Origin of the sequence: Agrobacterium sp. ICMP 6402, from assembly GCF_009498615.1 — a bacterium.
Lineage (GTDB): Bacteria > Pseudomonadota > Alphaproteobacteria > Rhizobiales > Rhizobiaceae > Agrobacterium > Agrobacterium burrii.
Genome location: NZ_QSNV01000005.1, coordinates 230,687 through 286,799, shown reverse-complemented (window position 1 = coordinate 286,799; position 56,113 = coordinate 230,687). Strand labels below are relative to the sequence as shown.

58 protein-coding genes (1 of these 58 only partly in view) are annotated in these 56,113 nt (G+C 58.9%); 20 read left to right on the top strand and 38 right to left on the bottom strand.

The window, feature by feature from the left end; genetic code table 11:
• Positions 1–777: the start of a primosomal protein N' gene (locus DXT96_RS16295; RefSeq protein ID WP_149900535.1), read on the bottom strand. 1,440 nt of this gene lie to the left of the window's left edge; only the first 777 of its 2,217 coding nucleotides appear in the window; the start codon lies at positions 775–777; the stop codon falls past the left edge of the window.
• 145 nt (positions 778–922) lie between these two features.
• Between DXT96_RS16295 and DXT96_RS16290 the strand changes: the two genes are divergently transcribed.
• Together DXT96_RS16290 and DXT96_RS16285 are read left to right on the top strand one after the other, a co-directional pair.
• On the top strand, positions 923–1,870 hold the full coding sequence (locus tag DXT96_RS16290; protein WP_153515537.1) for a tyrosine recombinase XerC: 948 nt from the start codon (positions 923–925) through the stop codon (positions 1,868–1,870).
• A gap of 183 nt (positions 1,871–2,053) precedes the next feature.
• Complete coding sequence (locus DXT96_RS16285) at positions 2,054–3,148, top strand: TraB/GumN family protein (protein WP_153515608.1); 1,095 nt, start codon at positions 2,054–2,056, stop codon at positions 3,146–3,148.
• 16 nt (positions 3,149–3,164) lie between these two features.
• On the opposite strand, the gene DXT96_RS16280 is transcribed toward DXT96_RS16285, so the two are convergent.
• The 17 genes from DXT96_RS16280 to sdhC all read right to left on the bottom strand — a co-directional run bounded on the left by DXT96_RS16280 (position 3,165) and on the right by sdhC (position 20,710).
• Positions 3,165–3,620, bottom strand: coding sequence for a DUF2867 domain-containing protein (locus DXT96_RS16280; RefSeq protein WP_194287657.1), 456 nt, complete (start codon positions 3,618–3,620; stop codon positions 3,165–3,167).
• A gap of 126 nt (positions 3,621–3,746) precedes the next feature.
• Positions 3,747–4,247: a cytochrome b gene (locus DXT96_RS16275; protein WP_153515535.1), complete on the bottom strand. Its 501-nt coding sequence runs from the start codon at positions 4,245–4,247 to the stop codon at positions 3,747–3,749.
• Positions 4,248–4,375: 128 nt separating this feature from the next.
• Complete coding sequence (gene lpdA / locus DXT96_RS16270) at positions 4,376–5,782, bottom strand: dihydrolipoyl dehydrogenase (protein WP_153515534.1); 1,407 nt, start codon at positions 5,780–5,782, stop codon at positions 4,376–4,378.
• A 67-nt stretch (positions 5,783–5,849) separates the two neighbouring features.
• Complete coding sequence (locus DXT96_RS16265; protein WP_153515533.1) at positions 5,850–6,494, bottom strand: LysE family translocator; 645 nt, start codon at positions 6,492–6,494, stop codon at positions 5,850–5,852.
• 13 nt (positions 6,495–6,507) lie between these two features.
• Entirely contained in the window at positions 6,508–6,921 is a 414-nt protein-coding gene (locus DXT96_RS16260) for an MAPEG family protein (RefSeq protein ID WP_371418893.1), read from the bottom strand.
• A 69-nt stretch (positions 6,922–6,990) separates the two neighbouring features.
• Positions 6,991–8,217, bottom strand: coding sequence for a 2-oxoglutarate dehydrogenase complex dihydrolipoyllysine-residue succinyltransferase (gene odhB, locus DXT96_RS16255; RefSeq protein ID WP_153515532.1), 1,227 nt, complete (start codon positions 8,215–8,217; stop codon positions 6,991–6,993).
• 53 nt (positions 8,218–8,270) lie between these two features.
• Positions 8,271–11,267 (bottom strand): 2-oxoglutarate dehydrogenase E1 component, encoded by a 2,997-nt coding sequence (locus DXT96_RS16250; RefSeq protein ID WP_149900527.1) that lies wholly within the window; start codon positions 11,265–11,267, stop codon positions 8,271–8,273.
• Positions 11,268–11,445: 178 nt separating this feature from the next.
• Positions 11,446–12,348 carry a succinate--CoA ligase subunit alpha gene (sucD, locus tag DXT96_RS16245; protein WP_006310787.1) on the bottom strand — a complete coding sequence of 301 codons (903 nt, stop codon included), beginning with the start codon at positions 12,346–12,348 and terminating at the stop codon, positions 11,446–11,448.
• Positions 12,349–12,365: 17 nt separating this feature from the next.
• The gene (gene sucC, locus DXT96_RS16240) at positions 12,366–13,559 is read right to left on the bottom strand and encodes an ADP-forming succinate--CoA ligase subunit beta (protein ID WP_153515531.1); all 1,194 of its coding nucleotides are present in this window, start codon (positions 13,557–13,559) and stop codon (positions 12,366–12,368) included.
• Positions 13,556–14,122, bottom strand: a complete 567-nt coding sequence (locus DXT96_RS16235; protein WP_153515530.1) for a hypothetical protein — start codon at positions 14,120–14,122, stop codon at positions 13,556–13,558. Before DXT96_RS16235 ends, sucC begins: the two co-directional genes overlap by 4 nt.
• A 12-nt stretch (positions 14,123–14,134) precedes the next feature.
• Positions 14,135–15,097, bottom strand: coding sequence for a malate dehydrogenase (gene mdh / locus DXT96_RS16230; protein WP_153515529.1), 963 nt, complete (start codon positions 15,095–15,097; stop codon positions 14,135–14,137).
• Positions 15,098–15,275: 178 nt separating this feature from the next.
• A complete protein-coding gene (gene zapE, locus DXT96_RS16225) occupies positions 15,276–16,439 on the bottom strand; it encodes a cell division protein ZapE (RefSeq protein ID WP_153515528.1) in 1,164 nt (387 codons plus the stop codon).
• Positions 16,440–16,531: 92 nt separating this feature from the next.
• Entirely contained in the window at positions 16,532–17,074 is a 543-nt protein-coding gene (locus DXT96_RS16220; RefSeq protein ID WP_149900522.1) for a protease inhibitor Inh/omp19 family protein, read from the bottom strand.
• A 205-nt stretch (positions 17,075–17,279) separates the two neighbouring features.
• On the bottom strand, positions 17,280–18,059 hold the full coding sequence (locus DXT96_RS16215) for a succinate dehydrogenase iron-sulfur subunit (protein WP_153515527.1): 780 nt from the start codon (positions 18,057–18,059) through the stop codon (positions 17,280–17,282).
• 15 nt (positions 18,060–18,074) lie between these two features.
• On the bottom strand, positions 18,075–19,916 hold the full coding sequence (gene sdhA, locus DXT96_RS16210) for a succinate dehydrogenase flavoprotein subunit (RefSeq protein WP_153515526.1): 1,842 nt from the start codon (positions 19,914–19,916) through the stop codon (positions 18,075–18,077).
• 7 nt (positions 19,917–19,923) lie between these two features.
• Positions 19,924–20,304 (bottom strand): succinate dehydrogenase, hydrophobic membrane anchor protein, encoded by a 381-nt coding sequence (gene sdhD, locus DXT96_RS16205; protein ID WP_149900519.1) that lies wholly within the window; start codon positions 20,302–20,304, stop codon positions 19,924–19,926.
• A 13-nt stretch (positions 20,305–20,317) separates the two neighbouring features.
• On the bottom strand, positions 20,318–20,710 hold the full coding sequence (gene sdhC, locus DXT96_RS16200) for a succinate dehydrogenase, cytochrome b556 subunit (RefSeq protein ID WP_153515525.1): 393 nt from the start codon (positions 20,708–20,710) through the stop codon (positions 20,318–20,320).
• Positions 20,711–21,015: 305 nt separating this feature from the next.
• On the opposite strand from sdhC, the gene DXT96_RS16195 reads away from it, so the two are divergent.
• On the top strand, positions 21,016–21,384 hold the full coding sequence (locus DXT96_RS16195; protein WP_153515524.1) for a hypothetical protein: 369 nt from the start codon (positions 21,016–21,018) through the stop codon (positions 21,382–21,384).
• Here DXT96_RS16195 and DXT96_RS16190 read toward each other — a convergent pair whose 3' ends face one another.
• From DXT96_RS16190 to tsaD, 5 genes are all read right to left on the bottom strand, one after another.
• The gene (locus DXT96_RS16190) at positions 21,385–22,029 is read right to left on the bottom strand and encodes a methyltransferase (RefSeq protein WP_371418891.1); all 645 of its coding nucleotides are present in this window, start codon (positions 22,027–22,029) and stop codon (positions 21,385–21,387) included.
• Positions 22,030–22,036: 7 nt separating this feature from the next.
• The gene (locus tag DXT96_RS16185; protein WP_003504993.1) at positions 22,037–22,480 is read right to left on the bottom strand and encodes an EVE domain-containing protein; all 444 of its coding nucleotides are present in this window, start codon (positions 22,478–22,480) and stop codon (positions 22,037–22,039) included.
• 6 nt (positions 22,481–22,486) lie between these two features.
• Positions 22,487–22,780 carry a YciI-like protein gene (locus DXT96_RS16180; protein WP_052818748.1) on the bottom strand — a complete coding sequence of 98 codons (294 nt, stop codon included), beginning with the start codon at positions 22,778–22,780 and terminating at the stop codon, positions 22,487–22,489.
• Positions 22,781–22,867: 87 nt separating this feature from the next.
• Positions 22,868–23,851: an NAD(P)H-dependent glycerol-3-phosphate dehydrogenase gene (locus DXT96_RS16175; protein ID WP_153515523.1), complete on the bottom strand. Its 984-nt coding sequence runs from the start codon at positions 23,849–23,851 to the stop codon at positions 22,868–22,870.
• Complete coding sequence (gene tsaD, locus DXT96_RS16170) at positions 23,851–24,948, bottom strand: tRNA (adenosine(37)-N6)-threonylcarbamoyltransferase complex transferase subunit TsaD (RefSeq protein ID WP_153515522.1); 1,098 nt, start codon at positions 24,946–24,948, stop codon at positions 23,851–23,853. Before tsaD ends, DXT96_RS16175 begins: the two co-directional genes overlap by 1 nt.
• 73 nt (positions 24,949–25,021) lie before the next feature.
• Here tsaD and hemC point away from each other — a divergent pair, with 73 nt between their 5' ends.
• The 6 genes from hemC (at position 25,022) to DXT96_RS16140 (ending at position 31,070) form a co-directional block, all read left to right on the top strand.
• Positions 25,022–25,951, top strand: a complete 930-nt coding sequence (gene hemC, locus DXT96_RS16165) for a hydroxymethylbilane synthase (protein ID WP_153515521.1) — start codon at positions 25,022–25,024, stop codon at positions 25,949–25,951.
• 4 nt (positions 25,952–25,955) lie between these two features.
• A complete protein-coding gene (locus tag DXT96_RS16160) occupies positions 25,956–26,696 on the top strand; it encodes a uroporphyrinogen-III synthase (RefSeq protein ID WP_153515520.1) in 741 nt (246 codons plus the stop codon).
• A gap of 74 nt (positions 26,697–26,770) precedes the next feature.
• Entirely contained in the window at positions 26,771–28,225 is a 1,455-nt protein-coding gene (locus DXT96_RS16155; protein ID WP_153515519.1) for a COG4223 family protein, read from the top strand.
• A gap of 4 nt (positions 28,226–28,229) precedes the next feature.
• Positions 28,230–29,846: a heme biosynthesis protein HemY gene (locus tag DXT96_RS16150; RefSeq protein WP_153515518.1), complete on the top strand. Its 1,617-nt coding sequence runs from the start codon at positions 28,230–28,232 to the stop codon at positions 29,844–29,846.
• Between the two features lie 14 nt (positions 29,847–29,860).
• The gene (locus DXT96_RS16145) at positions 29,861–30,349 is read left to right on the top strand and encodes a TerB family tellurite resistance protein (RefSeq protein WP_153515517.1); all 489 of its coding nucleotides are present in this window, start codon (positions 29,861–29,863) and stop codon (positions 30,347–30,349) included.
• Positions 30,339–31,070: a glutamine amidotransferase gene (locus DXT96_RS16140; protein WP_149900506.1), complete on the top strand. Its 732-nt coding sequence runs from the start codon at positions 30,339–30,341 to the stop codon at positions 31,068–31,070. Before DXT96_RS16145 ends, DXT96_RS16140 begins: the two co-directional genes overlap by 11 nt.
• Positions 31,071–31,082: 12 nt before the next feature.
• On the opposite strand, the gene DXT96_RS16135 is transcribed toward DXT96_RS16140, so the two are convergent.
• The gene (locus tag DXT96_RS16135; protein WP_153515516.1) at positions 31,083–32,315 is read right to left on the bottom strand and encodes an MFS transporter; all 1,233 of its coding nucleotides are present in this window, start codon (positions 32,313–32,315) and stop codon (positions 31,083–31,085) included.
• Between the two features lie 137 nt (positions 32,316–32,452).
• On the opposite strand from DXT96_RS16135, the gene DXT96_RS26965 reads away from it, so the two are divergent.
• Entirely contained in the window at positions 32,453–32,743 is a 291-nt protein-coding gene (locus DXT96_RS26965) for a YggT family protein (protein WP_003492418.1), read from the top strand.
• Complete coding sequence (locus tag DXT96_RS26960; protein ID WP_188356093.1) at positions 32,740–33,051, top strand: DUF167 domain-containing protein; 312 nt, start codon at positions 32,740–32,742, stop codon at positions 33,049–33,051. The genes DXT96_RS26965 and DXT96_RS26960 overlap by 4 nt, the downstream gene beginning before the upstream one ends.
• A 5-nt stretch (positions 33,052–33,056) precedes the next feature.
• Here DXT96_RS26960 and ppa read toward each other — a convergent pair whose 3' ends face one another.
• From ppa to DXT96_RS16110, 4 genes are all read right to left on the bottom strand, one after another.
• Positions 33,057–33,590: an inorganic diphosphatase gene (gene ppa, locus DXT96_RS16125; protein ID WP_149900503.1), complete on the bottom strand. Its 534-nt coding sequence runs from the start codon at positions 33,588–33,590 to the stop codon at positions 33,057–33,059.
• Positions 33,591–33,751: 161 nt separating this feature from the next.
• Positions 33,752–34,258 (bottom strand): GNAT family N-acetyltransferase, encoded by a 507-nt coding sequence (locus DXT96_RS16120; protein ID WP_149900502.1) that lies wholly within the window; start codon positions 34,256–34,258, stop codon positions 33,752–33,754.
• A 216-nt stretch (positions 34,259–34,474) separates the two neighbouring features.
• Positions 34,475–36,295, bottom strand: a complete 1,821-nt coding sequence (gene typA, locus DXT96_RS16115) for a translational GTPase TypA (RefSeq protein WP_149900501.1) — start codon at positions 36,293–36,295, stop codon at positions 34,475–34,477.
• Positions 36,296–36,445: 150 nt separating this feature from the next.
• Positions 36,446–38,506 (bottom strand): M3 family metallopeptidase, encoded by a 2,061-nt coding sequence (locus DXT96_RS16110; protein WP_153515515.1) that lies wholly within the window; start codon positions 38,504–38,506, stop codon positions 36,446–36,448.
• A 244-nt stretch (positions 38,507–38,750) separates the two neighbouring features.
• Between DXT96_RS16110 and DXT96_RS16105 the strand changes: the two genes are divergently transcribed.
• The 3 genes from DXT96_RS16105 to DXT96_RS16095 all read left to right on the top strand — a co-directional run bounded on the left by DXT96_RS16105 (position 38,751) and on the right by DXT96_RS16095 (position 40,843).
• Positions 38,751–39,107, top strand: a complete 357-nt coding sequence (locus DXT96_RS16105; protein ID WP_371418890.1) for a hypothetical protein — start codon at positions 38,751–38,753, stop codon at positions 39,105–39,107.
• Between the two features lie 132 nt (positions 39,108–39,239).
• Complete coding sequence (locus DXT96_RS16100; RefSeq protein WP_153515513.1) at positions 39,240–39,698, top strand: MarR family winged helix-turn-helix transcriptional regulator; 459 nt, start codon at positions 39,240–39,242, stop codon at positions 39,696–39,698.
• Positions 39,699–39,703: 5 nt separating this feature from the next.
• Positions 39,704–40,843: a multidrug effflux MFS transporter gene (locus DXT96_RS16095; protein WP_194287652.1), complete on the top strand. Its 1,140-nt coding sequence runs from the start codon at positions 39,704–39,706 to the stop codon at positions 40,841–40,843.
• Positions 40,844–40,952: 109 nt separating this feature from the next.
• On the opposite strand, the gene DXT96_RS16090 is transcribed toward DXT96_RS16095, so the two are convergent.
• Positions 40,953–42,176 (bottom strand): argininosuccinate synthase, encoded by a 1,224-nt coding sequence (locus DXT96_RS16090; RefSeq protein WP_153515604.1) that lies wholly within the window; start codon positions 42,174–42,176, stop codon positions 40,953–40,955.
• A gap of 316 nt (positions 42,177–42,492) precedes the next feature.
• Between DXT96_RS16090 and DXT96_RS16085 the strand changes: the two genes are divergently transcribed.
• Positions 42,493–43,347 (top strand): SDR family NAD(P)-dependent oxidoreductase, encoded by an 855-nt coding sequence (locus tag DXT96_RS16085; protein WP_149900495.1) that lies wholly within the window; start codon positions 42,493–42,495, stop codon positions 43,345–43,347.
• A gap of 134 nt (positions 43,348–43,481) precedes the next feature.
• Positions 43,482–44,129, top strand: coding sequence for a LysE family translocator (locus DXT96_RS16080; protein WP_153515511.1), 648 nt, complete (start codon positions 43,482–43,484; stop codon positions 44,127–44,129).
• A gap of 41 nt (positions 44,130–44,170) precedes the next feature.
• On the opposite strand, the gene DXT96_RS16075 is transcribed toward DXT96_RS16080, so the two are convergent.
• From DXT96_RS16075 to DXT96_RS16045, 7 genes are all read right to left on the bottom strand, one after another.
• Positions 44,171–44,965, bottom strand: coding sequence for an ABC transporter ATP-binding protein (locus tag DXT96_RS16075; RefSeq protein WP_142842270.1), 795 nt, complete (start codon positions 44,963–44,965; stop codon positions 44,171–44,173).
• Positions 44,962–45,843 carry an ABC transporter permease gene (locus DXT96_RS16070; RefSeq protein ID WP_149900493.1) on the bottom strand — a complete coding sequence of 294 codons (882 nt, stop codon included), beginning with the start codon at positions 45,841–45,843 and terminating at the stop codon, positions 44,962–44,964. The genes DXT96_RS16075 and DXT96_RS16070 overlap by 4 nt, the downstream gene beginning before the upstream one ends.
• Before the next feature lie 106 nt (positions 45,844–45,949).
• A complete protein-coding gene (locus tag DXT96_RS16065; protein ID WP_149900492.1) occupies positions 45,950–46,903 on the bottom strand; it encodes an ABC transporter substrate-binding protein in 954 nt (317 codons plus the stop codon).
• A 108-nt stretch (positions 46,904–47,011) separates the two neighbouring features.
• Positions 47,012–48,184 carry a 23S rRNA (adenine(2503)-C(2))-methyltransferase RlmN gene (gene rlmN / locus DXT96_RS16060; RefSeq protein WP_153515601.1) on the bottom strand — a complete coding sequence of 391 codons (1,173 nt, stop codon included), beginning with the start codon at positions 48,182–48,184 and terminating at the stop codon, positions 47,012–47,014.
• A 266-nt stretch (positions 48,185–48,450) separates the two neighbouring features.
• On the bottom strand, positions 48,451–48,954 hold the full coding sequence (locus DXT96_RS16055; RefSeq protein WP_149900491.1) for an invasion associated locus B family protein: 504 nt from the start codon (positions 48,952–48,954) through the stop codon (positions 48,451–48,453).
• Positions 48,955–49,251: 297 nt separating this feature from the next.
• Positions 49,252–49,632, bottom strand: coding sequence for a YkvA family protein (locus DXT96_RS16050; protein WP_153515510.1), 381 nt, complete (start codon positions 49,630–49,632; stop codon positions 49,252–49,254).
• A 51-nt stretch (positions 49,633–49,683) separates the two neighbouring features.
• The gene (locus DXT96_RS16045) at positions 49,684–49,989 is read right to left on the bottom strand and encodes a 4a-hydroxytetrahydrobiopterin dehydratase (protein ID WP_149900489.1); all 306 of its coding nucleotides are present in this window, start codon (positions 49,987–49,989) and stop codon (positions 49,684–49,686) included.
• Positions 49,990–50,048: 59 nt separating this feature from the next.
• Here DXT96_RS16045 and DXT96_RS16040 point away from each other — a divergent pair, with 59 nt between their 5' ends.
• Positions 50,049–50,528, top strand: a complete 480-nt coding sequence (locus DXT96_RS16040) for a low molecular weight protein-tyrosine-phosphatase (protein ID WP_153515509.1) — start codon at positions 50,049–50,051, stop codon at positions 50,526–50,528.
• Here the strand turns inward: DXT96_RS16040 and thpR are convergent.
• Together thpR and DXT96_RS16030 are read right to left on the bottom strand one after the other, a co-directional pair.
• Positions 50,462–51,055, bottom strand: coding sequence for an RNA 2',3'-cyclic phosphodiesterase (gene thpR, locus DXT96_RS16035; protein ID WP_153515508.1), 594 nt, complete (start codon positions 51,053–51,055; stop codon positions 50,462–50,464). The genes DXT96_RS16040 and thpR overlap by 67 nt on opposite strands.
• 68 nt (positions 51,056–51,123) lie before the next feature.
• Positions 51,124–51,774 (bottom strand): arylesterase, encoded by a 651-nt coding sequence (locus tag DXT96_RS16030; RefSeq protein WP_153515507.1) that lies wholly within the window; start codon positions 51,772–51,774, stop codon positions 51,124–51,126.
• Between the two features lie 93 nt (positions 51,775–51,867).
• Here DXT96_RS16030 and DXT96_RS16025 point away from each other — a divergent pair, with 93 nt between their 5' ends.
• From DXT96_RS16025 to DXT96_RS16015, 3 genes are all read left to right on the top strand, one after another.
• Positions 51,868–52,578 carry an ABC transporter ATP-binding protein gene (locus DXT96_RS16025; protein ID WP_174374273.1) on the top strand — a complete coding sequence of 237 codons (711 nt, stop codon included), beginning with the start codon at positions 51,868–51,870 and terminating at the stop codon, positions 52,576–52,578.
• Positions 52,575–55,136 (top strand): ABC transporter permease, encoded by a 2,562-nt coding sequence (locus tag DXT96_RS16020; RefSeq protein WP_153515506.1) that lies wholly within the window; start codon positions 52,575–52,577, stop codon positions 55,134–55,136. Before DXT96_RS16025 ends, DXT96_RS16020 begins: the two co-directional genes overlap by 4 nt.
• 218 nt (positions 55,137–55,354) lie before the next feature.
• Positions 55,355–56,092 (top strand): Bax inhibitor-1/YccA family protein, encoded by a 738-nt coding sequence (locus DXT96_RS16015; protein WP_149900483.1) that lies wholly within the window; start codon positions 55,355–55,357, stop codon positions 56,090–56,092.
• Positions 56,093–56,113 lie beyond the last annotated feature (21 nt).

Below are 56,113 nucleotides of genomic sequence, written 5' to 3'. Positions count from 1 at the left end.
GATCAAAACCTGCTTGCCCTGCCGCAGCGTCTCGGCCACGGCCTCGAAATAGACCTCGGTCTTGCCCGAACCGGTCACACCGTCAATCAGCGAGACGTGAAACCCGCCCTTGCGCACATCCTCGAGAATTTCCGACGCCGCCTGTCTCTGCGGGCCTTCCAGTCGCGGCTCAGTATAGTCCGGATCCGGCTCGGCCACGACAGGCGGGGCGGGCAGAAAGACCGTCTCGAACACGCCCTGCTTGACGAGGCCGTCGACAACGCTGGTCGAGACACCGGCGGCATGGGCAAGTCCGCTTTTCGTCCAGCCATGCCCCTCGTCCGCCAGCGCCATCACACGCTCACGGGCGGGGGTAAGGCGCTCCGGCCTGCCTTCGGTCAGTCGCAGCCCCTCGATCATCGGCTCTGGATCGAAAGCGGCCGGCGCTCGAAGCGCCATGCGCGCCACCAGACCGGGCGGAGAAAGCGTATAGGCGGCAACCCAATCGATGAAACGGCGCATTTCCGCCTTCAGCGGCGGGCACTCGAAACTTTTGGTGATCGGCCGCAACTTCTTCGGATCGACGCTTTTCTCGCCAGCTTCGTCCCACACCACGCCAAAGACCTGCCGGGGACCAAGCGGCACCTGAACCACGGAACCGGTCTCCACCACCATATCTTCAGGCACGGCATAACTATAGGGTCCGGGCGCCGGCATGGGCACCAGAACGGGCACCGTGCGCGTGGGCGACGGTGGGTCGAACAGAGCCCCAAACAGATCGGACGAATCTTTTGCCATGATGTCGCGACCATGCCCCGGCGAAATGAAAAAGGAAACCGCCCGGATGTAATGGCTCACCCCGGCAAAGTCCACGCCGGATGCAAAGTGCAGACACAGGCCTTAACCAAATACTGACCATGAGAGCATAGGCTGGGCAACAGGAATGGAGCGCTGCGTGACCGAAATCCTGACTTTTGCCGAAGCCGATCTGTTGAACGAACGTCAATCCTGGCTTACCGCGCTCGCCGGCGAACGCCGCCTTGCCGACAATACCGTCGAAGCTTACGAGCGCGATACCCGCCAGTTTTTGATGTTCCTCACCGGTTACATCGGCAAGCCCGCCGCCATGACCGATATGGCCGATCTGCGCCCTGTCGATCTTCGCGCCTTTCTGGCCAACCGGCGCAAGGAAGGTGTTGGCGCGCGTTCACTCGGCCGGCATCTGGCGGGACTGCGCTCCCTTCTTCACCACCTACAAAAAAAAGGCCTCGTCAATGCGGCCGGCGCCACCGCCATGCGCGCGCCAAAACAGCCGAAATCGCTGCCGAAGCCGCTGACCGACCGTCAGGCGCTGAAGATCACCACGGCCGAGGCGCAGTTGAACGAGGAACCATGGATCGCCGCCCGCAATGCAGCGGTCCTTTCGCTGCTTTATGGTTGCGGCCTTCGTATTTCCGAAGCGCTCGGTCTGACGCCGGCCGATGTCCCGCCCGGCGCCCGCAGCCTGCGCATCACCGGCAAGGGCAACAAGACGCGTATCGTGCCGCTGCTGGCAGTGGTGGCGGAAGCGGTCGATGCCTACAAGAAGCTTTGCCCCTATGCTCTGGCGGCGAATGAACCGATGTTCCTTGGCGCACGCGGCGGAAAACTCCAGCCTGCCATCATCCAGCGGGAAATGCAGAAGCTGCGCAGCGCGTTCGGCCTGCCGGAAAACGCCACGCCGCACGCGTTGCGCCATTCCTTCGCCACCCATCTTCTGGCCGGCGGTGGCGATCTGCGGACTATTCAGGAGTTGCTCGGCCATGCCAGCCTTTCCACCACGCAGATCTATACCGGCGTCGACACCGCAAGATTGTTGGAAATCTACGACAACGCCCACCCGCGTGCATGAAGCATTTCCAGTAAAAGTGCGCAGCGGTTTTACATCAGGATAATGCGTAAAAACAAAACATGGAACACGTCCGACAATCCCGGTCGAACCGGGCGAGCTCTAAAGCAGGAATTGTTTAACCATAGTCATTAACCAGACGTGCAAGCCGCCGTTCTATAAGCGAACGAGAACCGGATGAGACCCATGCACAGCCTGATGAAGCCACAAAATTTCACCGCTACCCTGATGGGCAAGACCGGTGACGCCCTGCTCTGGTTGCTGGCGGCAATGCATATCGCAGCCATCGCAATCCTGCTCGCCACCTTGCTATCGCTGGGTGAGGCGCAGGCCGCCGAGCAGAAGATTAGCTGCACGGGCAGCGACATTCTTGTGGAGATGCGCAAGAGCGATCCGCAGGGCTTTGCGAAGATCGAACAGGAAGCCGCCGCGATCCCGAACGGCAAGGGTAATTTCTGGCGTATCGAAAAGGCCGGAACGGCCCCGTCCTTTCTTCTCGGCACCATGCATGTCACCGATCCGCGCGTTCTCGGCATGCCTGCCGCCGCTGCACCTGCCTTCGAAAAATCCGCAACTGTCATCGTGGAATCGGACGAAATCGTCGATGACAAGAAGATCGCCGCATCGCTGCTGGCCAAGCCGGAACTCACCATGTTTCTGGACGGCAAGTCGATCACCAACATCCTGTCGCCGGAAAATGTCGCGCGGCTTGAAAAAGGCCTCAAGGAGCGCGGCATTCCGCTGAACGCCGTTTCGCGCATGAAGCCGTGGATGCTGTCTAGCTTCGTCGCCCTTCCCGCCTGTGAATTCGCCCGCAAGGCCACCGGCCTGTCTTTTCTCGACAAGAAGCTGGCCGAAGATGCGGTCGCGGACGGAAAACGTCTCGTCGGGTTGGAAACCATGGTTGAGCAGTTGACGGCCATGTCTGAGCTGCCGATGGAATTTCATCTACAGGCGCTGATCGAAACGCTGGAACTCGGTGATCGCATGGACGATATCATGACGACCATGACCGATCTTTACGTCGCGGGCGATATCGGCATGACCATGCCCATGCTGAAAAGCCTCGACACCAAAAAACCGGCAGAGGGCGATCAGGGTTATGCCGCCTTCGAGCAACGCATCATCACCGACCGCAACCACGTCATGGCGGATCGGGCGACCCCCGAGCTTGCCAAAGGCAATGTCTTCATGGCCGTCGGCGCATTGCACCTGCCGGGTGAGGAAGGCGTGATCGAATTGCTGCGCGCAAAGGGCTTCACGCTCACACGGGTCGACTGATCCTCTTCCCCGAGACCTAAACGGGCCGGACATTGGCGCAGAACGGCCGCATAGTCGCCGGCACGATGCGCCGATGGAACGGCCCGACCATAAAAAGATATAGCCACCCGAACAGGTTCTTGCGTCTGACGATGGTCGTGACGGTTACCACCTGCCGGTCCATTTCCTGTTCCAGATCCACGACGATGCGGAAATCGAGATGGCTGTCGTCAAAACCGAGTACGGTTCGGTCGGCTGTAGACGACAGTACCGGAAATCCCCCCGCCGAAGCACCCGCCACCAGCTCAACGGTCCTGAGGCCGAAAAGCGATACAATACGATTTCGAAGCGCCATCAGGCTGCTGATCCACGCCGGGGGATGGTCGAGAAGAAGCCTGCTCACATTGAGCGAGGACGATTCTGGCGTCACCATTTCTCCCTGAAAGCGATCCCACCCGTCAGCGCCCGGCAATATGTCTTCGCTATCCCGCATCCCTGAACCCCAGCCGCCCGATGCGGCAAGGCTGACCATCTTCTTTTTCTGGCGGAGAAGAAACGCGACAAACCGCCGCTTGGAGCATGTCCGGCAAATTGCGAAGCGGCTTTCTCCGGAAATGCTCTAGCCGTGCGTCATGCGCTTCAGAACACTGGTGCGCCAGTAAAACTGGTGGACCAGAACGGCAACGACATGGCCGGCGATCAACACCCACATCAGCGCCTTGAAGGGGCCGGAATGCAACTGCCCGGCCGCCTCAGCGCCGAAGTAATAAGCGGCGATACCGGACAAAGGAAGTACAAAGAACAACGCGTAGAAGGTGAAATGTGCGACTTTGGCAGCGATTTGAAACGGTCGCGGCTCCTCGACGGGATGCGGCGGCACGCCCTGGAAGACGCGCAGACAGAGGCGCAGAACTGCAAGCAACAGGATGGAGAAACCGACATAGGCGTGAATATTGGCCGAAGAAATCTGCTCCGGCGTCAATGTTTCGCCCCGCCGCATCAGCCGGTAGGCATGTGCCATGGCGTCGGGAAACAGCAGGTTGAAGAAGATCAAAAGCGCCATTATCCAATGAATGACGCGCTGCGGGACAGAGAAGGAAACTTGAGTGGAATACGCCATTTTATTGCCTTTTATCAAAAGGTTAGATCGGCTATGGCGCGAGTATGAAAAACCCCGGCCTGCATGGCAAGCCGGGGGTCGACAGATGACTGAAATTTAATATTTCGAGCGACGGGCTTAAACGCCGATCACATGTGGATCGGCTTGAAGAAGGTCGCGAGCGCTGCTTCCTTCACGGCTTCCGACATGGTCGGGTGCGCGTGGCAGGTGCGGCCGAGATCTTCCGAAGAACCGCCAAATTCCATCAGCACAGTGATCTCGTGGATCATTTCGCCAGCGCCGAAACCGACGATATGGCCGCCGAGAACCCGGTCGGTTTCCTTGTCGGCGAGGATCTTCACGAAACCATCCGTCACCTGCATGGCGCGAGCGCGGCCATTGGCGGTGAAGGGGAACTTACCGACCTTGTAGGCGATGCCAGCGGCCTTCAGTTCTTCCTCGGTCTTGCCGACGGACGCGATTTCCGGCTGCGTGTAAACCACGGCCGGGATGACATCATAGTTCACATGGCCGCGCTGGCCAGCGAGAATTTCCGCAAGCGCAACGCCCTCGTCTTCCGCCTTGTGCGCCAGCATCGGACCCTTCACGACGTCGCCGATCGCATAGATGCCCTCGACATTGGTCTTGTAATGACCGTCGATTTCGACGCGGCCGCGGCTGTCGAGCACAACACCGGCTTCGGCAAGGCCGAGGCCTTCAGTGTAAGGCTTGCGGCCGGTCGAGATCAGCACAACGTTTGCTTCCAGCGTCTCGGCAGCACCGCCCTTCACCGGCTCAAACACCACCTTCGCGCCGGCGGCGGTCTTTTCAACACCCGTCACCTTGGCGCCGAGCTTGAAATCGAGGCCCTGCTTGGCGAGCAGACGCTGAGCCTGCTTGGAAACTTCGCTGTCCATGCCGCCGAGAATATTGTCGAGATATTCGACAACGGTAACCTTCGCGCCAAGACGCGACCAGACCGAACCAAGCTCGAGGCCGATCACGCCGCCGCCGACAACGATCAGCTTTTCCGGAACCTTGGAAAGAGCGATCGCACCGGTGGAGGAGACGATGACGCTTTCATCGATATCGACCTGAACGCCCGGAATGCCGGCAACATCGGAACCGGTGGCGATGACGATGTTCTTCGCCTCGATCTCCTGCGTCTCACCCTTGTCGTTGGTGACGGAAACCTTGCCGGCGGAAACCACCTTGCCGGCGCCCTGGAAGGCATCGATCTTGTTCTTCTTGAACAGGAAGGCAACGCCATCGACATTGGCCTTCACCACGCCGTCCTTGTGGCCCATCATCTTTTCAAGGTTAAGCTTCGGAGCAGCGACTTCGATACCCAGCGTATCAACGCCATGGGCAACATGCGCGAAGGTTTCGGAAGCGTGCAGCAGCGCCTTGGACGGGATGCAGCCGACATTGAGGCAGGTGCCGCCATAGGTCGCGCGCTTTTCGATGACAGCGACCTTCAGGCCGAGCTGTGCCGCCTTGACCGCGCAAACATAACCGCCGGGGCCTGTGCCGATTACAACTACATCATATGCCATGTTCGTTTTCCTGATTGATGTCGGGCAAGATACCGGATCATTGCCCTGCTTGCGTTTGACCTGAAACTCAGGCCGCTTTTTCCGTTGCGAGTTTTATACCGAGTGCAATGAAGACCACGCCGCTGGTGCGGTCGATCCATTGGCTGGCGCGCTGAAATGCAGCGCGCATGCGCGGCGTCGTCATGAACAGGCTGACGCCGACGAACCACAGGATAAGGCAGCTCGCCATGACGAGACCATATCCGAATTTGATGGCGACCGGCGTATGGGCATGAACCACCGTCGAAAAGATCGACAGGAAGAAAAACACCGGCTTGGGATTGAGCGCATTGGCGGCGAAACCGAGCGTAAAGGCCTTCAGGGCCGTCTGGCTGCTTTTGACCTGAACACCACCCTCGCCATCAGCCGACGGCAATTCCGTCTTGCCAGCGCGCAGCGCCTTGATGCCGATATAGATCAGATAGGCGACACCCAGCCACTTGACGATGTTGAAGAGATAGATCGACTGGGAAATGATGAGACCAAGTCCGAGGATCGTATAGGTGACGTGGAACATCAGCGACGTTCCCACCCCGAAGCTGGTGATGATGGCCTGCCTGCGCCCATGCACCATGGCTTGGCGCATCACCATCGCGAGATCTGCGCCGGGGGAGACGATCGCGAAAAAGAAGATCGCCATCAGGGATGCAAGCTCGATTAAATACTGATGCATCTGAAACAAGCCTCTAGAACATCAACACGAAAAGCATCAGCAGCAGGCCGAGCAGGGAGCAGAGCCAGAGCAATGAGCGGATATAAGGCACGCCGGCCAGATAAAGCGGTATGTAAATCACTCGGCAGATCAGCCATATCCACGCGCCGGTCAGTGCCAGCCCGGACGGATCGCCGGCCATGATGACGCCGAAGGCGAGCGCTATGAAAGCGGGATAGGTTTCCCGGAAATTTTCAGACGCGCGCGCTGCACGGCCGGCAAGCCTGCCTTCCGGTTTCTTCTCCGCATCCCGTGGGCCGGCATTCCAGTCCAGCCCCAGTTCCCGCGTCGCCGTCATGGCTTGCAGCATGATATGCACCACAAGCAGCAGGACGCTGAGACCGATCAGCGGTAAAAAGGGTGAAGCGGCAAGAAATGTCGGCTGCACTTTCGCTCTCCTGATGCAATTTCAGCGGGACCTCAGTTGAAATCCCGCTGAAAGGAAAAGCAAGACCGATTAAAGATCGAGAACCAGACGTTCCGGATCTTCGAGGCTTTCCTTGACGCGAACGAGGAAGGTCACGGCTTCCTTGCCGTCAACGATGCGGTGATCGTAGGAGAGCGCCAGATACATCATCGGACGGATGACGACCTGACCGCCGATGGCGACCGGACGCTCCTGGATCTTGTGCATGCCGAGAATGCCCGACTGCGGTGCGTTGAGGATCGGCGAAGACATCAGCGAGCCGTAAACGCCGCCATTGGTGATGGTGAAAGTGCCGCCCTGCATGTCGGCCATGCCAAGCGAACCGTCACGGGCAGCCTTGGCGAGGCGGCCGAGTTCTTTTTCGACGCCAGCGATGGACAGCTGGTCGGCATCGCGGATAACGGGAACGACGAGACCCTTGTCGGTGCCGACAGCCATGCCGACGTGACAATAGTTCTTGTAGATGATGTCCGTGCCGTCGATTTCAGCGTTAACGGCCGGCAGTTCCTTCAGCGCGTGGGTCACGGCCTTGGTGAAGAAGCCCATGAAGCCGAGCTTGACGCCATGCTTCTTCTCGAACACGTCCTTGTAACGGTTACGCAGGTCCATAACCGCGCTCATGTCCACCTCGTTATAGGTGGTGAGCATGGCGGCGGTGTTCTGCGCATCCTTCAGGCGACGGGCAATCGTCTGACGCAGACGCGTCATCTTCACGCGCTCTTCGCGAACCTGATCCTGCTCGGCAGACACCGGACGGGGAGCAGCAACCGGAGCCGGAGCGGCGGCAGGTGCCGAAACACCCTTGGCAACGGCGGCGAGAACGTCGCCCTTCAGAACCTGGCCACGCTTGCCGGAACCGTCAACCTGATCGGCAGACAGGTTGTTTTCGGCAAGCAGCTTGCCGGCGGCAGGTGCAGGCGGCATGGCGCTGGCGGCAGGTGCAGCAGCGGTTGCTGCCGGTGCCGGTGCGGCAGCGGCAGCAGGCTTTGCAGCCGGTGCGGCGGTTGCAGCGCCGGCGGCGCCTTCGGCGATCTGGCCGAGAAGCGCATCGAGACCGACGGTTTCGCCATTCTGCGCAACGATTTCGGTCAGCACGCCGGAGGCGGGCGCCGGGACTTCGACGGTAACCTTGTCGGTTTCCAGTTCAACGAGCGGTTCGTCGGCCTTGACGGTATCGCCGACCTTCTTGAACCAGGTGCCGACGGTCGCTTCGCTGACGGATTCGCCGAGGGTAGGTACGCGGATTTCAGTGGCCATGATCTAGTTCCGTTATTCGGGTGTCTTTTATACGGGGCGATGCGGGAGAGTTCTCACTCTCCCAGCGCGTCTTCCAGGAACGCAGCAAGCTGCGCCAGATGCTTGGACATCAGGCCGGTCGCCGGAGAGGCGGCAGCCGGACGGCCCGTGTAACGGACCTTCTGGTACTTGGCGTCGATATGCGCCAGCACCCATTCCAGGTAAGGATCGATGAACGACCACGAACCCATGTTCTTCGGCTCTTCCTGGCACCAGACCATCTCCGCGTGGCGGAAACGGGAAAGCTCGTTGATGAGCGCCTTGGCCGGGAACGGATAGAGCTGTTCGACGCGCAGCAGATAGATGTCGTCGATACCGCGCTTTTCACGCTCTTCCAGCAGGTCGTAATAAACCTTGCCGGAACACATGACCACGCGACGGATCTTCGCGTCCTTCTGCAGCTTGATCGGGCCGTCCTTGATGACTTCGGCATCATCCCACAGGAGACGGTGGAACGAAGACTCACCAGCAAGCTCCGCCAGCGAAGAAGTGGCGCGCTTGTGACGCAGCAGCGACTTCGGCGTCATCAGGATCAGCGGCTTGCGGAAGTCGCGTCTCATCTGACGGCGCAGGATGTGGAAGTAGTTAGCCGGCGTCGTGACGTTGGCAACCTGCATATTGTCTTCCGCACACATCTGCAACCAGCGTTCCAGACGGGCGGAGGAATGTTCCGGACCCTGACCTTCATAACCATGCGGCAGAAGGCAAACGAGACCGGACATGCGCAGCCACTTGCGTTCACCCGACGAGATGAACTGGTCGAACACAACCTGTGCGCCGTTGGCGAAGTCGCCGAACTGGGCTTCCCAGAGCGTCAGCGCATTCGGGCGGGCAAGCGAGTAGCCATATTCGAAGCCGAGAACGGCTTCTTCCGAAAGCATCGAGTTGATGACTTCGTAGCGGGCCTGCGTCGGGGCGAGATTGGCGAGCGGAATGTAACGCTCTTCGGTCTCCTGATCGTAGAGAACCGAGTGGCGCTGCGAGAAGGTGCCGCGTTCGCAATCCTGACCGGAAAGACGGATCTTGTGGCCATCGACGACAAGCGAACCGAAAGCCAGCGCTTCCGCCATCGCCCAGTCGATGCCCTCACCCGTCTCGATCATCTGTGAGCGGTTTTCCATGAAGCGCTGGATCGTGCGATGCGCGGTGAAGCCTTCCGGAATGGTCGACAGTTTCTTGCCGATTTCCTTCAGCTGCTTCATCGGCACGCCGGTCTTGCCACGACGCTGCTCATCGGCATTGTCGGCGGCGCGCAGGCCGGACCACTGACCATCCAGCCAGTCGGCCTTGTTCGGCTTGTAGGACTGACCTGCCTCGAATTCCTGCTCGAGATGGGCGCGCCAATCGGCCTTGACCTTCTCGAAATCACCTTCGGTGATCAGACCTTCCGCGATCAGGCGGTCGGCATAGATGCGGGCAACAGTCTTGTGGCCACGGATGACCTTGTACATCTTCGGCTGCGTGAACGCCGGCTCATCGCCTTCGTTGTGGCCGAAGCGGCGGTAACAGAACATGTCGATGACGACAGGCTTGTGGAACTTCATGCGGTATTCGGTCGCAACCTTGGCCGCATAGACCACAGCTTCCGGATCGTCACCGTTGACGTGGAAGATCGGCGCTTCGATCATCTTGGCGACATCAGACGGGTAGGGCGACGAGCGCGAGAAGGCCGGATTGGTGGTGAAACCGATCTGGTTGTTGATGATGAAATGCATCGTGCCGGCAACGCGGTGACCGCGCAGGCCGGACAGGCCGAGAATTTCCGCAACCACGCCCTGACCCGCAAAAGCGGCATCGCCATGCAGCAGCAGCGGCAGTACCTTGGCGCGTTCAGACAACGGAATGATGTCACCGTCCCACTGCTTGGCCAGCTGGTCCTGCTTGGCACGGGCCTTACCCATGACAACAGGGTTGACGATTTCAAGGTGCGAGGGGTTGGCCGTCAGCGACAGGTGAACCTTGTTGCCGTCGAATTCGCGGTCGGAGGAGGCACCAAGATGGTACTTCACGTCACCAGAACCTTCGACGTCATCAGGCTTGAACGAACCGCCCTTGAACTCATGGAACACAGCGCGGTGCGGCTTGCCCATGACGTTGGTCAGAACGTTCAGACGACCACGGTGGGCCATGCCGAGAACGACTTCCTGAAGACCATCCTGGCCGCCGCGCTTGATAATCTGCTCCAGCGCCGGGATCAGCGATTCACCGCCATCGAGGCCGAAACGCTTGGTGCCCTTGAAACGCACGTCGAGAAACTGCTCGTAACCTTCGGCTTCGACCAGCTTGGAAAGAATGGCCTTCTTGCCCTCAGGCGTGAAGTCCACACCCTTGTCCGGGCCTTCGATACGCTCCTGAATCCAGCCCTTTTCCTCCGGGTTGGACATGTGCATGAATTCGACGCCGAGCGTCGAGCAATAGGTGCGCTCGAGAATTTCGACCATTTCGCGCACGGTCGCATATTCAAGGCCGAGCACGTTATCGATGAAAATCTTGCGGTCGTAATCGCTGTCTTCGAAGCCATAGGACTTCGGTGAAAGCTCATTGTAATCTTCAACGGCGCTGGCGATGCCGAGCGGATCGAGCTTGGCGTGCAGGTGGCCGCGCATACGGTAAGCGCGGATCATCATGATGGCGCGAACGCTGTCACGGGTCGCCTGCAGCACTTCCGCTTCGCTGACGGGCTTGCCGGTCGCGGCGCTCTTCGTATCGGCTTTCGCCTGAACCTTTTTCTCGATGGCCTTCTCGACCGTGGCCCAGTTGCCGTCAAGTGCGGAAACCAGTTCGCCATTCGCCGGGATCGGCCAGTTGGCCCGCTTCCAGGAGGCGCCCTTGGCTGCCTTCTTCACGTCTTCCGGATTATCGGACAACGCCTTGAAGAAGCTCTGCCACTCCGGCGACACGGAAGAGGGATCCTCTTCGTACCGGGCATAGAGCTGCTCGATATAGGCTGCATTCGCGCCGTCCAGAAACGACGTGATCTGAAACTGCTCGTTCGCTTCTTGCCTTGCCATTTTCGTTCCTGCGGACTTGTCCGTCCGCCTCCTCGATGCCGTTAGGGCCGCTTCACCGGCCTGCCGCTTGATTATTGCTGCCTGCCGCCGGGGCGGTATGCCGTTCTGTCTATCGTCTTTGCGGCATCGGGCAGCGCAGCGTTGAAGCCGCGCCGCCCGTTACCGGTCTCATGTGGTCTCAGCCCTTGAGGACTTCAACCAGAGTCTTGCCGAGGCGCGCCGGGGAAGGCGATACCTTGATGCCGGCTGCTTCCATGGCAGCGATCTTGGACTCTGCATCGCCCTTGCCGCCGGAAACGACAGCGCCGGCGTGGCCCATGGTGCGGCCCTTCGGAGCCGTACGGCCCGCGATGAAGCCAGCCATCGGCTTCTTGCGGCCCTTCTTGGCTTCGTCGATCAGGAACTGCGCCGCATCTTCTTCAGCCGAACCGCCGATTTCGCCGATCATGATGATCGACTGCGTGGCGTCGTCAGCGAGGAACATTTCCAGGATGTCGATGAACTCGGTGCCCTTGACCGGGTCGCCGCCGATGCCGACAGCCGTCGTCTGGCCGAGGCCTTCGTTGGATGTCTGGAACACTGCTTCATAGGTGAGCGTGCCCGAACGGGAAACGATACCGACGGAACCCTTGCGGAAGATGGAGCCCGGCATGATGCCGATCTTGCATTCTTCCGGCGTCATGATGCCGGGGCAGTTCGGGCCGAGCAGGCGCGACTTCGAACGGTCGAGGCGGGCCTTGACGCGCACCATGTCCATGACCGGAATACCTTCGGTGATGCAGGTGATGAAGGGGATTTCCGCTTCGATGGCTTCGATGATGGCGTCAGCGGCACCTGCCGGCGGAACGTAGATCACGGATGCGTCTGCACCGGTCTTTTCCTTGGCTTCGGCAACCGTTGCGAAGATCGGCAGGCTTTCGCCCTTGGAACCGGTCCAGGTTTCGCCACCCTTCTTGGGGTGAATACCGCCGACCATCTGCGTGCCGTAATAAGCAAGCGCCTGTTCGGTGTGGAAGGTGCCGGTCTTGCCGGTCAGACCCTGAACGAGGATCTTCGTGTCTTTATTAACGAGAATAGACATTATTTCCGGTCCCTCAATTAGCCGTTGATCGCCGCGACGATCTTCTTGGCTGCGTCGTCCAGGTCGTCAGCAGCCGTAATCGCAAGGCCCGATTCGTTCAGAAGCTTCTTGCCAAGTTCGACGTTGGTGCCTTCGAGGCGAACAACGAGCGGAACCTGCAGACCGACTTCCTTCACCGCGGCAATCACGCCTTCGGCGATGACGTCGCACTTCATGATGCCGCCGAAGATGTTGACGAGGATGCCCTCGACCTTCGGATCAGCCGTGATGATCTTGAAAGCTGCCGCAACCTTCTCCTTGCCGGCGCCACCGCCGACGTCGCAGAAGTTAGCCGGCTCTTTGCCGTACAGCTTGATGATGTCCATCGTCGCCATGGCAAGACCAGCACCATTGACCATGCAGCCGATGTTGCCGTCGAGCGCCACGTAAGCGAGGTCCCACTTGGAAGCTTCGATTTCCTTGGCGTCTTCTTCGGTTTCGTCGCGCAGCGCCTTGATGTCGTCATGGCGGAACAGCGCATTGCCGTCGAAGGACATCTTGGCGTCGAGAACGCGCAGATGGCCATTTTCCATGACGATCAGCGGGTTGATCTCAAGGAGGGCCATGTCCTTCTCGTTGAAGGCCTTGTAGAGGATCGGGAACAGCGCCTTGGCGTCTTCCGCAGCGGCACCGTCAAGCTCGAGAGCCTTGGAGATCGCAGCAATGTCGGCATCGCTCACACCCTTTTCCGGGTTGATGGCAATGGTGTGGATCTTTTCGGGCGTGTCGTGGGCGACAGCTTCGATATCCATGCCGCCTTCGGTGGAAACCACGAAGGCAACCTGGCCGACGGAACGGTCGACCAAAAGCGAGCAATAGAGTTCGCGGGCAATGTCAGCGCCATCTTCGATGTAGAGGCGGTTAACCTGCTTGCCGGCATCGCCCGTCTGGGCCGTTACCAGCGTGTTGCCGAGCATGTCCTTGGAATGGGAGACGACTTCCTCAATCGACTTTGCCAGACGAACGCCGCCCTTGGCGTCGGGGCCGAGTTCCCTAAACTTGCCCTTGCCGCGGCCGCCAGCATGGATCTGGCTCTTGACGACGTAGAGCGGGCCGGGAAGCTGCTTTGCAGCAGCTTCGGCTTCTTCAACCTTGAGGATGGCGACGCCTTCCGCCACCGGCGCACCGTAGCCCTTAAGAAGAGCTTTGGCTTGGTATTCATGAATGTTCATTGAACCTGCCCTATTTTGTTTATGTCATCTCTGACGTAGATCTGGTGGATATTGAGCTCATCCAACCCAAAGTTGCTCAAGCCAATATCATCTCTCATCGCAAGCAAAATCTTCCCTATCCGTCTAAAGATGGATCGGGGATCCGCAGAAGCGCCATCAGGTGGATCAGCTTTAAACTCAGAAAAAGCCTTAACGACCGCTGGCGACCCATAAAACAGAACTCCACGACTTACTTCGAACCACTGTTCTTGGAACCCAGAGCCCAACGGATCAATTTCCTCGCCGGAACTTTGATGTTTCAAAAGCCCGAACATCAGATCGTAGAATTTTGAATACACTTCTATTTTCTTGTCTCGATGAGCCTCTTTAATAGAACGGCTGCGTTCTTTCCAGAAAGTCAGCGCTACAGAAAAAAGACCAACCGAACCGGCAATTATCGCAGCCTGAACCGATTTGTCTGCCGCGATAAAAGCATTTCGAAATGTTACAAGCATCCAAATCGCCAAACCGAACAGCGCAAGTGCACAAACAAAAACGGTAGCGATCTGAAGCTTACTCTTCACCCCTTCCAGCCCTTACTTCAGCGACGGAGCGATGTTGATGCAGGCTTCGCAAAGACCAGCGACAGCGCCGACGGATTTCTGGAAGGCGGCTTCTTCTTCCTTGTTCAGTTCGATCTCGATGATGCGCTCGATACCGCCGGCACCGATGATGGTGGGCACGCCGACATACATATCGTCAACGCCATACTGGCCCGAGAGGTGGGCAGCGGCTGGCAGAACGCGCTTCTTGTCCTTGAGGTAGGATTCAGCCATTTCGATTGCCGAAGCAGCCGGTGCATAATAGGCCGAGCCGGTCTTCAGCAGGCCGACGATTTCCGCACCGCCGTCGCGGGTGCGCTGAATGATCTGCTCAAGGCGCTCGGCGGTCAGCCAGCCCATCTTGACGAGATCGGTCAGCGGAACGCCGCCAACGGTGGAGTAACGGGCGAGCGGCACCATCGTATCGCCGTGGCCGCCAAGAACGAAAGCCGTGACGTCCTGAACCGAAACGTTGAATTCTTCAGCTAGGAACAGGCGGAAACGCGCGCTGTCGAGAACGCCGGCCATGCCAACGACCTTGTTCTTCGGCAGGCCGGAGAACTTCTGCAGCGCCCAGACCATGGCGTCGAGCGGGTTGGTGATGCAGATGACGAAAGCGTTCGGGGCATATTTCTTGATGCCGGCGCCGACCTGTTCCATGACCTTGAGGTTGATGCCGAGAAGATCGTCGCGGCTCATGCCGGGCTTGCGGGCAACGCCAGCGGTGACGATGCAGACGTCTGCGCCTTCGATGGCGGCATAATCGGAAGCGCCGGTAAGCTTCGCATTGAAACCTTCAACCGGGCCGGACTGGGCAATATCCAGACCCTTGCCCTGCGGAATGCCGTCGGCGATGTCGAAGAGGACGATATCGCCCAGTTCCTTCAGGCTGGCGAGGTGTGCCAGCGTGCCGCCGATCATGCCAGAACCAATAAGTGCAATTTTTTTGCGAGCCATCGAATGCTTCCTCTTGAGCTTCAATTCAATTTCACCGCGCCAAACCGGCAGCCAAATTGTCGCACTTCGATTAGCCCCATTGGCCAAAATTGGCAACAGATTCTTTTGTGATGAATATTTTCAATCGTTTAGATCATTATTTTCTTACGTAAACGTAAGAAAATGCGTCACGAAAGTGTCAAACTTTCTGCCGCTTTTCATGGTGAAGCACGAGATAATCAGCGCTGCGCATCTCAAACAGCCGCGAGGCCGTGCGATCGAACTCAAAACCTTCGGTGCCCTCGCGCTTGCCGAGCAAATCCTCCGGCATAGCCGCGGCGGAGGCGAAAAGCCTGACGCTGTGGTCGTAAAGCGCATCGATGAGGATGATGAAACGTTTGGTCTCGTTCCGCTTGTCCGCATTGAGGAACGGGATATGATCGATGAAGACCGTATCGAACCGATTGGCGATGGCGAGGAAGTCGGAAGCCCCGAGCGGCTTTTCGCAAAGGTCGGAAAACGAGAAACGGGCGACCCGACCGCTGGCACGCGGCACCAGAATGGAGCGGCCCTTCATTGGTATTTCCGTTGGCGCAACAAGATGACCGGCAGTCATGTGCCGCCAGGCCATATCCATTGCCTGATCCGCCGTACCATCAAGCGGCGTGACATAGACCGGCAGGCTTTCCAGCTTTTCCATCCGGTAATCAGTCGGGCTGTCCAGCGTCACCACATCCACATACTTTTTAAGCAAATCGACGAAGGGCAGGAACAGACCGCGATTAAGGCCGTCCTTATAGAGATTATCGGGCACGACGTTGGAGGTTGTCACCAAGGTGCAGCCATTGGCAAACAGCTCGCTGAACAGCCGGGCGAGGATCATCGCATCGGCGATATCCGTGACGGTAAACTCATCGAAGCATAACAGCTCCGCTTCCGCCAGAAGCTGGGCCGCGACGGGCGGTATGGGATCGGCTTGCTTGGTTTCACCATTCTTCAGCTTCTGCCGATGTGCGTGCACGCGATTATGCACGTCCGCCATGAATTCGTGAAAATGGCAACGCCGTTTAGAAGAAACGGGGGCCATCTCGTAGAACATGTCCATCAGCATCGTCTTGCCGCGGCCGACGCTGCCATGGACATACAATCCCTTGACGAAAGTGGCTGGTCCCGCCTTGCGCGCGAACATCCAGCCGAGCGCGCTTTTTTTCCTGGCGGGCTTGCGCGCCTTCAGATCAGCGAGAATACGATCGAGATGCGTCGCCACACCAAGCTGAGCGGCATCGGCCTGCAAAGTGCCAGCTGCCGTCAATGCGTTGAGCTGTTCAACGACACTATGATTGTAATCAGGCAATGGCTTCATGAAAAAGCGCCCCTGTCGCGGACGCAGCAAAGCACCCGCGACGAATGGAATGGCTCAGAACGAGGAAAGCAATCCGGATGCACCGGAAATGCTCATCGGCTGAGGCTGAGCGGCTGGCCGCTATTGGTCGTGCCGTCAAAGCGCGCATCGGCGCTCTTGTAAACGCGGCCGATCGTGTCACCAGAACGGTTCTTGAAGAGAACCATCTTGCCGGACACTTCCCAGGAACCCATCGCCGTCAGCTCGCCGGAGCAGCCACGGGTGCCGCCACGCGAGCCGCTGCCGAGATTGGTGAGCGTCAGGAACATGTCGCAATTTGCGCCGCCATTGGAGATGCGCCAGTTGCCGACCATGGATTCCTTGGTGACGTCGAGCGCCGTCGCCGGCGGGGCGGCAGAAGCGACATTCACGCCACCCGGTGCCGCCGAAGCGGGAGCGGACGGGAACTGACTGCCGGAAGCGCCGCCGGGTGGCGGCAGGGCACCGGACTGAACGGAGGGGACCGGCTGTGCCTGCAACGGCGGCGTATAACCGGGGTTATTGCTGCCGTTGTTGTTGTAATCGTAGGAGGTACGTTGGCAACCGGCAAGGCTCATCACAACCGCAAGGCCCGTCACCACATATCTGAATTGCATATCAAGCTCCCGATTCTCTCGCTTCCGGAAAGACCATGATCGAACAAGAAGGCTGAATTATTACTAAAGCCTTACCTTGCACAAGCGATGGCCGGGATAATTACCATTTCGGTCAATTTTTACCGAAATTTCCCAGACCCGGTTGTAAAAAGAGCCGCGGTGAAGACCGCGGCCCGGATAAATTGCCGTCACCAGCGAATCGCCCTTAGACGCGGCGCTCGACCATCATCTTCTTGATTTCCGCGATCGCCTTGGCCGGGTTCAGACCCTTCGGGCAAGCCTGTGCGCAGTTCATGATGGTGTGGCAGCGATAAAGACGGAACGGATCTTCGAGATCGTCGAGACGCTCGCCCGTCGCCTCATCGCGGCTGTCGATCAGCCAGCGATAGGCCTGCAGCAGAACAGCGGGACCAAGGTAACGGTCGCCATTCCACCAGTAGCTGGGACAGGAGGTGGAGCAGCAGGCGCACAGAATGCACTCATAAAGACCATCCAGCTTCAGCCGGTCTTCATGGCTCTGCTTCCATTCCTTGGCCGGCGCCGGCGAAACCGTCTTCAGCCATGGCTCGATGGAGCGGTGCTGGGCGTAGAAGTTCGACAGGTCAGGAACGAGATCCTTCACGACCGGCATGTGCGGCAGCGGATAGACCTTTACCGTACCCTTGATCTCTTCCATGCCCTTGGTGCAGGCAAGAGTATTGGTGCCGTCGATGTTCATGGCGCAGGAGCCGCAAATGCCTTCGCGGCAGGAGCGGCGCAACGTCAGTGTCGGATCGATATTGTTCTTGATGTAGAGAAGCGCATCGAGAACCATCGGCCCGCAATCATCGACATCGATATAATAGGTGTCGATGTGCGGGTTCTGGCCGTCATCCGGGTTCCAGCGATAAATCCGGTATTCGCGCACATTCTTGGCACCATCCGGCTTCGGCCAGACCTTGCCTTCGCTGATCTGGGAATTCTTGGGGAGAGCGAGTTCAACCATATCCAGTTCCTCAAATCAGTAGACGCGCGCCTTCGGCTCGATCTTTTTGGGATCGATGCCGTCGGCAATCAGGTCGGTGTGAACCGGGCGGTAGTCGAGCTTGACGTCGCCTTCGGGGCTGAGCCAGGCAAGCGTGTGCTTGCGCCAGTTCACGTCGTCTCGACCGGCGAACGGGCCATCGACGAAATCCTCGCGGGCGTGCGAACCACGGCTTTCCTTGCGCGCTTCCGCGCCATAGACCGTGGTAATCGCATTGGCCATCAGATTGTGCAGCTCAAGCGTTTCGACCAGATCGGAGTTCCAGACCATCGAACGGTCGGTGACCTTGATATCAGGCAGTTCCTTCCAGATGGCGGACAGGCGCTGGCAACCGCTTTCCAGCGATTCCTGCGTGCGGAACACGGCCGCATCGTCCTGCATGGCGCGCTGCATCTTGTCGCGCAGCACCGCCGTCGGCGTCGAGCCATTGGCAAAACGCAGGCTGTCGAAGCGCTCCATGATCCGGTCGCAGGCCGCGATATCCAAAGCGGGAACAGCCGAGTCGCGATCGATGACCTGTGCGGCCCGGATGGCCGCAGCACGACCGAAGACCACGAGGTCGATCAGCGAGTTCGAGCCGAGACGGTTAGCACCGTGAACCGAGGCGCAACCGGCTTCGCCAACGGCCATCAGGCCGGGCGCGACGCGTTCCGGGTTTTCGGCATCGGCGTTCAGCACTTCACCCCAATAATTGGTCGGAATGCCGCCCATATTGTAGTGAACCGTCGGCAGGACCGGGATCGGCTCGCGCGTCACGTCGACGCCGGCGAAAATCTTGGCGCTTTCGGAAATGCCCGGAAGACGCTCATGCAGGATCGCCGGATCGAGGTGATCGAGATGCAGGAAGATGTGGTCCTTGTTCTTGCCGACGCCGCGGCCTTCACGGATTTCCATCGTCATGCAGCGCGACACCACGTCACGCGAGGCGAGATCTTTTGCCGAAGGCGCATAACGCTCCATGAAGCGCTCGCCTTCGGAGTTGACGAGATAACCGCCTTCGCCGCGCGCACCTTCAGTAATCAGACAGCCTGCGCCATAAATGCCGGTCGGGTGGAACTGTACGAATTCCATGTCCTGAAGCGGCAGGCCGGCTCGGGCAATCATGCCGCCGCCGTCGCCGGTGCAGGTGTGGGCCGAGGTTGCGGAGAAATAGGCGCGGCCGTAACCGCCGGTCGCCAGCACCACCATCTTGGCGGAGAAGCGATGGATCGTACCGTCATCGAGGTTCCACGCCACGACGCCGGTGCAACGGCCATCCGGTGCCATGATCAGGTCGAGCGCGAAATATTCGATGAAGAATTCAGCGTTGTGGCGCAGCGACTGGCCATAAAGCGTGTGCAGGATGGCGTGGCCGGTACGGTCGGCAGCGGCGCAGGTGCGCTGCACCGGCGGGCCTTCACCGTAATTCTGCATATGGCCGCCAAACGGGCGCTGGTAGATCTTGCCCTCGGCATTGCGCGAGAAGGGCACGCCGTAATGCTCCAGCTCATAGACCGCCTTTGGCGCTTCCATGGCGAGATATTGCATCGCGTCGACGTCGCCGAGCCAGTCGGAACCCTTTACAGTGTCGTAAAGGTGCCACTGCCAACAGTCAGGCGTCATGTTGGTGAGCGAAGCGGCGATACCGCCCTGCGCCGCCACCGTGTGCGAGCGCGTCGGGAAAACCTTGGTGATGCAGGCGGTCTTGAAACCCTGTTCGGCCATGCCGAGCGTGGCGCGAAGACCCGCGCCGCCGGCGCCCACCACGATCACGTCATAGGAGTGATCGACATAGGTGTAGGCCTTGCCATTCTGGGAAGGTGAACTGATCGATGCCATGGCGGACTTATCCTGCGAATGCGATTTTCAGAATGGCGAAGATGCAAAGACCGCCAATCAGAATCGCGAAAAACGTGTTGAGCATCAGAAGAACGAGCTTCAAAACCTCGGCGTGAATGTAGTCTTCGATGATGACCTGCATGCCGAGCTTCATGTGGACGAGGCCGGAAACCAGCACCAGAGCCATGATGACCGCGACGAGCGGGTTGGACAGCGCGGCTGCAACTTCCGGATAGGGCGCGCCGGCATATTTGATGAGGAAGACCACGAAGAAGATCAGCAGGGGAACGTTGGCGACCGCCGTCAGGCGCTGACGCCAGAAATGGTCGGTGCCTTCCTTGGCGGAGCCGAGGCCGCGAACCTTTCCGAGAGGTGTACGCATATCCATGACAGGCTTCTCCTTAGCGCACGATCAGGGCGATGACCCAGATGAGCGCGGTCAGACAGATCGACGCGGCAAAGGTCGCCTTGGCGAGTTTCGTGTTGAAGTTCTTCTCAAAGCCGTGCCCGAGATCCCACATGAAATGGCGAAGGCCGCCCAGCATGTGGTGAACGAGAGCCCAAGTATAGCCGATCAGAACAATCTTGCCGATGATCGTACCCATCGCCCAGCTGACCCAGTCGTAATAGGCCGGGCCGGAAGCAAGCGCGATAAGCCACCAGGCGACCAGCAGCGTTCCGAAATAAAGGGCGGAACCCGTGATGCGGTGCACGATGGACGCGACCATCGTCGGAATCGGCTTGTAAATTTGAAGATGCGGCGACAAAGGCCGGTTATTTGTCAAATTCGCCATCAGAACCTCGCGGCGTTTTCCCGTGCGCCCATCAGACAGGACGCCCCCAAGCAACTGCACATGACGAAAGAATGTGCATTGCACCAACCGCGACGTTTAATCACATGGGGGCGTCACGACAAGCATATTTCATGACCGATTCGAATTTAATCGATTGGTTCACGAATTTTTTTGGGATTTTTTTGCCTGAAAATAAAAAATCGAGTGTTTCCAAGATTTACACCCTCAAAATATTTACCTTTACGTAATTCAGGAATCGTGTAATTTACCTTTGATTAACCAAAAAAATCCGGAGAATGAGGCTCATGTTACAGCGTCGAATCGCCGCTTTCGCCATGGTCGTCACGGGCGTCGTTTTCGCCGTGATGCCTCCTGTAATGGCAGAGGATTTTCAGGGCCGCCATCATTATCAGCACCGTCAATCACAGGTCAGTTTCTCCACCGATGGGCTGCCCTCCACCCTCTCCGGCGGCACCTATGTCGGCGCGATATCGGCGCTGCGCGTTCGCGGCAACGGCAATTATTTCGCGGTAGACGGTCGGCTTGCGCGAAACGGCGCAAACGCAACAATCGGTGCCCGGCTTGCACCGAAAGCTAAAATCATCAATGTCCGTGCCGAAACCGCCGGCCACGCCTGTGCTTATGAGCACGGCGTCTGCATCATCCGGCCTTAATCAGACGAAACGCCAGACGGTAGTCTTTTTCACTTCGCTGTCTTCCAGCGCCCGTGTCACCGGCACCTCATAGGTCGCCTCGGCACGAAGACGCTGTCTGGGCAGGTAGGCACGCCCCGGATCGCCCACAAGGACGCTCACGCCCTTCTCAGTCAGTTCCAGAAACCATGGAACGAGAAGTTTGGCAAAGGCGCGGTCGTAAAACACGTCGCCCGCCAGCAGAACATCCGCCTCAACCGGCTTGCCCACCAAGTTGATCCCGGTAAAATCGACAGCCACGCCATTAAGCGCCGCATTCAGCCGAATGGCCGTCTCCGTCCACGGATCGATATCGGCAGCCAGAACGCTGGTCGCGCCCGACTTTGCGGCGGCGATGGCGACCAGTCCGGAGCCGCTGGCGAAATCCAGCACACGCTTGCCGCACACGCTGTCAGGGTGATCCAGCACATAACGGGCAAGCCCCTGCCCACCCGCCCAAGCGAAGGCCCAAAAAGGCGGCGGCAGGCCGATCTCTTCCAGCTCCTCCTCCGTCTTCAACCACAGCTCATGGGCTTCGGTGGCGAGATGCAGACGCAATTCCGGCACATGCGGCGGATGCATGATGGCAGCATTGTCGAGAATGAAGCGTTCGGGATCGGTCTTCACCGAAGGCTCAGTCCGGTGATTTCGGCGGATTGGCGAGGTTACCCATGCGGCAGACCTCCAAATATTCCTCTTCCGTCACCGGCTGCACGGAAAGCCGCATGGAGGTGACGAGCGACATCTTCTCCAGCTTGGGGTTGGCTTTCACATCCTTTAGCGAAACCGGCTGCGGCATATCGCAGACAGCGCGGATATCAACGCAGTCCCACTTCAGATCGCCTTCGGCAGTCGAGTCCGGATGCGACAGCGCGCAGACTTCAACGATGCCGACGACATCCAGCCCTTCATTCGAGTGATAGAAGAAACCCTTGTCGCCGATTTTCATGGCGCGCATGTTGTTGCGCGCCTGATAATTGCGCACGCCGGTCCACTCTTCGCCCGCCTCGCCCTTGGCCTTCTGCATCTCCCAGGACCATTTGAACGGCTCGGACTTATAAAGCCAGTAATTCGCCATGCCCGCTTAAGCTCCCGGATTGTTGAAGACCCAGTTATAGGGCTTCACATCGACGCTTTCGAACAGGCCGGCCTTGGCATAGGGATCGGCATCGGCGAGCGCCTTGGCTGCATCGATATCGGCTGCTTCCACAATAACGAGGCTGCCATTCGGCTTGCCTTCGGCATCCAGAAACGGGCCGGCGATCTTCAGCGTGCCCTCGGCATTTAGCTTGTTAAGATGTTCCAGATGGGCCGGGCGTGTTTCCATGCGCACGTTCAGGTGGCCGGGCTTGTCCTTGCAGATAAACGCAAACAGCATTTTCGTCTCCTCGCTAGAGCATGTCTCCCAAAAGGGTAAGCGGTTTCGGGACCAGGACATGCGTAAAAACTATTCAAAGGCCCACCCTCATTCGGTGGTGATCGGCCGCGTCATCAATTGTTGCATGGCGCTTGCCACATCCAGATTGCCGTCGATGATGGCAGCCACCGCTTCGGTAACCGGCATGTCGACGGCGTGACTTTCTCCGAGCCGGGCCGCGACGGCAGCCGCAAAAGCACCCTCCACCAACCCGCCGGACATGTCCTTGCCTTCACCCCGGCCAAGCGCGATGCCGAAACGCAGGTTGCGCGACTGGTGGCTGGTGGCGGTCAGCACCAGATCACCAAGACCGGAAAGACCGCGTACCGTATCGGCCTTGCCCCCCATGGCGACGATGAGACGCGACATCTCGGCAAGGCCGCGCGAAATCAACGCCGCCCGGGCGGAATCGCCAAGACCCGCGCCTTCGACGATGCCCGCGGCAATGGCGAGAACATTCTTCAGCGCCCCGCCAAGCTGCACGCCAATACGGTCGGTGGAGGCATAAAGCCGGAAGGTCCTGCCGGAAATCGTGGTCGCCAGCCGTTCGGCAACCGCTGCGTCTTCCGCCGCAATCGCCATGGCGGTGGGCAGGCCGCGCGCAATATCCGCCGCAAATCCCGGACCGGAAAGGACCGCAATCGGATGATGCGGCAGTTCCGCCTCCAGAAGCTCCGTGAGCAGGCGACCGGAGTTGCGGTCGATACCCTTGGCGCAGGTGACGATAATAGAGTCATTAGCCAGATAAGGACCATACTGACGGGCCGCATCCGCATGAGCCTGCGAGGGCATGGCGAACAACACGATACTAGCACCGGCCAGCACATCCGGCTCGACCGAAAATTCAAGCGCATCCGGCAGTTCAACGCCCGGCAGGGTCGCTTCATGCACACGGTCGCTCCTGAGATCGGCCATCAGGGATGCATCACGGCCAAGCAGAGTGACGTCGTGCCGGTTTTCCAGCGCGATGACGACCGCAAGCGCGGTTCCGAAGGCGCCAGCGCCGATGACGACGATTTTCTCCCGCTGCATCAGGCCTTGGCTCCCCTTTTACCGAAACCGATCAATGTTTCCGCACTGCCATCAAGCGGCCAGCGCGAGCGCGGCGGTATCTCCAGCGGATCGGGCTCCTTGCCTTCCGCCATGCGCTCCAGCCCCGCCCAGGCGATCATTGCAGCATTATCGGTGCAAAGCCGATGCGGTGGCGCGACGAAGCGGAAGCCGTTGGTATCGCAAAGTGTCTGCAGGGTCTGACGGATTTCCTGATTGGCGGCGACGCCGCCGGCCACCACAAGGGCCGATTCTCCATCAATATGTGGAAATTGTTGCTTGAAGCGGGCAAGGCCACGGCCAATGCGGTCTTTCAGAGTACGTGACACCGCCTTCTGGAAGGAGGCGCAGATATCGGCAATATCCTGCTCTGACAGCGGCGCAATGGCAGTTGCGGCCTGCCGCACCGCTGTCTTCAGGCCGGAGAAGGAAAAATCGAGCCTGACCTCGCCAACCATTGGGCGCGGTAGCGGAAAACGGTCCGGGTCACCCTTCGCAGCCGCCTTTTCCACGGCAGGCCCGCCGGGATAGGGGAGGCCTAAAAGTTTCGCGGTCTTGTCGAAAGCTTCACCAAGCGCGTCATCGATGGTGGTGCCCCAGCGCTCATAATCGCCAACGCCACGCACCAGCACCAACTGGGTATGGCCGCCGGAGACCAGCAGCATCAGATAGGGGAAAGACAGACCATCGGTCAGCCGCGCCGTCAGCGCATGACCTTCCAGATGGTTGATGGCGTAGAGCGGCTTATCCGCAGCCATGGCAATCGCCTTGCCAGTCATCAGCCCCACCAGCAGGCCGCCGATGAGCCCGGGGCCGGATGTGGCGGCAATGGCATCGACATCGGCAAGGGTGACGCCCGCCTGCTCCAGCGCTTCTTCCACCAGCGTATCCAGCGCCTCGACATGGGCGCGCGCGGCAATTTCCGGCACCACGCCGCCATAGGCGCTGTGTTCCTCCAGCTGCGACAAAACGACGTCGGAGACGATCTCGCCACGACCGTCCGCATGCCGAACCACAATGGATGCAGCGGTTTCGTCACAGCTTGTCTCTATGCCGAGGATACGAAGAAAGGGGGCCATCAAATCTGTTCGTTCATTGCGATCATGCGCTGAGTTGGTCTAAGACAACTCCGGTAACAATGGATAGACGCGGATGCAAACAAAACCTTTCCGAATCGGCACGCGCGGCAGCCCTCTGGCGCTCGCACAGGCTTATGAGACCCGCAACCGGCTGATGTCGGCGCATGGCCTGCAGGAAGACATGTTCGAAATCGTCGTGCTATCCACCAAGGGTGATCGGATAACCGACCGCGCCTTGTCGGAGATCGGTGGCAAGGGCCTGTTCACGGAGGAACTGGAAAACCAGCTTCTGTCCGGCGAACTCGATATTGCCGTGCATTCCTCCAAGGACATGCCGACTATTTTGCCCGAGGGCCTGCATCTCTCCGCCTTCCTGCCGCGTGAAGACATGCGTGACGCCTTCATCGGCCGCACCGCGCCGAAGCTTCTGGAACTGCCGCAGGGTGCCGTCGTCGGCTCCGCCTCTCTGCGCCGTCAGGCACTGATCCGCCGCCTGCGGCCGGATCTGAGCGTCATCGTTTTTCGCGGTTTGGTCGATACCCGCCTGCGCAAGCTCGAAGAAGGCCAGGCGGATGCCACGCTTCTTGCCTTTGCCGGCCTGAAGCGGCTCGGCAAGGAGAATGTCCCGACGGAAATTCTCGACCCAAAGGAATTCCCCCCTGCTCCGGCGCAAGGCGCGATCTGTGTGGAAAGCCGCATCGGCGATACGCGCATGGACGAGCTGCTTGCCCCCATAAATGACAGGCCGACTTTTGACGCCGTGACCTGTGAGCGCGCCTTTCTGGCCGCACTTGACGGCTCCTGTCGCACGCCGATTGCCGGCTATGCCACCTGCGACGGCGAGGAGCTGCATTTTTCCGGCCTGATCCTCACCCCCGATGGCCAGACGAGCCACGGCATCGAAATCTCGGGCAACCGGATGGATGCGGCAAAGCTCGGCCGACGGGCCGGCGAAGAGGTGCGTGCAAAGGCGGGCAGCGCCTTCTTCGAAGGCTGGAGCTGAGCCGATGCGGATCGTCGTCACCCGGCCGCAGCGTTCGGGCGAAAGGACGGCCGCAAAGCTTAAGGCGCTCGGCCACGAACCGGTGCTTCTTCCGCTGTTTCATCCCGTCCATCACGGCGAACGCGCCATCTCGGCGCTGTCCACCCCACTGGCTGCCATCGCGGTAACCAGCGCGGAAGCCGTGCGGGCACTGGACACCTTCGGAGAGCGACTGGCCCCGTATCTGTCGAAACCGCTTTTTGCCGTCGGCGGAGCAACAGCGCAAGCGGCGGAAAATACTGGCTTCAAACAGATATTCACCGCCTCCGGTGATGCCCTGGGTCTGACCGCGCTGGTGACGGAGCACCGCGCTCTTCTTTCCGAAAGGCAACCCCTGCTCTATCTCGCCGGCAGGCCACGTGGCTCCGTCTTCGAGGAAGGCCTTGCCGCAGCGGGCATTCCCTTCACAACGGTCGACTGTTACGAGATGCTGCCCTCGGACATCGCCGAAAACACGCTCGAAACGGCCCTTCTCGACACCGCTGCCGATGTAGTCCTGCTCTATTCATCCGAAGCGGCACGGGCGTTTTTTAGCCATGCGTCGGCGGAAAAATATGTGGCGGCTCTGGCAGCGGTCCAATTCATCTGCATCAGCCGCAATGTGCTTTCTCTGGTTCCGGAAATTTTCCGCTTAAAGGCCATCGCCGCCGAAGAGCCGAGCGAGGCGGCGATGTTCGAACTTCTGCGCCGGGACTCTGGAACCTAATTGGCGTTCGCCTCTTTCCTTTGCCGCCGTCACTGACTAGGTTTAGAATACTGCAGGCAGAAAATGAGGTTGTCATGGTATCGGGAAAGCCGCCACGCCACTCCAAGTCCAAAGCCGAACCGGTCACAATCGACCTGGACGCAAAAGACGTGAAAGCAATTTCCGCCGATGGGGACGCTGCCAGGACGGACGAAGAGCCCGGTGACAAAACGCCGGCTGCGACGATAGAACCCAGCCTCCCGGAAACGAAGCCTGAAGCAGCAGCAGCAACCGGCAATCCCACCCCCGTCTGGGACCAACCGAAGAAAACCTCTATTGAGCCCGAACCCAATGTCGGCAAAGCGGACTCCGCAGCCGCCGGACCGAAGGCTGAAAGCCCCGGGGACAAGCAGAAAGAGCCCGGCTCACCGGCTCCTGTTCCGCCCAAAGTCGATGCAAAACCGATGACGGATACGGCCGGGACGAGCGCCGCCGCAACTGCTGCTGCGGCTTCGAAACCGGCCTTTGGCTCCACAGCCTCCGCCAGCACATCCGGCAATGCCTCTGCTGCCAAATCCTCGACCACAACCTCGCCTTCAGGACCGGCCAAGCCGTCCACCCCACAGCAGGCGGAGCGCAAACAGGCGGCAACCTCCGGCCTGATCGCAGCCGGTATCGTCGGCGGCCTTATCGCCCTCGCCGCCGCCGGCAGCATGCAATATGCCGGTATCCTGCCCTCCTCCAATTCCGGAAGAGCCGGAAGCGATGAGATCGCTGTACTGAAAACCGATATCACCGGCCTGCGGCAGCAACTCGCCAATGCACCGGCGGCAGATACCTCGGCGCTGGAACAGCGCATCGCAGCCCTCGAAGGTGCAAAGGGAGAGGACCCGCAGGTGGATGGGCTTTTGGAGAAAATCACCGCACTGGAAGCCGCCCTGCAGTCGGAACGATCCGCACAGGCCTCGGCAACGGCGGAACTGACACGCCGCCTTGCTGACGCGGAAACCAAGATCAACGAACCGCGCGACGATATCGAAGTCGCCCGCGCCATCGCCTCGGCCGCGCTGAAAGCCGCGATTGATCGTGGTGGGCCATTCCTGACGGAACTCGACACGCTCTCCAAGGTCACGCCTGACGATCCGGCCATTGCATCACTGCAATCCTTTGCCGCAACCGGCGTGCCGTCGCGTTCGGAGCTGATGCAGAAATTCCCTGATGTCGCCAATGCGATGCTGTCGGCCATCAATCAGCCCGACCCCAATCAGGGTATTGTGCAACGCCTGACCGAAAGCGCCTTTTCGTTGGTGAAGGTGCGTCCCGTCGGAAATATCGAGGGTGAGACACCCGAAGCCATGATCGCGCGCATGGAAAACAAGCTGCGCAATGGCGATCTGCAAGGGGCGGCGCTGGAATGGAACGGGCTTCCCGAGGCGGCCAGGACGGCATCCGCCGATTATAAAAAATCTCTGGATGCGCGCATCGAGGTCGAAAATCTGGTGGGCGGCACGTTGAACCGCGCCATCACCAGCACTGGCAGGCAGGGGTAAGGGCATGACCAGAATTTTGACTTTCGCCCTCATCGTTCTGGCGCTCGGTTTTGGTTTCTCCTGGCTGGCCGACAGGCCGGGTGTGCTTTCCATCGTCTGGCAGGGCCAGCTGTACGAAATGAGCTTGATGGTCGCCGCCTCCATCATCGCGGCGCTGGTTGCTGCGGTCATGCTGGTCTGGTGGATCATTAACGCCGTGTGGACCTCGCCCAATGCCGCCCGGCGGTATTTCCGCGCCCGCAAGCGTGACCGCGGTTATCAGGCGCTCTCCACCGGCCTCATCGCCGCCGGCGCCGGCAACGCCATTCTCGCCCGCAAGATGACGGCCCGCACGCAAGGGCTGCTCAGCGCCGATCAGGAGCCGCTGATCCATCTGCTGGATGCTCAGGCCGACCTCATCGAAGGCAAATATGACGAGGCGCGCCGCAAGTTCGAGGCGATGGCCCGCGATCCCGAAACCCGCGAACTCGGCCTTCGCGGTCTTTATATCGAGGCCCGCCGGCAAGGCGCTTACGAAGCAGCCCAGCAATATGCCGAGGACGCAGCGGAAAAAGCCCCTTACCTACCCTGGGCCGCGCAGGCAACGCTGGAAAACCGTTGTCGTAATGGACAATGGGATGACGCGATCCGCCTGCTCGACCAGCAAAAGGCGGCCAGCGTCATCGAACGCGGCGAGGCGGAGCGACTGAAAGCCGTGCTTCTCACCGCCAAAGCCGGCGAAAAGCTGGAAAGCGATCCGATAGGTGCCCGCGAGGACGCCAAACACGCCCTCAAGCTCGCAAAGAGCCTCGTTCCGGCAGCGCTGATCGCAGCAAAATCCTATCTGCGCGAAGACAATCTGCGCAAGGCCGCCACGGTTCTGGAGCCGGTCTGGAAAACTGATCCGCATCCGCAGATCGCCGAACTTTATGTCCGCGCCCGCAGCGGCGATACCGCCATCGACCGGCTGAAACGGGCCGAGCGGCTTGAGAGCCTGAAGCCAAACAATATCGAATCCCTGTTTGCCGTGGCGCAGGCAGCGCTTGACGCCAAGGAATTCGCCAAGGCGCGGGCCAAGGCCGAAGCCGCAGCCCGCATCGAGCCGCGCGAAAGCATCTTCCTGCTGATGGCCGATATCGAAGAGGCCGAAACCGGCGATCAGGGCCGGGTGCGCTACTGGATGTCGCAGGCCCTGCGCGCACCACGTGACCCTGCCTGGGTGGCGGATGGCGTCGTTTCGGAAAAATGGCTGCCGGTCTCGCCAGTCACGGGCCGTCTCGATGCCTTCGAATGGAAAGCACCATTTGGCCAGCTCGAAGGCCCCGTCGAAGACCTGACAATCGAAAATGCGATTGCCGCAGCGCCCGCAAGGACGGAGCCGGTTGCTAAAACAATCGTTGTCGAAGCTGCTCCCGAGCCTCGTGCCGAGCCGAAACCCGTTCCCGCCGCACCGATCGAGGTCACGCCGACCGTATCGGTTCCGAAGGAGAAAAAGCCCGTCATAATCGAAGCGCCGGTTGAGACCAAAGCAGCAGATGAAAAGGTGGAAGCCGTGCCCTTCTTCGGCGGCGCGCCGGATGACCCCGGCGTCAAGAAACCCGGCGCGGAAGCCGAACCCAAGACCCGGCTCAAACTCTTCTGACGAACAGGATATCGATGCTCAACCGGATTCAGTCGTTTATTCAAAACCTCGTCGGTCCGCATGCGGATGATTTCAGCCCTGATGATTTGAGGGTGGCAGTCGCCGCCCTCTGTTTTCAGGTGATGGAAGCGGATGGCACCGTCTCGAAAAGCGAGCGTGACCGCCTGCGTGGAATCCTGCAGGATTATTACCATCTAGATGCCCGTAAACTCGATGCTCTTCTCGCCGCCGGTCAGGAGGCCGGCAAGGAAGCCGTCGATTATTACCGCTTCACCACCGATATCCGCCGCCATCTCGATGAAGATCAGCGCGTGGAGCTTATTGGAATATTATGGGATATTGTTTACGCTGACGGCGAACGAAGCGAAATGGAAGACCATGTGATCTGGCGAGTCGCCGATCTGCTCGGCGTTTCCGTTCGCGACAGGGTTCTGCAACGTCAGCAGGCCGCCACGCGGTCCGGGCCGGCTGAAGAAAGCGAAAACCAAGACGATGCTGTTTGACCCCTCCAGGCAACAGAGCAAACAACCTTCCCTGCTAGTCGTTCTGCATCAGGAGCGCTCCACGCCCGGCCGCGTTGGCCAGATGCTGGTGGAAAAAGGCTATCGGCTGGATATAAGGCGGCCTGCGCTTGGCGACAACCTGCCGCAAACGCTGGAAAAACATGCCGGCGCCATCATTTTCGGCGGCCCGATGAGCGCCAACGATCCGCATGACTATGTCAAAGCCGAAATTGACTGGCTGAAAGTGCCGCTGAAGGAAAACAAGCCGTTTCTCGGCATCTGTCTTGGTGCGCAGATGTTGTCCAAACATCTGGGCGGCAAGGTTGAGGCCGATAGAGAAGGCAAGGTGGAAATCGGCTGGTATCCGCTTCACGCTACCGAACATGGACGGCTTTTGATGCCGCATTGGCCGAAGATGGTTTATCATTTCCACAAGGAAGGGTTTGAGCTGCCGCGCGGAGCCGAGCTTCTGGCATCGGGCGAAACCTATCCCAATCAGGCTTATCGGTATGGAAAAAATGCTTGGGGCCTACAGTTTCACGCCGAACTCACCCGCGCCATGATGCACAGCTGGGTGGTGCGCGGCGCACAGCGTTTCGGCATGCCGAATGCGCAGGTCGGCAGCCAGCACCTTGAGGGCCGCATGTTGTTCGACACGCCGCTCCGCTCGTGGCTCAGCAATTTCCTCGATCTGGTTTTTGAAGGCAAGGCGCAGCGCTGAAACCCATCGCCATCAGTGCGGTGCGTCGAGATTGTCGATCTTGCGCAGTTTCGAAAAACCGAGCGCCCAGATAACCGCGACAGCAAGCGTGCCTGCTCCGCCAATGACGACGGCAGGCACCGCTCCCACGACATGCGCCATGGTGCCGGCGCGGAATTCGCCCAGCTCGTTCGAAGCACCGACAAACACCATGTTCACCGCATTCACACGCCCGCGCACTTCATCCGGCGTCCAGAGCGCGATCAGGGTTTCCCGCACATAAACCGACACCATGTCCGATGCGCCCATGACCACCAGTGCGGCAATCGACACCCACGCGGTTTCGGAAAGGCCGAACACGACAGTGGAAACGCCGAAGAGGCCGACACCGATAAACATCAACAGGCCGGCACGGTGGCGAATGGGCCTGAAGGCCAGAATGACTGCAACGGTTATTGCGCCGATGCCTGGGGCGGCGCGCAGCAGACCGAGACCCCATGGCCCGAGCGTCAGAACTTCCTTGGCGAAAATCGGCATCAGGGCGACGGCGCCGCCCAGCAGGACCGCGAAGAGGTCGAGCGAAATGGCCCCAAGGACGATTTTTTCCTGCGAGATGAATTTGAACCCGGCCAGCATCGTTTCGAGGCTGATGGCTTTCGCCGGGCCGCGCTGTTCCGGCTTGTGGATCGTCACCGCCAGCGTTGCGGACACGATGAAGAGCACGAACGCCACGATATAGGCGACGGAAGCGCCGAGGCCATAAAGCAGACCGCCGGCAACCGGACCGAGAATGGATGCCATTTGCCAGGAAGAAGAATTCCACGCGATAGCGTTCGGCAAATCCTCGACAGGCACAAGATTGGGCGCCAGTGATTGAACCGCCGGCCCCATGAATGCCCGCTCTATGCCAAACACCACGAGAATGGCGAAGACCGGCCAGGGAGAAAAGCTGTGCGTCAGCGTCAAGCCAAGCAGGGCGGCGGCGCAGCCAGCCGCGATCACCAGGCAAATGGCCATGATGCGCCGGCGATTGTGTCTATCGGCGACCGTTCCGGTCACGAGGATCAGAAGCAGCGATGGCAGAAACTGAAAAAGCCCGATCAGACCGAGATAAAAGGCGTTGCCGGTCACCTCATACATCTGCCAGCCGACTGAGACGCTAACGATCTGAATGGCGAAGGCTGAAAAAAACCGGGCGCTGAAGAAGCGACGATAGGAACTATGCCGGAATGCACCGAAACGGTTTTCGGCAGAAGGCAGGGACATCGGCTGGGTGCTCTCGAGAGAATATGAGACGTTTGCAATAGAGCGATATCACAAGAATCGCCAGCCCTATTGGCGCAACACTTGCCGGTTCACCAGCGAATGTCTAAATGTCTTGCAACCAAGATACGGAGATATTGATGCTTGCCCTGTTTCAGACCATCGATCTGGCTTTGAACCTCTATACGTGGGTGCTGATCGCCAGCGCCATTTTTTCCTGGCTTTACGCCTTCAACGTCATCAATTCCCGCAACCAGTTCGTGAATGCCATCGGCAGCTTCCTGGTCAATGTCACGGAACCGGCCCTGCGCCCCATCCGCCGCATTCTGCCCAATCTCGGCGGCATCGACATTTCGCCGATCATCCTGTTGCTGATCATCTTCTTCATCCGCTCCTTCATGTGGAACACGCTTTATCCGATGACCGTTTGAGCGGCTTCTGGCAGAAACACGATGATCATGTCCGCCTGTCCGTTCGCCTGACGCCGAGCGGCGGGCGGGATGCGATTGACGGCGTGGAGCAGGATGCGGACGGACGCGCTTATCTGAAAGCCCGCGTCAGCGCCGTGCCGGAAGACGGCAAGGCGAACAAGGCCCTGATTGTTTTGCTGGCGAAAAAACTCAGGCTGCCCAAATCTTCCATCACCTTCATTTCAGGCGAAACAGCGCGTAAAAAAATCCTCCGGATCGACACCGACCCGGAGGATTTCGAAGAGCGTTTTAATAAGCTTACGGGTTAGACCTGTCAGCCCTGCGCCTTGTAGCGCTCGATGGCTTCGACGATCAGCTTCTTGGCGACGTCGACATCCTGCCAGCCGCCCATCTTCACCCACTTGCCGGGCTCCAGATCCTTGTAATGCTCGAAGAAGTGCTCGATCTGCTTCAGCGTGATTTCCGGCAGGTCGGTGTAGTTGTGAACCTTGTCGTAACGTTGCGTCAGCTTCGGAGCCGGCACAGCGAGGATCTTTTCGTCCTTGCCGCCGTCATCTTCCATGATCATGACGCCGATGGGGCGAACATTGATTACGCAGCCGGGAACCAGCGGACGGGTGTTGCAGATGAGAACATCGATCGGGTCGCCATCATCGGACAGCGTGTGCGGCACGAAGCCATAGTTACCCGGATAGGTCATCGGCGTGTAGAGGAAGCGATCGACGATCAGCGCACCGGCGTCCTTGTCCATCTCGTACTTGATCGGATGGCCACCGACCGGCACCTCAACGATAACATTCACGTCATCCGGCGGGTTCTTGCCTATGGAAATTGCATCGATACGCATTCGCTTCCCTCAATTCATCGGGTTGGATTTGGTTTTCGATACTGGGAAAGTCGCCGCAATGCAACATGGCTTTGGGCGGATAAGGCAGAATGCAAGATTTGAGGGTATCGCAATTGGGCATGCGGGGCGCAAACGGTCATAAAATCCACCCGCAATTTTTATCAGTTCCAGACGAAACCAACCTTGCGCAGTGACTTGCCGCCAAAATCTTCCATGCCCTCGGCAATATCCCGTCCGCCATGCGAGCGGAAAAACCGATTGGCCACATCGCTGTCTTCAAGGCACCAGACAACGATGCCATTGCAGCCAAGTGACGTCAGTAGTCTGCGCGCTTCCGTGAACAGCAACGAACCGAGCCCGATGCCCTGATATTCCGGGCGCAGATAAAGTTCGTAGATCTCGCCGTCATGTGGCAAACCGCGTGCGCGACTGAGGCCCAGCGTCGCATATCCTGCAACCACACCGGCCACCTCCACCACCAGCATGGTGGCAGACCCACGGGTCGCCTTCTTCCACCAGATTTCGCCACGGCGCTCCAGCATCTGCGTCAACGGCCGGTGCGGGATAAGCCCGGCATAGGCTTGGTTCCACGACAGACGGTGCGCTTCGGATATGGCGCGCGCATCATGCGGCTCGGCACGGCGAACATCGATGGATAACGTTTTCATAACGCGATTCTGGCCCCGGCCACGGAAACTTACCAGTCATAAAGGTTAACGCCGGCAAGCTTACCCACAGCCTATTCATGTGGACGACCAAGAAAAATTAACGCATCCTTAACCTTTCACACAAGCACCTTTCGACTCATGCACACATAAAAACGAATGCATAAAAAAACCCGGCTCGAAGCCGGGTTTTTTCAAATTCGTCACGACAAGCCGCAATCAGACGGCAAGCTTGGCCTTTTCGAAACGCTTGCGGTCGTTGGCGTCGAGGAACATCTTGCGCAGGCGGATGGACTTCGGCGTCACTTCCATCAGCTCATCTTCCTGAATCCAGGAAAGAGCACGATCAAGCGTCATGCGGATCGGCGGTGTCAGCTTCACGGCTTCATCCTTACCGGCGGCGCGGATGTTGGTCAGCTGCTTGCCCTTCAGCACGTTCACTTCGAGATCGTTATCGCGCGTGTGAATGCCGATGATCATGCCTGCATAAACCTTTTCACCCGGCTCGATGATCATCGGGCCGCGATCTTCCAGGTTGAACATGGCGTAAGCGACGGCTTCGCCCGAACCATTCGACAGCAGAACGCCGTTGATACGACCGGCAATCTGGCCCTTGAATGGCTGATAGTCATGGAACAGACGGTTCATGATCGCCGTACCGCGCGTGTCGGTCAAGAGTTCAGACTGGTAACCGATCAGACCACGGGTCGGTGCGTAGAACTTCAGGCGAACGCGATTGCCGCCGGAGGGACGAAGCTCGGCCATTTCAGCCTTGCGCTCAGACATCTTCTGAACGACGACGCCGGAATGCTCTTCATCAACGTCGATCACGACTTCTTCAATCGGCTCCAGCAGGGTGCCGTTCTCATCCTTGTGCATCACAACGCGCGGACGCGACACGGCAAGCTCGAAGCCTTCGCGGCGCATGGTTTCAATCAGAACCGCCAGCTGCAATTCGCCACGGCCGGAAACGAAGAACGAATCCTTGCCTTCGGCTTCTTCGATCTTCAGAGCGACGTTGCCTTCGGCTTCCTTGAACAGACGGTCGCGGATAACGCGGCTCGTCACCTTGTCGCCTTCGGTGCCGGCAAGCGGGCTGTCGTTGACGATGAAGGACATGGTAACGGTCGGCGGATCGATCGGCTGCGCGGTCATCGCTTCGGTCACGGACGGATCGCAGAACGTGTCGGCGACGGTGCCCTTGGAAAGGCCGGCGATGGCAACGATGTCGCCCGCATGGGCTTCTTCGATTGCAGTGCGCTCGATACCGCGGAATGCGAGGATCTTGGAAATACGGCCAGTTTCGATCAGCTTGCCATCCTGACCCAGAACCTTCACAGCTTGGTTCGGCTTGATGGAACCGGAAGCGATACGGCCGGTGATGATGCGGCCGAGGAAGGGGTTGGCTTCGAGGATCGTACCGATCAGACGGAACGGACCTTCTTCAACCTTGGGCTCCGGAACATGTTCGAGAACCAGATCAAGCAACGGCGCAAGACCCTGATCCTTCGGGCCTTCCGGATTGACGTTCATCCAGCCGTCACGACCGGAACCGTAAAGGATCGGGAAATCAAGCTGCTCGTCGGTGGCGTCGAGGTTCGCGAAGAGGTCGAAGACTTCGTTGATGACTTCTTCATGACGGCCATCCGGACGGTCGATCTTGTTGATCGCGACGATCGGGCGAAGACCAACCTTCAGCGCCTTGGAGACCACGAACTTCGTCTGCGGCATCGGGCCTTCGGAACTATCGACCAGAACGATCGCGCCATCCACCATCGACAGGATACGCTCGACTTCACCGCCGAAGTCGGCGTGGCCGGGGGTGTCGACGATGTTGATGCGAACACCCTTCCACTCCACCGAGGTCGCCTTGGCGAGAATGGTGATGCCACGTTCCTTTTCGAGGTCGTTGCTATCCATCACACGCTCGGCGACGCGCTGGTTGTCGCGGAACGAGCCGGACTGCTTCAGAAGCTCGTCCACGAGCGTCGTTTTTCCATGGTCAACGTGCGCGATGATCGCGATGTTGCGAAGTGCCATTGTTCAAAATCTCTGAGGTTGGGCGCTACAATGATGAGAAACGCCAATTTAGTTTGGCGCGCTCATAACCTTTTTTTTGCAAATGCGAAAGGGGGGCTTGTGTCATAAGCCCCCTGCGCTCAGGTTCTAGCTGAGAATTATGACAGTCTTTTATACAAGGCCGCGCTTCAAAAGCATGGCGTCCGGGCTCGGCATCCTGCCACGGAAGGCGAGATAGGCCTCTTCAGGATCCACGGAACCGCCGACGGAATAGATATTGTCCTTCAGCCGGCGCGCCATCTCACCATCAAAGGCATTGCCGGTTTCCTCGAAAGCGGAAAACGCATCGGCATCCAGCACTTCCGACCACATGTAGGAATAATAGCCGGCGGAATAGCCGGCGCCAGAGAACACATGCTGGAAATGCGGGGTCGCATGTCGCATGACGATGGACTTCGGCATGTTGAGCGCGGAAAGCACCTCACCCTGCACAGCCATTGGATCACCGACACCGTCGCGGGTGTGAAACGCCATGTCGACGATGGCCGAAGAAGTGAATTCCACCGTGCTGAAACCGGCATTGAAGGTCTGCGCGGCCAGAACCTTGTCCAGCAACGCCTTTGGCATTGGCGCGCCGGTTTCATAATGAACTGCGTATTTTTCGAGGATTTCCGGCACCGTCAGCCAATGTTCGTAAAGCTGCGACGGCAACTCAACGAAATCGCGCGAGACACCCGTTCCGGAAACAGAAGGGTAAGTGACATCGGACAACATGCCATGCAGCGCATGACCAAATTCATGAAACAGCGTGCGCGCATCATCCAGCGACAGCAGTGCCGGTTTTCCCTCAGCCGGTTTTGCGAAATTGCAGACATTGTAGATGATCGGTATCTCACCGACGGTGCCGTCCTTCAAGGGCAGCTTGTGCTGCGACTGGAACGAACTCATCCACGCACCGGAACGCTTGGAAGGACGGGCGAAATAATCGCCCAGGAACATGGCTCTCAAATCGCCTTTTTCGTCGCGGATTTCAAAAACCCGCACATCCGGGTGGTAGGCTGCGATGCCTTTTACTTCGGTGACGTTAATGGAAAAGAGCCGGTTGGCCACATCGAAGCAGGCCTCGATGATCTTTTCCAGTTGCAGATAGGGCTTCAACTCAGTCTCGGAAAAGCTGAATTTCCGAGTCCGCAGCTTTTCGGCATAATGACGCCAGTCCCACGGCAAAACCTCGTGGTTCCTGCCTTCCTCGGCAATGATGGCGGCAAGCTCGGCCTCTTCTTCACCGGCGCGAAGAACTGCCTTTTCCCAGACCTGACCCAGAAGGCCGTTCACGGCATCAGCCGTTTTCGCCATCGTGTCGTCGAGCTTATAGGCGGCGAAATTCGCGTAACCAAGAAGCTTTGCCTTTTCCTCGCGCAGTTCGAGCGTGCGGTGGACAATATTGCGATTGTCGGTCTCGCCGCCGTTTTCACCCCGCGCCACCCAGGCCTTGAAGGCCTGTTCGCGCAAATCACGGCGTTCGGAAAAGGTTAGAAAAGGCTCGATGATCGAGCGGGAGAGGGTAACCGCGAATTTCCCGTCTTCGCCATGTTCGCGGGCAGCACCCGCCATCGCATCGCGCAGAAAACCGGGAATGCCGGCAAGTTCGTCTTCCGTGGAAAGCAGCAGCTTCCAGCTCTTTTCATCCGCCAGCACATTCTGCCCGAAGCTCGCACCGAGACCGGCAAGCTCCTCGTTGATCGCCGCCAGCCGCTCCTGCCGGTCCTTCGGCAATTTTGCGCCGGAGCGCACAAAACCCTTCCAGTGGCGCTCGAGAACGCGCTTCTCCTCGCCCGTCAGCGCAAGTGACTCGTGCTTTTCCCACAATGTATCGATGCGCTTGAACAGGGCCTCATTCATGCCGATCTTCGAATAGTGCCGCGACATTTTCGGTGCGATTTCCCGCTCCAATGCCTGAATGGCACTATTGGTATGCGCCCCCGCCTTGTTCCAGAACAGGGCTGAAATGCGCGAAAGCTCGTCGCCCGCCATTTCGAGCGCGGTCACGGTGTTTTCGAAGCTCGGCGCCTGCGCATTGCCGGCAATCGCATCGATTTCCTGCTCGTGCGACAAAAGGGCGGCTTCGAAGGCCGGACCGAAATCCTCATCTTTGACCGCATCGAATTTCGGCAGACCGTTGTGACCGTTCCAGGTAACGAGTGCAGGATAAAGTGCGGTCTTGGATGGCATTTCATCTTCCTTGTACAATTCTAGATTAAACCCATATGGGCACGCCCCCACCGCCAATTCAATATCCGGAATTTGGTGTGGAATACGCCAATGTCTTCACGGCAAAGTATTGACCGGTGCCACGGCGACATGATCTGGTTTGTTGAACTAATATCCCATGATGGAGATATGTATTATGGAGATTTATTCTTTAAGGTCCTCTAATAATTTCCTTTTCAGGGACAATTCCAGAAACGCCAGATCCGTGGGCAATACCGATTTCGGCAAGGCGGCCAAATCCGACGCAGGTGCAGGCTTCGAGGAGACGGTGAAACGCATCGATTTCACCCGCCTCAGCCCGCGCGAGTTGCGCGAAATCGCCCAGGAATATTACGATGCGGGGAAAATCGGCCACGATACCTGGCTTGAACTTTCCTCCGAACTGCCGGCCCAGACCCTGAACGCCAATGGCGAGGTAATCGACATATCCGGCGTGACCGATGATACGGATTTCGACTTCCTGTCGTATTTTTCCGACCGGGCCGAAATCGCCAGCTCAGTCGGCACGACGGATGAGGCACAAAAAATGCAGGACGTCCTGTCTTTTTTTGCTTTGGCGTAACGATCTTCGACTATCTTGCTGAACATACAGCAACCGAACTGACACATACTTTACTCGATTTTCGACAATATGATTTGCGTACCATTGCTTATCGCCCGGAATTTAGTAAGGCTGACTTACAAAAGGCGAAGCATGGGCACGAAACGCGAAAAAGATTCATTGGCATTTTTGCTGAACAGCGGCGCACGCCTGCTGAACAGTGCATTTGAGCGCCGCATTTCCGAGGCCGGGTTGGGCCTGACCCCCGGTGAGGCACGCGCATTGCTGACGGTTGCGGTCGTGGATGGCAGCAAACAGTCGGAGATCGCCGCCCGCCTCGGCATCGAGCCCATGACGATCTGCGCCTATCTCGACAAGTTGCAGTCCCTCAATCTTGTTGAACGCCAGCAGGACCCGCAGGACAGGCGCTCCAAACGCATCGTGCTGACAAAGGCCTCCACCGACATGCTGGAAGCCGTACGACTGGAAATCGACCAGCTCGTCAGCCACGCCACGCAGGGCATGAATGAGGAGGAGGTCGCGCTGTTCCGCAGCTTCCTGCAGACGCTTCGCAACAATCTGCAGCCGGAACAGCCGGGCCAAAACAGCTGATCGCAATGTCGTCAGAAACAATCATGTCCAGAAAGCGCACGGCAATACTCGGTGCGCTGCTGACGGCGCTGGCACCCATTTCCATGGCAATCTATACACCGGCCATGCCGGAACTGACACGGGTTTTCGCCACCACCGAGTCCGCCGTCAAGCTCAGCCTGTCGCTCTATTTTGCCGGTTTCGCCATAGCCCAGCTGCTCGCCGGACCGGCATCCGACGCCTTCGGGCGGCGAAAGGCCAGTCTGTTCTTTCTTTCAATCTTTCTCGGCGGCGGACTGCTTGCGGTTTTTGCCCCGACAATTGAAGTCCTGCTCTTCGCCCGGTTGGTACAGGGCATCGGCGCCTCCGTTGGCATGACGGTGGCGCGCGCCGTGGTGCGCGACCAGTTCACCGGCGCTGATGCCTCCGGCATCATGAACCTCATCGGCATCATGCTGGCCGTCGGACCGGCCATGGGACCGACAATCGGCGGGCTATCCCTTGCAGCCTTCGGCTGGAAATCGGTGTTTTTCCTCATGGCCGGCCTCGGGGCCATGGCCATCTTCGCCGTGGTTGTCTTTCTGCGCGAAACGACAGTCCCGGACAAAAACCTGATCCGCCCCTGCCGTCTCCTGTCTGCCTATGGCACGTTGCTGACCCAGCCACGGTTTCTATTCGCCGCACTCGTGCTCGGCGGCTCCATCGGCGCGCTTTATGCGCAGGCCACCATGCTGACCTTCATTCTTATTAACGAAGTCGGCATGACCCCCACCGCCTTCGGCGTCGGAATGCTGATGCAGACCGGCGCTTATTTCTTCGGCTCCATTGCCTTGCGTTATATCGCACCTAAGTTGGGTGACCGGCGTTCGGTGATGCTCGGCCTCTGTTTTTCGGGCACCGGCGGTCTTCTCATCATGCTGTCAGTATTGCTGGTGCCGCCATCCTTCCTTTCCATCATGGTACCCGTGGCGGTCGCAACGGTCGGCATCGCTTTGTTGACACCCTCGATGGTGACGGCGGCCCTTGCCCCCTTCCCGCATATTGCCGGTTCGGCATCGGCGATGATGGGTTTCATCCAGATGGGATCGGGCTTTGCGGGTGGGACTGCGGCCTCACTCATCGGTTCCCCGCTGACCAGTTTTGGCATTATCATCCCGGTCATGTAATTCACGGCAGTCGCCAGCTACATCGGCTTCCGCATCGTCTCCAAAAGGCAGTCATGAAAAAACCCGCCGGCGTCACCGCCTGCGGGTTCCTGTTCTCATGTCAGCTGAATTACTTGCTGAGATTACGCTTGGCCAGCGTGCGAAGACGCAGAGCATTGAGCTTGATGAAGCCCGCAGCATCCTTCTGGTCGTAAGCGCCGTGGTCGTCTTCGAACGTCACCAGCGCGTCGGAATAGAGCGACTTTTCGCTCTCGCGGCCGGTTACCATGACATTGCCCTTGTAGAGCTTCAGCGTCACTTCGCCTTCTACATGTTCCTGGCTCTTGTCGATCAGGGCCTGGAGCATTTCACGCTCCGGCGAGAACCAGAAACCGTAATAGATAAGCTCGGCGTAACGCGGCATCAGATCGTCCTTGAGATGCGCTGCACCCCGGTCGAGCGTGATGGATTCGATGGCGCGATGCGCGGCAAGCAGGATGGTGCCGCCGGGCGTCTCGTAGACACCGCGCGACTTCATGCCGACGAAACGGTTCTCGACCAGATCAAGGCGGCCGATGCCGTTCTCACGACCGTAATTGTTGAGCGTCGCCAGAAGTGTGGCAGGAGACATTTCAACGCCATTGATGGAGCAGGCATCGCCCTTGCGGAAACCGACCTTGATGACGGTTGCCTTGTCGGGAGCAGCTTCCGGGGAAATGGTGCGCATATGCACATATTCCGGCGCTTCCTTGGCGGGATCTTCCAGAACCTTGCCCTCGGAAGAGGAATGCAGCAGGTTGGCATCAACCGAGAAAGGCGCTTCGCCCTTCTTGTCCTTGGCAACCGGGATCTGGTTCTGTTCGGCGAACTGCAGAAGATCGGTACGGCTCTTGAACGTCCAGTCGCGCCACGGCGCAATGATCTTGATGTCGGGGTTCAGCGCATAGGCCGAAAGCTCGAAACGGACCTGGTCGTTGCCCTTGCCGGTGGCGCCATGCGCAATGGCGTCGGCACCGGTCTTCTTGGCGATCTCGATCAGGTGCTTGGAAATCAGCGGACGGGCAATTGAGGTGCCGAGCAGATAGACGCCTTCATAAACGGCGTTGGCGCGGAACATCGGGAACACGAAATCACGTACGAACTCTTCGCGGACGTCCTCGACGAAGATTTCCGTGATGCCCAGCATCTCGGCCTTCTTGCGCGCCGGCTCAAGCTCTTCGCCCTGGCCAAGATCGGCGGTGAAGGTCACGACCTCAGCACCCAGTTCCGTCTGGAGCCATTTCAGGATGATCGAGGTGTCGAGGCCGCCGGAATAGGCGAGAACGACTTTCTTAACGTCTTTCGGGAGAGCCATAGTGATGTCCATCTGCATGATGACGGCATCCGCGTACCGTCATTTCCTTGGTATTTCGGCACTTTTACAGTGCAACCCGAAATGTGTGAAGCGATTTTCCGTAAGATACGCGACAAAACAATTGATGGGCGCATATGACGGCGGGTGATGACCGACCGCTGCCGATGGGAACGAAGCAATTGTCACATGCATTTAGAAAATTCGCGCTTTATCATGAGGCGGCGCGATCGACTTGAAGACCGTGAATGAAGCCACTCAGGTTCAGGCAACGTTGCAAACCGCTGGAAACAGCAGAAACGACGCGAAGGAGAAACCTATGACGACCATCCACCCCGCATTCAAGGAAGATAATGTCGCTGTCATCACCGGTGCGGCATCCGGTATCGGACTTGCCGCCGCCCGCAAATTTGCGAGTTTTGGCATGAGTGTCGTGCTCGTCGATCTCGACGGGGAAAAGCTCGCCGCAGCGCATGCGGATATTCTGAACGTCGCCAAGGACGGCGAAGCGCAGATCGTCGCCATCCCGACCGACGTATCGAAACTCGATGAACTGGAGGCGCTGGAGCGCGCCGTCATCCAGCGTTTCGGAAGGGTTCACGTATTGATGAATAATGCCGGCATCCAGCCGGGAAGCGCCATCTTCGGCCCGCAGGCCAATTGGGAAAAGGTCATCAACGTCAATCTGATGGGCGTGGTGAACGGCAGCCGTGTCTTCGGCCAGGGCATGGTCGCCCATGGCGAGGCGTCGCTCATCATCAATACCGGCTCGAAACAGGGTATCACCACGCCGCCCGGCGATCCGGCCTACAATGTCTCAAAATCAGGCGTCAAAACCTTCACGGAAGCGCTTCAGCACGAATTGCGCAATATTCCGAACGGCGCGGCCTCCGCCCATCTACTAATCCCCGGCTTCGTCTTCACCGGCCTGACCGCCAATGGCAGGACGGAAAAGCCGCAGGGTGCATGGACCGGCGAGCAGACCGTCGATTTCATGATCGAGAGTATCAGCCGGGGCGATTTCTACATTCTCTGCCCGGACGGCGAAGTAGACCGCCCGACAGACGAGAAACGCATTCTCTGGGCGGCCCAGGACATCGTCCAGAACCGCCCGCCACTTTCGCGCTGGCACACGGAATATTCCGCAGCCTTCACAAGCTTCCTCAAGAACTGAATAGTCAGCCGCCGCGCTTTGAACGGTGTGGCGGCTCCCCATAGTCGCATCGCGCGTTGCGGCTCAAAAACATTGGCAGAAGCGCGAAATCGCGTTAAGCAACGCCATCATTTGCCGCTTTCATGGGTGCCGCGATGGATTTCGTTCCAAGCCTGCCAACACTTGTCGCCTTTACCATCGCCATTCTGCTTCTGGCGGTGACGCCGGGGCCAGACATGACGCTCTGGATCAGCCGCTCGCTGCGCGAAGGCCGGGCGGCGGGTTTCATGACACTGGTCGGAACCAATATCGGCATCACCGTGCACACGATGCTGGTCGCCTTTGGCGTCGCCGCCCTCATCGTCGCCTCGCCCACGGCCTTCATGATCCTGAAAACCGGCGGGGCCGCCTATCTGGTCTGGCTCGCCATTCAGGCGATCCGTAAAGGCTCGGATTTCGTGATGGTGAAAACCAACGGAGAAAAGCAGCAATCCTCGCTCAGATCAGCCTTGCTGAACGGCATCTGGGTCAATCTGCTCAACCCCAAGGTCATTATTTTCTTCATGACCTTCCTGCCGCAATTCGTCAGCGCCTCCGACCCACACGTCACCGGCAAGCTGATCTTCCTCGGCATCTGGTCCATCATCGTGGCATTGCCGATCGGTATCGGCATCGTTGTCGCCGCCGATGTCCTGTCCGCGTGGCTGCAACGCAACCGGAAGGTTCTGCGCGGGCTGGATTACACGATCGCCGGCGTCTTTTCACTCTTCGCCGTCAAGATTTTCTTCACGCAAACGCGCTGACCGCAAATAAAAAAGGCGCCGGAAGGCGCATTTAGGAATGATTAGCCGATCAAAAGCTCGTCGTCATCCAGCTTCTGGCCGCGTATCTTGCGGAACATATCGATCAAATCTTCGACTTCAAGATCCTTGCGGCTGTCGCCGGACACGTCGAGCACGATTTCGCCGGCATGCAGCATGATGGTGCGGGTGCCATAATCCAGCGCCTGACGCATGGAATGCGTGACCATCAACGTCGTCAGCTTGCGCTCCGACACAACCTTACGGGTCAATTCCATCACGAATTCCGCCATGCCGGGATCGAGTGCTGCCGTATGTTCGTCAAGCAGCAGCACATCCGAGCCGGAAAGCGTCGCCATGACAAGCGACACTGCCTGTCTTTGTCCGCCGGACAACAGGTCCATGCGATCCTTCAGTCGGTTTTCGAGACCGAGATTGAGCGACGCGATACGTTCTCTAAAGAAATCCCGCCTGCCGCGTCCAAGTGCCGACAACAAACCGCGACGCTCGCCGCGTGACGCCGCCAGCGCCAGATTTTCTTCGATGGTGAGCGCGCCGCAGCTGCCTGCCAGTGGATCCTGAAACACGCGTGCCACCCGACCGGCCCTGCTGGCCGTCGGTTTGCGGGTAACATCGGCACCACCGATCACCACTTTGCCCGCCGTCGGCAGGACGTCGCCGGCCAATACACCGAGAAGCGTGGATTTACCGGCGCCATTGGAACCGATGACGGTGACGAAGGAACCATCTTCGATGGTGAGGTCGATCTTGGCCAGCGCCTGTTTTTGCAGTGGCGTACCGCGCCCGAAGACGACCTGGATATCGGAAAGGGAAATCACGATGTTGCTCCCCCACGGCGCAGTCGGGGCAGGATCAATGCGATGGCCACCAATACCGCCGTTACGAAATTGAGGTCGGATGCCTTGAGACCCAGCACATCACTCGACAAGGCAAGCTGGATGGCGAGACGATAGGCAATGGAGCCGAAAACACAGCCGATGAGTGCGATCAGAATGCCGCGTGCACCAAACAGCGTTTCGCCGATGATGACGGCCGCAAGCCCAACGACGATGGTGCCGACACCGGCTGTCACATCCGCAAAACCATTGGTCTGCGCAAACAGCGCACCGCCGAGGGCGACCAGCGCATTCGAAAGCGCCATGCCGAGATAGATCTGGTTACCCGTCTTCACGCCCTGCGCCCGCGCCATTCGCGCATTGGCCCCCGTCGCCCGCATGGCAAGGCCCGCATCGCTTTCAAGAAAACGCCAGACGAGAATGACCGCGATCAGCACCAGCGCGCCGACGAAGAGCGGCCGCACCAGATATTCGGAAAGGCCGAGGCCGTAAAACGGCGATACCATCGTATCCTGATTGAGCAGCGCCACATTCGGCTTTCCCATCACCCGCAGATTGACGGAAAACAGCGCGATCATCGTCAGGATCGAAGCAAGCAGGTTGAGGATTTTGAAACGAACGTTGAGCGTTGCGGTGACCATGCCCGCAGCGGCACCGGCAACCATCGCAACCGCCGTCGCGACCCAGGCATTCAGACCGGCGATGATCAGCACGGCGGCAACAGCAGCGCCGAGCGGAAACGAACCGTCCACGGTCAGGTCAGGAAAATCTAGCACCCGGAAAGCGAGATAGACGCCGATCGCCACGAAAGCGAAGACCAGTCCCAGCTCCACGGCACCCCAGAAGGCGATTTGGCTCACGGTAATGTCCTTGTTATTGCCGCCATCAGGCGGATACGGGCACCGTCTCGTGCCACGTAAAACGGGCGGCGAAATACCGCCGCCCGCAATTCAGTCAGGTTTCGGTTCAGTCGATGACCTTGGTGGCGCGCTTCGTCACGCTTTCAGGGAAGGTGACGCCAACTTTTTCGGCAACCTTCTTGTTGATCACGAGATCGGTGCCGACAGCCACGGTTGCCGGAATTTCACCGGGCTTTTCACCCTTGAGGATGCGGACAACAACGGCGCCGGTCTGCTTGCCCACGTCGAAATAGTTGAAACCGAGGGCTGCAACCGCACCACGCGCGACGGAATCCGTATCAGCGGCGTAAAGCGGGATCTTGGCTTCGCTCGCAACACCGGCTGCCGCCTCGAAAGCGGAAACGATGGTGTTGTCGGTCGGAACGTAGATCACGTCGGCCTTGCCGACCAGAGCGCGCGTCGCGCCCTGAACTTCAGCGGACTTTGTGGCGACGGACTCGACGATCTTCAGGCCGGCCTTGTCGGCTTCGGCCTTCAGCAGGGCGAGGGTCGAGGCGGAATTGGCTTCGGCCGAGTTGTAGATGAAGCCGATGGACTTGGCATTCGGCGAGATTTCCTTGATGAGCGCCAGATGTTCGCCAACCGGCAGCATGTCGGAAAGGCCGGTCACGTTACCGCCGGGCTTCTCCATGCTCTTGATGAGCTGTGCGCCAACCGGATCGGACACGGCCGTGAAGACGACCGGAATATCGCGCGTGGCCGCAACGACGGCCTGGGCCGACGGCGTGGAGATCGGCACGATAACGTTCGGCGCGTCACCCACGAACTGGCGCGCAATCTGCGCTGCGGTGCCAGGATTGCCCTGCGCGGACTCGTAAAGGAATTTGAGGTTCTCGCCTTCCTTGTAACCGGCTTCGGCAAGCGCTGCCTTGACGCCATCACGGGCGGCGTCAAGCGCCGGATGTTCGACGATGGCGGTGACGGCAACGGTGACGTTTTCAGCCTTGGCCGGCAGAACGAGGGCGCTCGCGGCAGCGAGAGCCATAATGAATGCGCGCATGGATATCCTCCTGTTGGTTCCCTATTGTCGTCTTTTTAGGAACAAGACAGCGCGAAATCAATCGGAGAACCGCCGCAAAACCAGCTTTATGGCGCAATTGCGGCTTATTCAGTCATCCGCGCCGTGATTGGCGATCATCATCGCCTCGAAAGCCAGTCTTTCGGTCTTGCGCATGCGTTCCGATTCCGACTTCAACTGACCACAGGCGGCGAGAATATCGCGGCCGCGCGGCGTGCGGATCGGCGAGGCATAACCCGCCTGATTGATGAAATCGGCGAACTTCTCGATCTGCGCCCATTCGGAACACTGGTAGTTCGTGCCCGGCCATGGATTGAACGGAATGAGGTTGATCTTGGCCGGAACGCCCTTCAGCAGCTGCACCAGCATCTTGGCGTCTTCCAAGCTGTCGTTCACATCCTTCAGCATCACATATTCGAAGGTGATGCGGCGGGCATTGGAAACACTCGGATAGTTGCGGCAAGCCTCGATCAGCTCCTTCAGCGGATATTTCTTGTTGATCGGCACCAGCATGTCGCGCAGATCATCACGCACCGCATGCAGTGAAATCGCCAGCATCACGCCGATCTCATCGCCCGTGCGGAAGATTTCCGGCACGACGCCCGAGGTGGAGAGCGTCACGCGGCGCTTGGAAAGCGACAGGCCATCACCATCGGTCGCGATCAGAAGCGCAGTCTTCACATGCTCGAAATTATAGAGCGGTTCGCCCATGCCCATCATCACGATGTTGGACACCTTGCGGCCTTCGCTCGGCACATAAGCACCGACCGGCGTCGAACCATCCGGAAAATCGCCAAGCCGGTCACGAGCCAGCAGAAGCTGGGCGAGAATTTCCTCGGCTGTCAGATTGCGCACCAGACGCTGCGTGCCGGTGTGACAGAAGGAACAGGTCAGCGAACAGCCCACCTGGCTTGAAATGCACAGCGTGCCGCGCCCTTCTTCCGGAATATAAACCGTTTCGATCTCGACGGGACGTCCCGCGCCGCGCGGCGGAAACCGCATCAACCATTTGCGGGTGCCGTCATTGGAGATCTGCTCCTCGACGATTTCCGGGCGAGCGATGGTAAAGGCCGCCTTCAGCGTCTCACGAAGCTCCTTGGCGACATTCGTCATATTGTCGAAATCCGAGACCCCGCGCACATAAAGCCAGTTCCACAACTGGCTGACACGCATCTTCACCTGCTTTTGCGGCACGCCGACCTCGGCCAGCGCCTCGCCCATTTCCTCACGCGTCAAGCCGATCAGCGACGGCTTGCCGGACATGAGATCGCTGTTGGCGATCAAGGGGGCTTTGACTGCCAGGCCGGCAGGGGCTTGCATTACGGACATCACGCTATCCAATCATTCCATGCATCGCACGACCGGCCTGTGGGATAGGCGGAAAATCGTCTGCATGTCGAGAAAATCAAAGGCGGAGCACCTTTCGCGCATCCGCCTGTCAATGTTGCCGCGCCTTTAGCATCAAACTGGCAAAAACGCAAATGGCCGGTCGATGACCGGCCAATCACAAAGCTGACGAGGCGTCAGAATTACTTGCAACTCTCGATCTGCTTGAGAGCAGCCGAAATACCCGAGAGTGAATAGGAATAGGAAGTGCCGGTTCCGCGACCAGACGTCGCCTTCACCGTCATCGACTTGCCGCTTTTCATCGCTGCGACGAGGGCCGGTTCTTCGGCAGCGTTTTCAACCCAGGCAGCCTTGTCCTTGGTGAACATCACGAAGTTCTTGTTGTCGATCGTGACGTTGACCTTGGAACCCTGCTTCAGCGGATAACCCACCATGGCCTGCGGCTCATAGGAAATGTTCTGACCAGGGCGCTGCGATACGATGAAGAAAATATCACCGTGATCGACGCTCGCCGGTTCCTTCGATGTCGGAATGGAAAGAACATAGCAAACGGTGCTGTTACCCGATTTGTACGAATAGGCGCCCCAGGCATTGAACTGCTGGATGCGCGTGGGCGACTGTGCAGATGCTACGCCGACGCTGGTCAGCAGAATGGCCACTGCGGTTGCTACACTTCTTACAAACATAAAATTTCCTGCCGGGTTATTGTCTTCCATTAGCCCGAGGCGGCGGCGGACTCCATGTTCATGGAGCGGCCACATTCGGGTGCGGATCGTCTTTTCTCATTGTGGTCAGGAAGCGGTTACCAAACCGTCAACAACACGCATAAAATGCCTAAAACGTCTTGCAGTGTTACAGATTGGCGACTCCCCGCACCCTGAAGGAAGGGCGCGGAACGACCTTCCTTCTTGTGTATGACACACAAATTCAGGCAAGAATTTGTCGCCCGCCAGGCTGCGCCGGGAAGGCACATCACAGAGGCGTTACCCGGCTTCCTGCTGTCTCTTCAGCATGGCATCCGCCGCATCGTAATGTTCCATCTTGATATGGGCGCGGATCATGGCGAGTGCCGCGGTGATGACGGCGATATCATCGGTAAAACCGACGACCGCCAGCATGTCCGGCACGGCGTCGATGGGCATGATGAAATAGGCGAGCGCAGCAAGAATAATGCCCTTGGCGCGCAACGGCGTGTCGCGATCAATCGCGCAATAATAGGCAGCCGCCGCATCGCGCGCGAAGGGCACCTTTGTCATGACGCGCTTCAGCTTGGGCCAGAATTTCGCCCGCACCACAGTCTCGCGCTCCTGCTGCTTGTCGGTTTCACCCGGCAGAAGAATTTCACCGATTTTCACATCATCCATGATCGACGGTCCTCCGGTCACGGCTATTATATGGGACTTAACGCCCGCCATTCAATTCCCCCGGCCCGCCGCTGCCTTCTGCATCGCTTCGGCCAGAAGAAAATCCCGCTCGGTTATGCCCTGTGAATCATGGGTTGTGAGGCAGACTTTCACGCGCGAATAGACATTGGACCATTCCGGGTGATGATTGAGCCTTTCCGCCGCAAGAGCCGATTCAGCCATGAAACCGAAGGCTTCCGCAAAACTGGAAAACTTGAAGGACCTGACGATCGCCGCTCCGTCCTCACGCAAAGCCCATCCTTCGAGTTTCGACAATGCCTGCCGGATAGCATCCGGTTCAACTCTGGGATATTTCATCAATCTTGCCTCCGCTTGATACCCATTAACGCCTCAACGACCGGATCGACGCATATTCCATGAAACATATAGCTGTTCTTTTTGTCTGCATGGGTAATATCTGCCGCTCACCGCTTGCCGAAGGCGTTTTAACAAACCTCGCCAATAGAGAGGGTGTATCCCGCCAACTCACCGTCGATTCCGCCGGCACCGGCGGCTGGCACACGGGCACCGCCCCGGATCGCCGATCAGTCGCGGTAGCCCGCAAGCATGGCATCGATATTTCAGGGCAGCGCGCGCGGCAGGTCAGTCATGCCGATTTCGACACCTTCGATCTCATCCTTGCCATGGATACGAGCAATCTGGCGAAACTGCTTCAAAAGGCGCCGGAAAACCGCAGGCACAAAATCCACCTGTTTCTACACTACGCGTCGGGACGCCACGAGAGCGTCCCGGATCCCTATTTCGGTGGTGAAGACGGCTTTCTGACCGTCTACAACATGCTTTTGGCGGGATGCAGCTCGTTGCTCGAAAAGCTGGAGCTCGACCGCGCTTCGTGAAGCGGAAACGCCTCTTCCACGACATAGGGGCCGCCGCCCACCGATTCCTTCGACGACATCAGCACGAAACGTCCCACCGTGAAGGGCGACGTGCGGAAATTGCCGCGTCCGGAAAGATAGTGCACCACATCGTCCAGACGGGATGAGCGCAACCGCGCCAGCGTCACATGCGGCATGAATTTGCGCGGATCAGGCGGGAGACCGATCCTTTGACAAATTCTCTCGACTTCCGCCTGCAGCGCCTGCATTTCCGGTGAGGGAGAAACCCCGGCCCAGATGGAGTGCGGTTTCTTGGAGCCGAAGGAACCCATACCGGTGAGATTGAGCTGGAATTCCGGTCTTTCGATCCGATCCAGCCTGTCGACAACCTCATCGGCGGTTCGCCCGTCGATATCACCGATAAAACGCAGGGTTATGTGATAATTCTCCACATCGATCCACCGGGCTCCCGGCAGACCACCGCGCAACAATGAGAGGCTCATAGCCGCATTGCGCGGAATTTCGAGGGCGGTAAACAGTCTCGGCATGGCGAGCTCCCCGAATCTCTTGGCAGAACAAGCATAGCGAATCACGCAATGCAGACGGGCGCAAGTGCTTATTTTTTTTGCGCACCGATTGTCTTGATGAAGCTTTCAACAGCCGGCAAAGATTTCTCCACCATCATCGCCACACCCTGCGTATTCGGGTGCATCTTGTCCTCCAGCTTCAGCTTGTCATCTGTCACGACACCGTCCAGAAAGAAGGGATAAAGCGGCAGGTTGTATTTTCCCGCAAGCTTTGGAAAGATCGGATTGAAGCGCCTGGCATAGTCGTCACCCATGTTCGGCGGCGCCATAATACCGACCAGCAGCACGGCTATATTACGCTTCTGAAAACCGGAAATGATGGCATCGAGGTTCTTTTCCGTCTGTTCCGGGGCAATACCGCGCAGTGCATCATTGGCGCCAAGTTCCAGAATGACCCCGTCCGTTCCATCAGGCACAGACCATTCGGCCCGCGACAGACCACCGGAGGAGGTATCGCCGGACACCCCGGCATTGGTGACGACGACATTGATGCCTTTAGCCTTTAATGCAGCTTCAAGCTGTGCGGTATAGCTGTCGGTGGGCGGCAGCTGATACCCGGCCATGAGGCTGTCGCCGAGGCCAACCAGTTGCAATGTCCGCTCCTGAGCCGTGGCCACAGAAGCGAAAAAGACGGTGGCTAAAATGACGATGAAGTGAAACAGGGCAGCTTTAAATCTCATCACGGCTTTCCTAACTTGGTTCTCGTTGCCTGAAATACCGACCGCATCGACGCCGCCAGCCCGTTTTCATCTTTCTATATAGGAACGAGAATTGTGACGAAAAGCATCATAGAGCTGAAGAAAGCCGACCTCACGCTCGGCAACGCCGCCGCCTCCGTTCACGTTCTCAAGAACATCGATCTTGTCATCGACGAAAGCGAGGCGGTTGGCATCGTCGGCCCTTCCGGCTCGGGGAAATCGACCCTTCTGATGGTGCTGGCCGGCCTCGAGAGGCTGGATAGCGGCGAGATCGTCATCGCGGATACGGAGTTGCACAAGCTTGGTGAAGATGCGCTGGCGGATTTTCGCGGCAAGAATATCGGCATCGTTTTCCAGTCCTTCCACCTCATCGCCAATATGACGGCGCTCGAAAACGTCGCCGTTCCGCTGGAACTGGCCAATACCCCCACCCCCTTCGAGATCGCCAGGCGCGAACTCGTCGCCGTTGGCCTTGGAGAACGCCTCAGCCATTATCCCGGCCAGCTCTCCGGCGGCGAGCAACAGCGTGTGGCCATCGCCCGCGCGCTTGCCCCCTCCCCCGCCGTGCTGATCGCCGATGAACCCACGGGCAATCTCGATACCGATACCGGCAAGCAGATCGCCGATCTTCTTTTTGCCAAACAGGCCGAACGCGGCATGACAATGGTCCTCGTTACCCATGATCCGTCGCTCGCCGCCCGCTGCTCGCGGCAGATCAAGGTGCGCTCCGGCGAGATTGAGGGCGACAGCGCCCGCCCCCAGATGGCGCGGGCGGTATCGGCATGATCGGATCCCTTCTTCCATCTGTCGCGAATATCAGAAATGCCATGAGACTCGCACGGCGCGAAATTCGCGGCGGGTTGAGCGGCTTTTACATTTTCCTCGCCTGTATCGCGCTTGGAACCGGGGCCATCGCCGCCGTCAATTCCGTGTCGCGCGCAGTCACCAGCGCCATTGCCACCGAAGGCCAGTCGATTCTGGCCGGCGACGTGCGTTTCGAACTGCGCAACAGGGAAGCGACGGAAACAGAGCGTAGCTATCTCGATGGCCTCGGCGCCGTCGCGGTTTCCACCGGGCTTCGCTCCATGGCCCGCCTTGCCGATGGCTCCGAACAGACCCTGACGGAAGTGAAAGCCATTGACGGCGCCTATCCGCTTTATGGCACCTTCGCGGCCGATCCCAACCGGCCGCTGAGTGAACTTCTGGCCGGCAACGGCGACAGCTATGGCGCCATTGCTGCGCCGCTATTGCTGGAACGGCTGGGCATCAAGGTTGGCGACGAAATACTGCTCGGCAATGTGAAGCTGAAACTGACCGGCACCGTCGTCGATGAGCCGGATGCACTATCCGACGGTTTCGGTTTTGCCCCAAGGCTGATGGTCAGCCGCGACGCGCTCTTCGCCTCCGGCCTCGTTCAGACCGGCAGCCTCGTTGAACACGCCTATAAGATCAAACTGAACGATCCCGCAGCGCGGGCAACGATGACCGATGCCGCCAACAAGGCTCTTCCCGATGCCGGCTGGTCCATCCGCACCAGTGACCGGGCAGCACCGTCGCTCACCGAAAACGTCAACCGCTTCTCGCAATTCCTCACATTGGTGGGCCTTACCGCCCTCATCGTCGGCGGGGTTGGCGTCGCCAACGCCGTTCGCGCCTTTCTCGATTCCAAGCGCACCACGATCGCCTCGCTGAAATGCCTCGGCGCGCCGGCCTCCGTGGTCACCATGACCTATCTCTTCCAGATCGCCTTCATTGCCGCCGTCGGTATCGTCATCGGCCTCGTTGTTGGCGCCATTGCACCGCTGATTGCCATGCGGTTTCTGGAAGGTGTGCTGCCCGTGCCGGAAGAACTTGCCTTCTATCCCGGTGCGCTCGGCCTCGCCGCCTTGTTCGGCCTCTTGACGACGTTCGCTTTCGCCATCGTGCCGCTCGGTCAGGCACGTGAGGTTCCGGCAACGGCACTTTTCCGCGAACAGGGTTTCGAGGAAGGCAGCTGGCCGTCCTGGCCCTATCTGGCCGCAACGGGCCTGTTGCTGGCAGCGCTGGCCGCCCTTGCCATCTTCTCGGCGGAAGACCGTTTCATTGCCTCGGTTTTCCTCGCCGCCATCGCTTTTGCCTTTGTGGTGCTGCGGCTGGTGGCTTCCGGGGTCAAGGCCATCGCCAAACGCAGCCCGCGCGTTCATTCCGCCGCCCTTCGGCTGGCGATCGGCAATATTCACCGGCCTGGAGCGCTCACGCCCTCGGTCGTCCTTTCACTTGGCCTCGGCCTGACCCTGCTCGTGACCCTGACACTGATCGACGGCAATCTGCGCCGCGAGCTGACCGACAGCCTGCCGGAACGCGCGCCGAATTTCTTCTTTGTGGATATTCAGGGCAGCGAGGTGCAGGGCTTCCGTGATTTGCTGAAACGGGAAGCACCACAAGGCACGCTGACCGAAGTGCCAATGTTGCGCGGCCGCATTCTGGCGCTCAACGGCGAAGATGTGACGAAGATGGAGGTGCCGCCATCCGGCCGCTGGTTACTACGTGGCGACCGCGGCATCACCTATTCCGAAAACATGCCGGAAAACACGAAACTGACGGAAGGAGCGTGGTGGGGGCCGGACTATAGCGGCGAACCGCTGGTCTCCTTCGCGGCAAAAGAGGCACAGGAACTCGGCCTCAAGATCGGCGACACAGTGACCGTCAATGTCCTTGGCCGCAGCATCACGGCAAAGATCGCCAGTATGCGCAATGTCGAATGGGAATCCCTGTCGATCAATTTCGTCATGGTCTTTTCGCCGAACACGTTCCGCGGCGCACCGCATGCCTGGTTGGCGACACTTGCCGATCCTTCCGCTTCCGCAAGCGACGAAGGCCGGATATTGCGCTCCGTTACCAACACCTACCCGACGATCACCAGCGTGCGCGTGAAGGACGCTCTCGATGTCGTCAACCGACTGGTTGGCCAGCTCGCCACCGCCATTCGCGCCGCCGCAGCCGTTGCATTGATAGCATCCGTGCTCGTTCTCGCCGGTGCTCTCGCCGCCGGAAACCGGGCCCGCACCCATGATGCGGTGATCCTGAAAACACTCGGCGGCACGCGAAATCTGCTCATCCGCGCTTTCTCCTACGAATACATGATGCTCGGTCTCGCCACCGCCGTCTTCGCGCTTTTCGCCGGCGGCGTCTCCGCATGGTTCGTGATCGCCCGCATCATGAAGCTGCCCTCCAGTTTCCTGCCGGATGTGGCGATCGGAACCCTCGTTGTCGCCCTCGTCATGACGGTCGGCATCGGCCTTATCGGCACCTGGCGGATTCTCGGCCAGAAAGCGGCGCCGGTTCTCAGGCAGGCAGGGGAATGATCATCGGTTGTGCCCCGCTTAACTTTAGCGATTAATTCTTTGTAATGATCGCCAAAACGTGAGCGCTTTTCGCGCATATGGTGTCTTTTCGACTGCAAAAGGCCTTGTATCAGACACGTTCTGCCATCATATTCTTGGACAGGCTTGCTGAAGCTCCGCAGCGGCGCCCGGGAGGTATCCCGACACCGTAGCAATTACGGAGCTCAAAAGAGGAAACAATGGCTGACTTCAATAACTACCAGAACCGCATGGCGCAGACCCGTGCACAGACTGGTGCGATGATCGATGAAGGTCTTCGCGCCTATATGCTGAAGGTTTACAACCTGATGGCGCTGGCTCTGGTCATCACCGGCGTTGCAGCGTTCGCCACCTATACGCTCGCGACGACCAATCCGGCTTTCGCCCAGTTGCTCTATGCGTCGCCGCTGCGCTGGGTTGTCATGCTCGCACCGCTGGGACTGGTGTTCTTCCTTAGCTTCCGCATCCAGAACATGAGCGTTTCCGCCGCCCAGATGACCTTCTGGGTCTATGCGGCGTTGATGGGTGTGTCTCTGTCCTCGATCTTCCTGGTCTATACCGGCCAGAGCGTTGTGCAGACATTCTTCGTGACCGCTGCTTCGTTCGGCGCGCTCTCGCTTTACGGTTACACGACGAAGAAGAACCTTTCCGGTCTCGGTTCGTTCCTGATCATGGGTCTGTTCGGCCTCATCATCGCGTCCATCGTCAATATCTTCCTCGCTTCTTCCGCTCTGCAGTTTGCGATCTCCGCAATCGGCGTGCTGATCTTCGCGGGCCTCACCGCCTACGATACGCAGAAGATCAAGGAAATGTATTTCGATGGCGACGAGGTTGCCGTGGCCGGCCGCAAGGCGATCATGGGTGCGCTGACGCTGTATCTCGACTTCATCAACCTGTTCATGTTCCTCCTGCAGTTCATGGGTAACCGTGACAAGTAAGGGTAAGAACCCGAACGGCAA

What these genes read in the sequence shown, in the direction of transcription:
- DXT96_RS16290 (WP_153515537.1), top strand. Translation starts at nt 923, where the DNA reads ATGGAGCGCTGCGTGACCGAAATCCTGACTTTTGCCGAAGCCGATCTG.
- DXT96_RS16285 (WP_153515608.1), top strand. Translation starts at nt 2,054, where the DNA reads ATGCACAGCCTGATGAAGCCACAAAATTTCACCGCTACCCTGATGGGC.
- DXT96_RS16280 (WP_194287657.1), bottom strand. Translation starts at nt 3,620, where the DNA reads ATGCGGGATAGCGAAGACATATTGCCGGGCGCTGACGGGTGGGATCGC.
- DXT96_RS16275 (WP_153515535.1), bottom strand. Translation starts at nt 4,247, where the DNA reads ATGGCGTATTCCACTCAAGTTTCCTTCTCTGTCCCGCAGCGCGTCATT.
- lpdA (WP_153515534.1), bottom strand. Translation starts at nt 5,782, where the DNA reads ATGGCATATGATGTAGTTGTAATCGGCACAGGCCCCGGCGGTTATGTT.
- DXT96_RS16265 (WP_153515533.1), bottom strand. Translation starts at nt 6,494, where the DNA reads ATGCATCAGTATTTAATCGAGCTTGCATCCCTGATGGCGATCTTCTTT.
- odhB (WP_153515532.1), bottom strand. Translation starts at nt 8,217, where the DNA reads ATGGCCACTGAAATCCGCGTACCTACCCTCGGCGAATCCGTCAGCGAA.
- DXT96_RS16250 (WP_149900527.1), bottom strand. Translation starts at nt 11,267, where the DNA reads ATGGCAAGGCAAGAAGCGAACGAGCAGTTTCAGATCACGTCGTTTCTG.
- sucD (WP_006310787.1), bottom strand. Translation starts at nt 12,348, where the DNA reads ATGTCTATTCTCGTTAATAAAGACACGAAGATCCTCGTTCAGGGTCTG.
- sucC (WP_153515531.1), bottom strand. Translation starts at nt 13,559, where the DNA reads ATGAACATTCATGAATACCAAGCCAAAGCTCTTCTTAAGGGCTACGGT.
- mdh (WP_153515529.1), bottom strand. Translation starts at nt 15,097, where the DNA reads ATGGCTCGCAAAAAAATTGCACTTATTGGTTCTGGCATGATCGGCGGC.
- zapE (WP_153515528.1), bottom strand. Translation starts at nt 16,439, where the DNA reads ATGAAGCCATTGCCTGATTACAATCATAGTGTCGTTGAACAGCTCAAC.
- DXT96_RS16220 (WP_149900522.1), bottom strand. Translation starts at nt 17,074, where the DNA reads ATGCAATTCAGATATGTGGTGACGGGCCTTGCGGTTGTGATGAGCCTT.
- DXT96_RS16215 (WP_153515527.1), bottom strand. Translation starts at nt 18,059, where the DNA reads ATGGTTGAACTCGCTCTCCCCAAGAATTCCCAGATCAGCGAAGGCAAG.
- sdhA (WP_153515526.1), bottom strand. Translation starts at nt 19,916, where the DNA reads ATGGCATCGATCAGTTCACCTTCCCAGAATGGCAAGGCCTACACCTAT.
- sdhD (WP_149900519.1), bottom strand. Translation starts at nt 20,304, where the DNA reads ATGGATATGCGTACACCTCTCGGAAAGGTTCGCGGCCTCGGCTCCGCC.
- sdhC (WP_153515525.1), bottom strand. Translation starts at nt 20,710, where the DNA reads ATGGCGAATTTGACAAATAACCGGCCTTTGTCGCCGCATCTTCAAATT.
- DXT96_RS16195 (WP_153515524.1), top strand. Translation starts at nt 21,016, where the DNA reads ATGTTACAGCGTCGAATCGCCGCTTTCGCCATGGTCGTCACGGGCGTC.
- DXT96_RS16185 (WP_003504993.1), bottom strand. Translation starts at nt 22,480, where the DNA reads ATGGCGAATTACTGGCTTTATAAGTCCGAGCCGTTCAAATGGTCCTGG.
- DXT96_RS16180 (WP_052818748.1), bottom strand. Translation starts at nt 22,780, where the DNA reads ATGCTGTTTGCGTTTATCTGCAAGGACAAGCCCGGCCACCTGAACGTG.
- DXT96_RS16175 (WP_153515523.1), bottom strand. Translation starts at nt 23,851, where the DNA reads ATGCAGCGGGAGAAAATCGTCGTCATCGGCGCTGGCGCCTTCGGAACC.
- tsaD (WP_153515522.1), bottom strand. Translation starts at nt 24,948, where the DNA reads ATGGCCCCCTTTCTTCGTATCCTCGGCATAGAGACAAGCTGTGACGAA.
- hemC (WP_153515521.1), top strand. Translation starts at nt 25,022, where the DNA reads ATGCAAACAAAACCTTTCCGAATCGGCACGCGCGGCAGCCCTCTGGCG.
- DXT96_RS16160 (WP_153515520.1), top strand. Translation starts at nt 25,956, where the DNA reads ATGCGGATCGTCGTCACCCGGCCGCAGCGTTCGGGCGAAAGGACGGCC.
- DXT96_RS16155 (WP_153515519.1), top strand. Translation starts at nt 26,771, where the DNA reads ATGGTATCGGGAAAGCCGCCACGCCACTCCAAGTCCAAAGCCGAACCG.
- DXT96_RS16150 (WP_153515518.1), top strand. Translation starts at nt 28,230, where the DNA reads ATGACCAGAATTTTGACTTTCGCCCTCATCGTTCTGGCGCTCGGTTTT.
- DXT96_RS16145 (WP_153515517.1), top strand. Translation starts at nt 29,861, where the DNA reads ATGCTCAACCGGATTCAGTCGTTTATTCAAAACCTCGTCGGTCCGCAT.
- DXT96_RS16140 (WP_149900506.1), top strand. Translation starts at nt 30,339, where the DNA reads ATGCTGTTTGACCCCTCCAGGCAACAGAGCAAACAACCTTCCCTGCTA.
- DXT96_RS16135 (WP_153515516.1), bottom strand. Translation starts at nt 32,315, where the DNA reads ATGTCCCTGCCTTCTGCCGAAAACCGTTTCGGTGCATTCCGGCATAGT.
- DXT96_RS26965 (WP_003492418.1), top strand. Translation starts at nt 32,453, where the DNA reads ATGCTTGCCCTGTTTCAGACCATCGATCTGGCTTTGAACCTCTATACG.
- ppa (WP_149900503.1), bottom strand. Translation starts at nt 33,590, where the DNA reads ATGCGTATCGATGCAATTTCCATAGGCAAGAACCCGCCGGATGACGTG.
- DXT96_RS16120 (WP_149900502.1), bottom strand. Translation starts at nt 34,258, where the DNA reads ATGAAAACGTTATCCATCGATGTTCGCCGTGCCGAGCCGCATGATGCG.
- typA (WP_149900501.1), bottom strand. Translation starts at nt 36,295, where the DNA reads ATGGCACTTCGCAACATCGCGATCATCGCGCACGTTGACCATGGAAAA.
- DXT96_RS16110 (WP_153515515.1), bottom strand. Translation starts at nt 38,506, where the DNA reads ATGCCATCCAAGACCGCACTTTATCCTGCACTCGTTACCTGGAACGGT.
- DXT96_RS16100 (WP_153515513.1), top strand. Translation starts at nt 39,240, where the DNA reads ATGGGCACGAAACGCGAAAAAGATTCATTGGCATTTTTGCTGAACAGC.
- DXT96_RS16095 (WP_194287652.1), top strand. Translation starts at nt 39,704, where the DNA reads ATGTCGTCAGAAACAATCATGTCCAGAAAGCGCACGGCAATACTCGGT.
- DXT96_RS16090 (WP_153515604.1), bottom strand. Translation starts at nt 42,176, where the DNA reads ATGGCTCTCCCGAAAGACGTTAAGAAAGTCGTTCTCGCCTATTCCGGC.
- DXT96_RS16085 (WP_149900495.1), top strand. Translation starts at nt 42,493, where the DNA reads ATGACGACCATCCACCCCGCATTCAAGGAAGATAATGTCGCTGTCATC.
- DXT96_RS16080 (WP_153515511.1), top strand. Translation starts at nt 43,482, where the DNA reads ATGGATTTCGTTCCAAGCCTGCCAACACTTGTCGCCTTTACCATCGCC.
- DXT96_RS16065 (WP_149900492.1), bottom strand. Translation starts at nt 46,903, where the DNA reads ATGCGCGCATTCATTATGGCTCTCGCTGCCGCGAGCGCCCTCGTTCTG.
- rlmN (WP_153515601.1), bottom strand. Translation starts at nt 48,184, where the DNA reads ATGTCCGGCAAGCCGTCGCTGATCGGCTTGACGCGTGAGGAAATGGGC.
- DXT96_RS16055 (WP_149900491.1), bottom strand. Translation starts at nt 48,954, where the DNA reads ATGTTTGTAAGAAGTGTAGCAACCGCAGTGGCCATTCTGCTGACCAGC.
- DXT96_RS16050 (WP_153515510.1), bottom strand. Translation starts at nt 49,632, where the DNA reads ATGGATGATGTGAAAATCGGTGAAATTCTTCTGCCGGGTGAAACCGAC.
- DXT96_RS16045 (WP_149900489.1), bottom strand. Translation starts at nt 49,989, where the DNA reads ATGAAATATCCCAGAGTTGAACCGGATGCTATCCGGCAGGCATTGTCG.
- DXT96_RS16040 (WP_153515509.1), top strand. Translation starts at nt 50,049, where the DNA reads ATGAAACATATAGCTGTTCTTTTTGTCTGCATGGGTAATATCTGCCGC.
- thpR (WP_153515508.1), bottom strand. Translation starts at nt 51,055, where the DNA reads ATGCCGAGACTGTTTACCGCCCTCGAAATTCCGCGCAATGCGGCTATG.
- DXT96_RS16030 (WP_153515507.1), bottom strand. Translation starts at nt 51,774, where the DNA reads ATGAGATTTAAAGCTGCCCTGTTTCACTTCATCGTCATTTTAGCCACC.
- DXT96_RS16020 (WP_153515506.1), top strand. Translation starts at nt 52,575, where the DNA reads ATGATCGGATCCCTTCTTCCATCTGTCGCGAATATCAGAAATGCCATG.
- DXT96_RS16015 (WP_149900483.1), top strand. Translation starts at nt 55,355, where the DNA reads ATGGCTGACTTCAATAACTACCAGAACCGCATGGCGCAGACCCGTGCA.